Source organism: Sphingobium sp. MK2, from assembly GCF_040170545.1.
In the GTDB taxonomy this organism is placed as follows: domain Bacteria; phylum Pseudomonadota; class Alphaproteobacteria; order Sphingomonadales; family Sphingomonadaceae; genus Sphingobium.
The window spans coordinates 1-57,671 of record NZ_JAZDXA010000030.1 but is presented as its reverse complement, the minus strand read 5'-3'; the positions used below and the strand labels follow the sequence as shown (position 1 = coordinate 57,671).

The 57,671-nt window shown below is 62.3% G+C and carries 50 protein-coding genes and 2 pseudogenes; 26 read left to right on the top strand and 26 right to left on the bottom strand.

What is annotated here, in order from left to right; translation table 11 throughout:
- Positions 1-58: 58 nt before the first annotated feature.
- A complete protein-coding gene (locus tag V2I08_RS13935) occupies positions 59-2,368 on the top strand; it encodes a TonB-dependent receptor (protein WP_349635662.1) in 2,310 nt (769 codons plus the stop codon).
- A 91-nt stretch (positions 2,369-2,459) separates the two neighbouring features.
- Positions 2,460-3,854 (top strand): sulfatase-like hydrolase/transferase, encoded by a 1,395-nt coding sequence (locus V2I08_RS13930; protein ID WP_349635661.1) that lies wholly within the window; start codon positions 2,460-2,462, stop codon positions 3,852-3,854.
- A gap of 275 nt (positions 3,855-4,129) precedes the next feature.
- On the opposite strand, the gene V2I08_RS13925 is transcribed toward V2I08_RS13930, so the two are convergent.
- Positions 4,130-4,630 carry a DsrE family protein gene (locus V2I08_RS13925; RefSeq protein ID WP_349635660.1) on the bottom strand — a complete coding sequence of 167 codons (501 nt, stop codon included), beginning with the start codon at positions 4,628-4,630 and terminating at the stop codon, positions 4,130-4,132.
- Between the two features lie 343 nt (positions 4,631-4,973).
- Between V2I08_RS13925 and V2I08_RS13920 the strand changes: the two genes are divergently transcribed.
- Entirely contained in the window at positions 4,974-5,714 is a 741-nt protein-coding gene (locus V2I08_RS13920; protein ID WP_349635659.1) for a c-type cytochrome, read from the top strand.
- A gap of 137 nt (positions 5,715-5,851) precedes the next feature.
- Here the strand turns inward: V2I08_RS13920 and V2I08_RS13915 are convergent, their stop codons facing one another.
- The 3 genes from V2I08_RS13915 to V2I08_RS13905 form a co-directional block, all read right to left on the bottom strand.
- Positions 5,852-5,986, bottom strand: a complete 135-nt coding sequence (locus V2I08_RS13915) for a hypothetical protein (protein WP_349635658.1) — start codon at positions 5,984-5,986, stop codon at positions 5,852-5,854.
- Positions 5,987-6,207: 221 nt separating this feature from the next.
- On the bottom strand, positions 6,208-6,885 hold the full coding sequence (locus V2I08_RS13910; protein WP_349635657.1) for a DUF3365 domain-containing protein: 678 nt from the start codon (positions 6,883-6,885) through the stop codon (positions 6,208-6,210).
- 15 nt (positions 6,886-6,900) lie between these two features.
- Positions 6,901-7,530: a peroxiredoxin gene (locus V2I08_RS13905; RefSeq protein WP_349635663.1), complete on the bottom strand. Its 630-nt coding sequence runs from the start codon at positions 7,528-7,530 to the stop codon at positions 6,901-6,903.
- Positions 7,531-7,877: 347 nt separating this feature from the next.
- Here V2I08_RS13905 and V2I08_RS13900 point away from each other — a divergent pair.
- Positions 7,878-8,042, top strand: a pseudogene (locus V2I08_RS13900) (helix-turn-helix domain-containing protein); the annotation flags it as partial.
- Between the two features lie 103 nt (positions 8,043-8,145).
- On the opposite strand, the gene V2I08_RS13895 reads toward V2I08_RS13900, so the two are convergent.
- The 10 genes from V2I08_RS13895 to V2I08_RS13850 form a co-directional block, all read right to left on the bottom strand.
- Positions 8,146-9,069: a DNA-binding response regulator gene (locus V2I08_RS13895; RefSeq protein ID WP_349635656.1), complete on the bottom strand. Its 924-nt coding sequence runs from the start codon at positions 9,067-9,069 to the stop codon at positions 8,146-8,148.
- Positions 9,066-12,425, bottom strand: coding sequence for an ATP-binding protein (locus tag V2I08_RS13890; protein ID WP_349635655.1), 3,360 nt, complete (start codon positions 12,423-12,425; stop codon positions 9,066-9,068). Before V2I08_RS13890 ends, V2I08_RS13895 begins: the two co-directional genes overlap by 4 nt.
- On the bottom strand, positions 12,425-13,066 hold the full coding sequence (ureG, locus tag V2I08_RS13885) for an urease accessory protein UreG (protein ID WP_349635654.1): 642 nt from the start codon (positions 13,064-13,066) through the stop codon (positions 12,425-12,427). Before ureG ends, V2I08_RS13890 begins: the two co-directional genes overlap by 1 nt.
- Positions 13,063-13,788, bottom strand: coding sequence for an urease accessory protein UreF (locus tag V2I08_RS13880; RefSeq protein WP_349635653.1), 726 nt, complete (start codon positions 13,786-13,788; stop codon positions 13,063-13,065). Before V2I08_RS13880 ends, ureG begins: the two co-directional genes overlap by 4 nt.
- Positions 13,733-14,239, bottom strand: a complete 507-nt coding sequence (gene ureE, locus V2I08_RS13875) for an urease accessory protein UreE (protein ID WP_349635652.1) — start codon at positions 14,237-14,239, stop codon at positions 13,733-13,735. The genes V2I08_RS13880 and ureE overlap by 56 nt, the downstream gene beginning before the upstream one ends.
- A 126-nt stretch (positions 14,240-14,365) precedes the next feature.
- Positions 14,366-16,078 (bottom strand): urease subunit alpha, encoded by a 1,713-nt coding sequence (ureC, locus tag V2I08_RS13870; RefSeq protein WP_349635651.1) that lies wholly within the window; start codon positions 16,076-16,078, stop codon positions 14,366-14,368.
- A gap of 97 nt (positions 16,079-16,175) precedes the next feature.
- A complete protein-coding gene (locus V2I08_RS13865; RefSeq protein ID WP_349635650.1) occupies positions 16,176-16,481 on the bottom strand; it encodes an urease subunit beta in 306 nt (101 codons plus the stop codon).
- A gap of 115 nt (positions 16,482-16,596) precedes the next feature.
- Positions 16,597-16,899: an urease subunit gamma gene (locus V2I08_RS13860; RefSeq protein ID WP_043154324.1), complete on the bottom strand. Its 303-nt coding sequence runs from the start codon at positions 16,897-16,899 to the stop codon at positions 16,597-16,599.
- Between the two features lie 4 nt (positions 16,900-16,903).
- A complete protein-coding gene (locus V2I08_RS13855; RefSeq protein ID WP_349635649.1) occupies positions 16,904-17,788 on the bottom strand; it encodes an urease accessory protein UreD in 885 nt (294 codons plus the stop codon).
- Between the two features lie 134 nt (positions 17,789-17,922).
- Entirely contained in the window at positions 17,923-19,419 is a 1,497-nt protein-coding gene (locus V2I08_RS13850; RefSeq protein WP_349635648.1) for an agmatinase family protein, read from the bottom strand.
- Positions 19,420-19,588: 169 nt separating this feature from the next.
- Between V2I08_RS13850 and V2I08_RS13845 the strand changes: the two genes are divergently transcribed.
- Genes V2I08_RS13845 through V2I08_RS13820 form a run of 6 tightly spaced genes read left to right on the top strand, consistent with a single transcriptional unit; the run spans position 19,589 to position 25,951 of the window.
- A complete protein-coding gene (locus V2I08_RS13845) occupies positions 19,589-20,044 on the top strand; it encodes a (2Fe-2S)-binding protein (protein ID WP_349635647.1) in 456 nt (151 codons plus the stop codon).
- Entirely contained in the window at positions 20,041-22,224 is a 2,184-nt protein-coding gene (locus tag V2I08_RS13840) for a molybdopterin cofactor-binding domain-containing protein (RefSeq protein WP_349635646.1), read from the top strand. The genes V2I08_RS13845 and V2I08_RS13840 overlap by 4 nt, the downstream gene beginning before the upstream one ends.
- Before the next feature lie 53 nt (positions 22,225-22,277).
- Positions 22,278-22,583 (top strand): hypothetical protein, encoded by a 306-nt coding sequence (locus V2I08_RS13835; protein WP_349635645.1) that lies wholly within the window; start codon positions 22,278-22,280, stop codon positions 22,581-22,583.
- Positions 22,583-23,386, top strand: coding sequence for a peptidylprolyl isomerase (locus tag V2I08_RS13830; RefSeq protein WP_349635644.1), 804 nt, complete (start codon positions 22,583-22,585; stop codon positions 23,384-23,386). The genes V2I08_RS13835 and V2I08_RS13830 overlap by 1 nt, the downstream gene beginning before the upstream one ends.
- Position 23,387: 1 nt before the next feature.
- On the top strand, positions 23,388-24,389 hold the full coding sequence (locus V2I08_RS13825) for a HupE/UreJ family protein (RefSeq protein WP_349635643.1): 1,002 nt from the start codon (positions 23,388-23,390) through the stop codon (positions 24,387-24,389).
- A complete protein-coding gene (locus V2I08_RS13820) occupies positions 24,386-25,951 on the top strand; it encodes a sulfotransferase (RefSeq protein ID WP_349635642.1) in 1,566 nt (521 codons plus the stop codon). Before V2I08_RS13825 ends, V2I08_RS13820 begins: the two co-directional genes overlap by 4 nt.
- A gap of 39 nt (positions 25,952-25,990) precedes the next feature.
- Here V2I08_RS13820 and V2I08_RS13815 read toward each other — a convergent pair whose 3' ends face one another.
- Together V2I08_RS13815 and V2I08_RS13810 are read right to left on the bottom strand one after the other, a co-directional pair.
- Positions 25,991-28,366 (bottom strand): TonB-dependent receptor, encoded by a 2,376-nt coding sequence (locus V2I08_RS13815; protein WP_349635641.1) that lies wholly within the window; start codon positions 28,364-28,366, stop codon positions 25,991-25,993.
- 208 nt (positions 28,367-28,574) lie between these two features.
- The gene (locus tag V2I08_RS13810; protein WP_349635640.1) at positions 28,575-28,727 is read right to left on the bottom strand and encodes a hypothetical protein; all 153 of its coding nucleotides are present in this window, start codon (positions 28,725-28,727) and stop codon (positions 28,575-28,577) included.
- On the opposite strand from V2I08_RS13810, the gene V2I08_RS13805 reads away from it, so the two are divergent.
- The 9 genes from V2I08_RS13805 to V2I08_RS13765 all read left to right on the top strand — a co-directional run bounded on the left by V2I08_RS13805 (position 28,726) and on the right by V2I08_RS13765 (position 39,656).
- Positions 28,726-30,159, top strand: a complete 1,434-nt coding sequence (locus V2I08_RS13805; RefSeq protein ID WP_349635639.1) for an agmatinase family protein — start codon at positions 28,726-28,728, stop codon at positions 30,157-30,159. The genes V2I08_RS13810 and V2I08_RS13805 overlap by 2 nt on opposite strands.
- Positions 30,159-31,544, top strand: coding sequence for an agmatinase family protein (locus tag V2I08_RS13800; RefSeq protein WP_349635638.1), 1,386 nt, complete (start codon positions 30,159-30,161; stop codon positions 31,542-31,544). The genes V2I08_RS13805 and V2I08_RS13800 overlap by 1 nt, the downstream gene beginning before the upstream one ends.
- Before the next feature lie 124 nt (positions 31,545-31,668).
- A complete protein-coding gene (peaA, locus tag V2I08_RS13795) occupies positions 31,669-33,399 on the top strand; it encodes a quinohemoprotein amine dehydrogenase subunit alpha (RefSeq protein ID WP_349635637.1) in 1,731 nt (576 codons plus the stop codon).
- A complete protein-coding gene (peaB, locus tag V2I08_RS13790; protein WP_349635636.1) occupies positions 33,396-34,850 on the top strand; it encodes a quinohemoprotein amine dehydrogenase maturation protein in 1,455 nt (484 codons plus the stop codon). The genes peaA and peaB overlap by 4 nt, the downstream gene beginning before the upstream one ends.
- Positions 34,847-35,206 carry a quinohemoprotein amine dehydrogenase subunit gamma gene (qhpC, locus tag V2I08_RS13785; protein WP_037472200.1) on the top strand — a complete coding sequence of 120 codons (360 nt, stop codon included), beginning with the start codon at positions 34,847-34,849 and terminating at the stop codon, positions 35,204-35,206. Before peaB ends, qhpC begins: the two co-directional genes overlap by 4 nt.
- Before the next feature lie 8 nt (positions 35,207-35,214).
- Positions 35,215-36,300, top strand: coding sequence for a hypothetical protein (locus tag V2I08_RS13780; RefSeq protein ID WP_349635635.1), 1,086 nt, complete (start codon positions 35,215-35,217; stop codon positions 36,298-36,300).
- Entirely contained in the window at positions 36,297-37,307 is a 1,011-nt protein-coding gene (locus V2I08_RS13775) for a hypothetical protein (protein ID WP_349635634.1), read from the top strand. The genes V2I08_RS13780 and V2I08_RS13775 overlap by 4 nt, the downstream gene beginning before the upstream one ends.
- Positions 37,304-39,007 carry an ABC transporter ATP-binding protein gene (locus tag V2I08_RS13770; RefSeq protein ID WP_349635633.1) on the top strand — a complete coding sequence of 568 codons (1,704 nt, stop codon included), beginning with the start codon at positions 37,304-37,306 and terminating at the stop codon, positions 39,005-39,007. The genes V2I08_RS13775 and V2I08_RS13770 overlap by 4 nt, the downstream gene beginning before the upstream one ends.
- On the top strand, positions 39,000-39,656 hold the full coding sequence (locus tag V2I08_RS13765) for a S8 family serine peptidase (RefSeq protein WP_349635632.1): 657 nt from the start codon (positions 39,000-39,002) through the stop codon (positions 39,654-39,656). The genes V2I08_RS13770 and V2I08_RS13765 overlap by 8 nt, the downstream gene beginning before the upstream one ends.
- A 101-nt stretch (positions 39,657-39,757) precedes the next feature.
- On the opposite strand, the gene V2I08_RS13760 is transcribed toward V2I08_RS13765, so the two are convergent.
- Together V2I08_RS13760 and V2I08_RS13755 are read right to left on the bottom strand one after the other, a co-directional pair.
- Complete coding sequence (locus tag V2I08_RS13760; protein ID WP_349635631.1) at positions 39,758-40,756, bottom strand: HupE/UreJ family protein; 999 nt, start codon at positions 40,754-40,756, stop codon at positions 39,758-39,760.
- On the bottom strand, positions 40,740-41,594 hold the full coding sequence (locus V2I08_RS13755) for a peptidylprolyl isomerase (protein WP_349635630.1): 855 nt from the start codon (positions 41,592-41,594) through the stop codon (positions 40,740-40,742). Before V2I08_RS13755 ends, V2I08_RS13760 begins: the two co-directional genes overlap by 17 nt.
- Positions 41,595-41,734: 140 nt before the next feature.
- Here V2I08_RS13755 and urtA point away from each other — a divergent pair, with 140 nt between their 5' ends.
- From urtA to V2I08_RS13725, 6 genes are all read left to right on the top strand, one after another.
- Entirely contained in the window at positions 41,735-42,949 is a 1,215-nt protein-coding gene (gene urtA, locus V2I08_RS13750; RefSeq protein ID WP_349635629.1) for an urea ABC transporter substrate-binding protein, read from the top strand.
- A 149-nt stretch (positions 42,950-43,098) separates the two neighbouring features.
- On the top strand, positions 43,099-43,986 hold the full coding sequence (gene urtB, locus V2I08_RS13745; RefSeq protein ID WP_037475088.1) for an urea ABC transporter permease subunit UrtB: 888 nt from the start codon (positions 43,099-43,101) through the stop codon (positions 43,984-43,986).
- A complete protein-coding gene (gene urtC, locus V2I08_RS13740) occupies positions 43,979-45,019 on the top strand; it encodes an urea ABC transporter permease subunit UrtC (protein WP_349635628.1) in 1,041 nt (346 codons plus the stop codon). Before urtB ends, urtC begins: the two co-directional genes overlap by 8 nt.
- Positions 45,016-45,774: an urea ABC transporter ATP-binding protein UrtD gene (gene urtD, locus V2I08_RS13735; protein ID WP_349635627.1), complete on the top strand. Its 759-nt coding sequence runs from the start codon at positions 45,016-45,018 to the stop codon at positions 45,772-45,774. The genes urtC and urtD overlap by 4 nt, the downstream gene beginning before the upstream one ends.
- On the top strand, positions 45,771-46,484 hold the full coding sequence (urtE, locus tag V2I08_RS13730) for an urea ABC transporter ATP-binding subunit UrtE (RefSeq protein ID WP_349635626.1): 714 nt from the start codon (positions 45,771-45,773) through the stop codon (positions 46,482-46,484). Before urtD ends, urtE begins: the two co-directional genes overlap by 4 nt.
- Before the next feature lie 105 nt (positions 46,485-46,589).
- Complete coding sequence (locus V2I08_RS13725; RefSeq protein ID WP_349635625.1) at positions 46,590-46,754, top strand: hypothetical protein; 165 nt, start codon at positions 46,590-46,592, stop codon at positions 46,752-46,754.
- On the opposite strand, the gene V2I08_RS13720 is transcribed toward V2I08_RS13725, so the two are convergent.
- On the bottom strand, positions 46,751-48,757 hold the full coding sequence (locus V2I08_RS13720; RefSeq protein WP_349635624.1) for a sulfotransferase: 2,007 nt from the start codon (positions 48,755-48,757) through the stop codon (positions 46,751-46,753). The two genes, V2I08_RS13725 and V2I08_RS13720, sit on opposite strands and share 4 nt — an antisense overlap.
- A 368-nt stretch (positions 48,758-49,125) precedes the next feature.
- On the opposite strand from V2I08_RS13720, the gene V2I08_RS13715 reads away from it, so the two are divergent.
- Positions 49,126-51,864 (top strand): TonB-dependent receptor, encoded by a 2,739-nt coding sequence (locus tag V2I08_RS13715; protein WP_349635623.1) that lies wholly within the window; start codon positions 49,126-49,128, stop codon positions 51,862-51,864.
- Positions 51,865-51,943: 79 nt separating this feature from the next.
- Here V2I08_RS13715 and V2I08_RS13710 read toward each other — a convergent pair whose 3' ends face one another.
- The 7 genes and pseudogenes from V2I08_RS13710 to V2I08_RS20605 all read right to left on the bottom strand — a co-directional run.
- Positions 51,944-52,450, bottom strand: coding sequence for a cytochrome C (locus V2I08_RS13710; protein ID WP_349635622.1), 507 nt, complete (start codon positions 52,448-52,450; stop codon positions 51,944-51,946).
- A 12-nt stretch (positions 52,451-52,462) separates the two neighbouring features.
- A complete protein-coding gene (gene mauA, locus V2I08_RS13705) occupies positions 52,463-53,008 on the bottom strand; it encodes a methylamine dehydrogenase (amicyanin) small subunit (protein ID WP_349635621.1) in 546 nt (181 codons plus the stop codon).
- A 23-nt stretch (positions 53,009-53,031) separates the two neighbouring features.
- Positions 53,032-53,634 carry a methylamine utilization protein MauD gene (locus V2I08_RS13700; RefSeq protein ID WP_349635620.1) on the bottom strand — a complete coding sequence of 201 codons (603 nt, stop codon included), beginning with the start codon at positions 53,632-53,634 and terminating at the stop codon, positions 53,032-53,034.
- 6 nt (positions 53,635-53,640) lie between these two features.
- Positions 53,641-54,171 (bottom strand): MauE/DoxX family redox-associated membrane protein, encoded by a 531-nt coding sequence (locus tag V2I08_RS13695; RefSeq protein ID WP_349635619.1) that lies wholly within the window; start codon positions 54,169-54,171, stop codon positions 53,641-53,643.
- 2 nt (positions 54,172-54,173) lie between these two features.
- Positions 54,174-55,349, bottom strand: coding sequence for an amine dehydrogenase large subunit (locus V2I08_RS13690; RefSeq protein WP_349635618.1), 1,176 nt, complete (start codon positions 55,347-55,349; stop codon positions 54,174-54,176).
- A gap of 174 nt (positions 55,350-55,523) precedes the next feature.
- Positions 55,524-56,177 carry a TetR/AcrR family transcriptional regulator gene (locus V2I08_RS13685; RefSeq protein WP_349635617.1) on the bottom strand — a complete coding sequence of 218 codons (654 nt, stop codon included), beginning with the start codon at positions 56,175-56,177 and terminating at the stop codon, positions 55,524-55,526.
- Positions 56,178-57,003: 826 nt separating this feature from the next.
- Positions 57,004-57,396: pseudogene (locus V2I08_RS20605) on the bottom strand (transposase family protein); the annotation flags it as partial.
- Between the last annotated feature and the right edge of the window lie 275 nt (positions 57,397-57,671).

Here is a 57,671-nt window from a genome sequence, read left to right as displayed (position 1 = left end):
CGGTGAATGGCTGATGGAACGAGGCTAATTTGAACGCCCGTTACCCAGGGAGGGGAACATGAAGACATCGGTCCTTTTTGTTGCGACATCGTCGTTCGCGCTGATGATGCCCGGCATCGTGATGGCACAATCCGCAGAGACGCAGGCCAGCGATTCAGCGTCAAATAGGGGCGGCATCGTTGACATCGTCGTGACCGCGCAGCGTCGTTCGGAAAATGTGCAGCGCGCCTCAATCGCCATCGACGTCGTCACCGGCGATGAACTGGCGCGCAACGGCGTAACCCAGGCGGTGGACCTGACGAGCCTTGTTCCCGGCCTTCAACTTGCCCAGGTGGGTGCGACAGCCCAGCCGTTCATTCGTGGCGTGGGCAATGCCTCCAACACCGGCGCGGCCGATTCCGGCGTGGCATTCTCGGTTGATGGCGTGTTTGTAGGCCAGCCCATAGCATATGGTGTCGATTATTACGACCTTGCGCGCGTTGAGGTTCTCAAGGGTCCGCAGGGCACGCTTTATGGTCGCAATGCGACGGGTGGTGCCATCAATCTCATCACCAATATGCCGGGTCGCGAGCTCGAAGGCACCATCACGGCAGAATATGGCAATTATGACAGGAAGCGCCTGAGCGGTGGCTTGACCGTGCCTCTGGGTGAGGAATGGTCGGCCCGTCTGGCCTTTAACTTTGTCGACCGCGACGGTTTCTTCCGTGATGGTTCGGGCGATGACGAGCAGCAGGCAGCGCGCCTGAAAGTGCTTTTCTCCCCCGAAGGCGGATCGTGGCTGTTTAATGTCTCCTACGCGCATGTCGGCGGTGTTGGCGGCGGATACAGCATTGTTGACGGCAATCTTGACGGTAATCCGGCTAACGGCGTAGAATTTAATCTGGTCGATCCCAGGGCGGGCGCGCAAGATCCTGCGTTGATCGCCCGCTATAATGTGGCGCAGAACAAGACGGTGCCGCAGTTCATCGATCTCGATGTGTTCGCGATCAACAGCCAGATCGATCTCGACCTGTCCGACAAGCTGACCTTCACCGCGATCCCTGCCTATCGCAAGGTCAACCAGCGCGGAAACACCTATCCCGGCTTTCGGTTCACGACCGAAGATTACAGCTTTGACCAGCTTTCTCTGGAAACCCGGCTCAACTATGAATCGACAGGATGGAAATGGGTGGTCGGCGGTTTTCTGTTCGACCAGTCCTTCAATGGGACTCATTTTATCGATCTGACGCTGCTGCCGCCGGGCACCTTTGGTCCGGGCATCGGCACCGGAATCCTCAACCGCGTGACCCAGGATATTGAAACGCAAAGCTATTCAGCCTTTGGCGAGACAAGCATCGAGATTACGCCCGAATTGCGGCTCATTGCCGGTGCGCGTTACACCCATGAAAGCTCAAAGCTCAAAGGGACCAATAACTTCTTTCTGCGCACCGCCGACATCTGTTCACTGACAGCGCCATGCCTGGTGCAGTCCAATGGCAATATCTCCGCCAACAACTTCAGTTGGAAGGCAGGGGCAGAGTTTGATGTCGGGCCGCAGTCCATGCTGTTTGCGACGGTCGCCACTGGGTTCAAGGCCGGCGGCGTGTTTCCCGCCCAGGCACCGCGCAACAGCTACAAGCCAGAGAAACTGATGGCGATAACGGTAGGATCGCGCAACAGGTTCCTCGACAACAGGCTCCAGGTCAATGTTGAAGCCTTTTACTGGGACTATAAGAACAAGCAGGAAACCATTGGCGGATTCGATTCGTGCGGTGGTCCGATCTGCGCTGCGCCCCTGCCTGCCGGATCGCTTACTAACTTGACCCTGAATGCCGGCAAGGCGCGCATATATGGTGTCTCAGTCGATGCGGTGCTGCGCGCCACCCCTACAACCACAATCAAATTGGCGACCGAATACACCAACAGCGAATATACATCGTTCGACTATACCCAGCCCACCGCGCCCAATACCGGCTGCACCCAGATGCCGCCTGCTGCCGGAAATCCGTTCTTCACGGTGGACTGTTCGGGCTTCCCGCTAACCCGCGCCCCCAAATGGTCGGGCATGGCAGCGGTGGAGAAGATCGTTCCGTTGGGCGATTCCGAACTGGTGCTGAGCGCGGATATAAGCTTTGCTTCATCGCGCTATATTGATGCCCATTTCCTGGGCAACGCGCTGGCACCGTCCTATCAGCTCTACAATGCCGACATCACCTATCGTCTGCCCGGCAACCGGCTGTCGCTGACCGCCTATATCAAGAATATCGGCGATACGAACATCCCGGTCACCGGCGGCTCATCGGCGGATTTCCCGCTTCAACCCTTTACTGGCAGTGCTATCCTGATGCCGCCGCGGACCTATGGATTGCGCGTGACCTATAATTTCTGATCCAGACGGTCAGAACCCATCTACCGGACTATCGGGCGCAGCAGCCTTTGTGTGTGAGTGCGTCGGCACAATGATAAGGAGAGACCAGTTCATGGATCAGTTGATAGACCGCAGGACGGTGATTGCAGGGGTCGCAACATCCATGTTCTGCCTCTCGGCCTCTGCCCTGGCGCGGCCTCGCCAGAACCGGCCGCCCAATATTGTCTTCATCATGGCCGACGACATGGGTGCCTTCGACCTGTCCTGCTATGGCCGCACAGACTATCAGACACCCCATGTGGACAGCATCGCCAAGCGCGGCATGCTTTTTTCGATGGCTTATGCCAATTCCAGCACCTGCGCGCCGACCCGTGCGGCGCTGATTTCTGGGCGCTATCAGAACCGTTTCCTGGTGGGCACGGGCTTTGGGGGCGGCTATCCCAGCGACAAGATCGGCTATCCCGATGCGCTTCCCTCGCTTCCCGCCACCTTCAAGGCGGCAGGATACCGCACGGCGCTGATCGGCAAATGGGACCTGGGCGAGCTGCCGACCTTCAGTCCGAACAAGAGCGGCTATGACGAATTTTTCGGCATCATGGGTGGCGGGGCCGATTACTGGACCCACGATGCTGGTGGCTTTGACGGCTCAACCCCGCGCAAGCCCGACATGTATGAGAATGAAAGGCTGGTGGATGTCGACGGCTATGCCACCGATCTGTTTTCTGACCGTGCGTGTGATTTCATTCGCAAGAATGCAGCCAGTCCGTTCCTCCTGTCTCTCCATTATACCGCGCCGCATTGGCCGTGGCAGTCGCGTGACGATCGCGGCGAGAATCGCATCAACGATTTCCATTATGATGGCGGCAGCCCGGAGATCTACCGCGATATGGTGCTGGCGATGGATGAAGGGATCGGCAAGGTTATGGACACCTTGCGCCAGATGAAGCTGGAAGACGACACAATCGTGGTCTTCACCAGCGACAATGGCGGTGAACGCTTTTCCAAGATGTGGCCGTTGCGGGGCGAAAAGGGTGATTTGTGGGAAGGCGGCGTGCGCGTGCCGCTGATCGTGAGCTGGCCCGGCCACGTCCCGGCGGGTTCGTCATCTGACCAGATTGCCATGTCGATGGATTTTCTACCCACCCTGGCAGGGCTTGCGGGCATCGATCTGGATGATGCAGCGCAACCCGATGGCATCGATCTTTCGCCGCAGTTGATCGGGGGCGCTGTGGCGGCGCGCACCGTGTTCTGGAAAACCCCCGCCGACATGCTTTCGGCGCTTGCCTTCCCGTGGAAATATGTGCGCGTCGACAAGCTAGAATATCTGTTCAATCTTGAACAGGATCCAACAGAAAACCACAATTACAAGCGCAGCCACCCGCAGATTTTCGCTGATCTGCGGAAGCAGGCGGAAAGCTGGTCGGCGACGATGCTACCCAATCTTCCCATTCCCCCGGCGCAGGTGATCGATTCGATGAAGGCGCTTGATCCGGTCAAGTTGCCCTAAATTATGTCGCCAATTTAATTACGTGAACCCATAGTCAGCACCATATGCCGCCTCTCGCGTACCAGCAGCGGATCGTCGAGGATCTGGCTCAGTCGGCCCAGCACCGCTGGGTCGGCCACAGCAATTACCGACCGCGCGGCGTTGACGCTCACATTGGGTAATCTGGTTGAGAACGCCGCTCATCGCGGTGGCAAGGGCGGGATCAAGATCGAATGCACGACCTCAAACAGGGCTGAGCCTGGAAATTGCCTGAAGCAAACCAACTAGCCGACGGCCTAGTCCTGGATCAACGCATAGCCTCGCATCTGTAGCGTACCGATGGTCGTGATTGCCGAAACATCGACCTTGATGTCAGAGTTGAGTTCCTCTTTCTCGAAGCCATTTGCGACCATCGATTGGCCGCACAAGCGTACGCTAACACCTGCTTCGGTGAGTTGCTGAATGAGTGCGGCATTAGGAGTGGCTTCGTTTTTGAAACGCTTGGCATAGGCGGCGGGCGTTAGCGCTGTTTTGGCGGCAGCACCATGCAGCGTTACAACGATATCACCCGGCTGCAGCTTCACGCCATAATAGTTGAGCAGATTGACCATGCGTGCCACCCGATCCAGCCCCTGATGGACCGATCCTTCGGCACGAGCGGCTTGAGAAACGTCGAATATGATCCGATAGCGCACCAACGGGTCGGGTTCCTCAAACGCATCGGCTATCGGGTTGAATGCCCCAAAATCGGGGATCAAACGCTGTGGCGTCTGGCCGATTGCGGGGGTTGCCAACATTAGAGCGCCTGTAAGCATGGCAGAAATTATGTGCTGCATGTCGCTGATCCCGATATCGCTATTTCTTCGCTAGACGTTGTGTTACATAAATCGTGTAATAATGAAAGTGACAAGTTAAGATTGGGTTCGGGAGCATTCTGGCATGAGGAAGACGAGGGGATTGCTGGCAGCAGGGGCTATGATTTGTGCCTTTGCGGTAGCTGGTTGCGATGGTTGGCCCGGTGCTGAACCAGCCTCTTCTACTGATTCTTCGCCTAACGCTGAGGCAGCCTTTGCGCCGCCACTGGCCAAGGACGCCCCAGCGGACGCTTATGGCGATGCTGTTCGGCTTGGCGAAAAACTGATGACCCAGACAGCAACCTTTGCCCCGAAACATGTCGGCAACGGGCTTGCTTGCAGCAACTGCCATCTCGACGCCGGACGCAAGGCTGGCGCGGCTCCGCTTTGGGCGGCGTTTGTCAATTTCCCGGCGTTCCGGAAGAAGAACGGGGAAATCAACAGCTTCCAGAAGAGGGTTCAGGACTGCTTCGTCTACAGCATGAACGGAACGCCTCCGCCGCTGGGTAGTCCCGAACTGCTAGCGATCGAAAGCTATGCGGCTTACATGGCGCGCGGCCTGCCCAGTGGCATATCTCCGCCTGGGCGCGGCTTTCCCAAGCTGGCTGACCCCGAACTCAAGCCTGATGACGTCCGGGGTGCCGCGATCTTCGCCGAGAAATGCAGCGCCTGCCACGGCACCGATGGTGCTGGACAGGTGTTCGAGGGTGGACTGGCCTATCCGCCGCTCTGGGGGGCTCGCAGTTACAACTGGGGTGCCGGCATGGCGACCATCGACAAAGCTGCCGCCTTCATCCATGCAAATATGCCGCAAGGCCAGGAGGGCAGCCTGACGGTCCAGCAAGCCTGGGACGTCGCAACCTTCATGGACGGCCAGATTCGCCCGCAGGATCCGCGCTTTGATGGCGATGTTCAAGCGACACGCGCGAAACACCATGACAGCCCGTTTTCGCGCTATGGTACGATCGTACGGGGCAAGCGCCTCGGCGATCCGGCGATCACTCCGCCGTCAGGGTCGGGTAACTGAAGGCATGCTTGGCCACTCTTCTATGTGCCCGCCTGCTTGGCGGAACGAGCGTGCCTCACAATCTAAGTTATTGATCCATCAGCGGATCGCGTGGGCGACAACGCCGCGTGGTCCCACCGATATCAATCAGATCGCCGTCATCCAGCCCAGCCGGTATAGCCGATGATCAGTGGCACGATGAACATAGTGCCGACCAGCATGAACATTGGGCTGCCGGGGTGGGCCGCCGGGTCCCAGATGGTCACCTCGTCGAGCACGACATAGCGGGACATGCTGATGTCCACCCCGATCATGCCCAGCAAAAAACTGCGTCAGCGTTAGCGTCAGCAGAAACGGTGTATAACCGGGGTGCGGCCATCATTGCTCAGCACCGCTGGCTCGACATTACGACATGCCGCTCTTGCGCGGCGGCACCCCGGCGGCTGGGATGCTGCTTTGAAACCCAACATTCACTCGCCCTCTCTGGCAGGGGCGAGCGCGGGTCTGCGCTGTGCTAATCACCTGCAACTAATGAAGATTTGGACCAACTGATCACAATCGCACCGCGCATCTCGCCGGGCGAAAAGCCGGTAGCCCGGTCATCAGGGTATAATGTGCGGATATGATTGGCGACATCGGGCGCGACATCGGTCCCATGACAGGCGGCACAGGGTTTTTCCTGCATCGGGACAGCCCGCATGAAGTTAATCCGCTCACCATCGGCACTGTGGGTTTTCCAGATGCGCGTAGCGGGCAGGCCATTGACGAGCGGCGCCTTGGCGAGCGTGTCATAATGCGGGCGCATGTTTGCGGTAACCTGTGCTCCGGGGCTACGGTTGCGCAACGCCACGCGGCGCACCTCGGCACCGCTGTCTTCGCTCTGGGTCTTGGCGATGGCAGGGGCAGCCTCGCTGCACACGCTTGCCGCCATGATGGGCCCGCCCTGCTTCAGCGCTGCCTTCAACTCGCCTTGCAGCGTTTCCTGGAATGCGTCGGCGACCTTTGCAGAACGTTGCTCGACAACAATGTTGGTGGGCGACGGCGTCTGCTCGCCGCATGAAGTGACGGCCAACGCAAGACCTGCGCACATGACAAGCCGTTCAGATTGCAGCACCCCCATTGCCTCCTCCTGTATGCCCTGCGGCAGCGTGGCGAACTTCATTCCTTCCGAGCCGGGGATGCTGTCAGGCATCCCCCGACCCCGTCTTCAATCGACCAGCGTCGTGCGCAGATACGAACGGTGTTCGGTCCAGCCCTGCGGAAACAGAGTTTCAGCCTCGGCATTGCTGATCGAGGGCGGAATGATGACTTCCTTGCCCTTCTGCCAGTCGGCAGGTGTTGCGATCCGCTTGGCATCCGAAAGCTGCAGCGCATCGATGACCCGCAGGATTTCGTCGAAATTGCGTCCGACACTCATCGGATAGGTCATCGTCAGCCGGATCTTCTTCTTGGGATCAATGATGAACACTGAACGCACCGCCGCAGTCTCGCTCTGATCAGGATGGATCATGTCGTACATCTTGGCGATGGCCAGGTCGGCATCGGCGACGATCGGAAAGGTCAGATTGGTGTTCTGGGTATCGTTGACGTCGGCGATCCACTTGCGGTGCTCGTCGGCGGTGTCTGTCGACAGGCCGAGCGGCTTACAGTTGCGCGCGGCGAACTGGTCAGCCAACTGGGCGGTGCGGCCCATCTCGGTAGTGCACACAGGGGTGAAATCGGCGGGGTGGCTGAAGAAGAAGACCCAACTGTCGCCAGCCCATTCGTGCAGGCTGATCATGCCGTTCTGGGTATCGACGGTGAAGTCGGGGGCGGTATCTCCGATATGCAATGTCATCATACGATCCTTTGTTTGGGTGGATGCTGCACGGCTACACCCTTACCGGCACCTCGGCCAAATCATTTAACCATTATCTGTAATCGTGTAAATGATAGTTGGTTGAAAAAGTTGGTTGGCCGCCGCGTGTGGGGCCAGTTCGCACGATGAGCCAATTCTCAAAAGCGTACGGTAAGGCATATCCATCCCCCGCGAGCCGTTCTGCCAGCGCGAAAGCCTGCCCTTTCAAACGTCACCGAGGAACGACTACAAAGCCCCAGCTACCGTCCACAGATGTCTGCACATTTTAGATGTTTGATCCCAGGCTTTGATGGTGCATTATTCACCGTCAGCTGGAAGGAAGCATTATGGGCCAGGTACTCCACGGGAGCGCCACAACGACTGAGGCAGTCCGTCGAGCGATACAGCATAGTCAAGCGAGCCTGAGGGCGCTGGCGAAGCGGCACGGCATCAACCAGAAGACGGTCGCCAAGTGGAAGAAGCGGACCTCCACGGCCGATCTGCCGACCGGCGGCATTATCTGGCGGTAATCCAGCGCGAGCCGGGAGCGCTGCGCGCTTGACCGCATTGCCGCGGCCGCCAGCGAGCGGAAATAAGAAGGGGCCAAGTGATTGCCTATTGCGCAATGATCCTGACTGCGAAGGCCGCCGCCGCCGCCCGTGTCTCGACACCGAGCTTCTCGAAAATCTGTTCCAGATGCTTGTTCACGGTGCGCGGGCTGATGACCAATATCTCGCTGATGACGCGGTTGGGTTTGCCATAGCTGATCCAGAGCAGCACTTCGGCTTCGCGCTGGGTGAGGCCGAAATGGCTTTGTAGGCGGGCGATGTCGGCCAGCGGGTCGAGATGGTTGAGGCGGATCAGCACTTCGTCGCGGCGGGGGCGTCCGACGATGATGAGTTCGACGGTATCGCCGCCGGGGCTTTCGGTCTTGACCGTGGTGCCCGATGGCAGATCGTCGGGCAGCAGCCGGGCGACGGGTGCGCGGAGCATGGCGGGGAGCGCGGTGTCGGTGCGCGACCAAGCGGGTTCGAGCGCTTCCATGAGTTTGTCGGCCCCCGGCGTGCGCCAGGAGAGCACGCCATCCGCGCCGACGGCGATGAGGTTGCGCCCCGTGGCGTCGAGCGCATAATGGCCGCCCTGGGTCTGGCGGGCATTGGCCATATGGACGCGGACGCGGGCGAGCAGTTCTTCGACCACGATGGGCTTGCGGACATAATCGACGCCGCCCGCTTCGAGCGCGTGGACGACATGCTCGCTTTCGGTGAGGCCGGTCATGAAGATGATCGGCACCGGCGCGCCCTGCGGCAATTGCTTGATCGCGCGGGTGGTTTCGAACCCGTCGAGGCCGGGCATCACCGCGTCCATCAGGATGAGGTCGGGCACGACATGGTCGAGCAGTTCGAGCGCCGCTTCGCCGCTGGTGGCGATGAGGACCGAGATATGCGCGGCCTCCAGCGTGTCGGTGAGGAAGCGCAGGGATTCGGGCGTGTCGTCCACGACGAGGACGGTGTCGGAGCGCGGCGTCGGGGTGGTCATTTTACGGCCCTTATGATTTTTATCAGCCCCTTGAGGTCGAAACGGTCGAGATGCGCGAGCATCCGGGCGACCAGCGGCTGCGCTTGCGGCACGGCTTGTTCCAGCGCGCGGATGCTCGATTCGATGCCGCGCACATGGCCGATGATCGCCTTTTGCTCGATATCGGCCAGAATTGGCAGGGCGTCCTCCGGCAGGTCGGGCAGGTCCATATCGTCGGGCGTGGGGATTTCGGGCGGCGGCGCATCGCCGGTCCAGCGGATATGCAACTGATCGGCGATGGCGTCCAGCAGTGCGTCGAGATCGACCGGCTTCATCAGGAACATGTCGTGCGCGGCGCGGCCGTCGCCGCCGCGATGATATTCATGGGCGTTGGCCGACACCATGATGATCCGTACCTTGCCGCCCAGCGTTTCGCGCAAGGAGCGGCTGATGTCCCAGCCGGATTCGCCGGGCATGGAGATGTCGAGCAGCACGATGTCGGGTGCCTCGCGCGCGGCGATGTCGAGGCCTGCGCGACCGCTGAGCGCCTCCATCACGGTGAAGTCGAGCGGTTCGAGCAAGCCGCGCAACACCGCGACCTGCGATGGATCATCGTCGATCAGCAGCACCTTGCGCCGTTCGCCGACATAGCCGGAGATCCGGTCCACCGGGGGGGCGTCCTCGATCGGGTTGGCGACATGGCCGAGCATCAGGCGGACGGTGAATTGGGTGCCTTTGCCGGTTTCGCTGACGACGGAGAGGTCGCCGCCCAATATCTGGACCAGCGCCTGAGTGATGGAGAGGCCAAGGCCGATGCCCTTTTGCCGTTGCGCATCGGGGTTGCTGCCGCGTTCGAAGGGATCGAACACGCGCTTCAAGTCGTCGGGTGCGATGCCAAGGCCGGTGTCGATGATGTCGAAGGTCGCCATCTGGCTGCGATAGGCAACGCGGAAGGTGACCGAGCCGGTGCGGGTGAATTTGATGGCGTTGGAGAGCAGATTGATGAGGATCTGGCGCAGGCGTTTCTGGTCGGTGCGGACGAAATCGGGCAGTTTTTCAGGCCGCTCGAACAGAAATTCGATGCCCTTGGACTGGGCCTGCGGGCGGAACATGTTGGCGATCTGGTCGACGAAAGGGGCAAGGCGGACGGTTTCGCTGCTGATGCGCAGCACGCCGCTTTCGACCTGGCTGATGTCCAGCAGCCCTTCGACCAGATTGGTCAGATGTTCGGCGCTGCGGCGGATAATCTTGGCGGCTTCGACGGGCGCGATGTCGTGGCCGCGCTCCATCAATTGCGCATAGCCGTAGATGCTGTTGAGCGGCGAGCGGATTTCGTGGCTGACGCTGACGAGATAGCGGCTTTTGGCGGCATTGGCGGATTCGGCGGCTTCCTTCGCCTTTTGCAGCTCCGCGCCAGTGACGTCATGGGCGATCACCTCTTCCATCAGCTTTTGCACATGATGCTCGCTTTCCTGCATCGCGGTGCGACGGCTTTGATGCGCGAGGACGATCATCCAGGCGATGACCCCGCCGATGAGCGAGAAGAGGAGGAAGAGGCCGAGCATCAGGCTCGACATCTCCGCCGCAATGTCCGGCATCCGGCGGCCGATCTGCCAGTTGATGCCGCCCAGCAAGGCGGCATTGGCGATGGTGATGGCGGCCATGACGGCGATGAAATGGCCGACCGGCGTATGGACATAGCGGGCTATGCGTTGGGGGAGCAGCCGTTCGAGCCAGCGCGCGGCCTGCTGCGTGGCGCGGCTGTCTGATTTGCAGCGGTCGTGGCAACGCGCCTCCAGCGTGCAGCAGAGCGAGCAGATGGGCGCGGCATACATCGGGCAATGCGCCATATCGACGGGCTGGAAGGCATTTTCGCAGATGATGCAGGTCTTGGTTTCCGCGCCCTCGGCCCAGTGCGAGCGGCGCGCGATATAATAGCGGCCATGGGTCAGGAGCGCGATCACCGGCGCGGCGGTGAAGGCGACGGCCATGCCGATGACCGGCGCGAAGGCCTGCGCCAATTGCCCCAGCAGGCCCAGATGCGCGCTGCCCGACACGAGGATGGACAGCAGCATTGCGCCTATGCCGACAGGGTTGATGTCATAGAGATGGGCGCGCTTGAACTCGATGCCCGCAGGGGACAGGCCGAGCGGCTTGGAGATCATCAGGTCGGCCGCGAGCGCGCCGATCCAGCCCGCCGCGACCGTGGCGTAGAGGATCAGTATCGCCTCGATCGCGTCGAAGATGCCGACTTCCATCAGCAGCAGCGCGAGCAGGACGTTGAAGATCAGCCAGACGACGCGGCCGGGATGGCTGTGGGTCAGGCGGGCGAAGAAATTGGACCAGGCGATCGACCCGGCATAGGCGTTGGTGACGTTGATCTTCAATTGGCAGATGATGACGAACAGGCCGGTCAGCACCAGCGACAGGCCGGCATGGCCCGACATGGCGGTGAAGATGGTCTGGAACATGACGGTCGGGCTGGCGGCGTCGCTGGCCGATGCCGCGCCGCCGATCAGATAATGGGCCAGCCAGGAGCCGAGCAGCAGCTTCATGCCGCCGATCAGCGTCCAGCCGGGGCCGCCCGCCAGCATCGCCGCCCACCATTTGCCTTTGCCGATCTTCTTGGCGCTGGGCAGGAAGCGGAGATAATCCGCTTGCTCGCCAATCTGGGGCAGCAGCGACAGGAGGGTGGAAAGGGCGAAGCCGAAATAGAGCAGGCTGACGCTGCCATCGGGCGCGCCAAGCTGACCCGTGAAACGCGACCATTCCGCCAGCGCGGACGGGCCGGACCAGAGGATGTAGGCGATCGGCGCGACTTGCAGCACGATCCAGATGCCCTGGGTCGCGATCTGGAACCGGGTGATGGCGCTCATGCCGTAGAGGGCAATGGGGATGACCATCAGTGCGCTGACCAGATAGGCGATGCTCATCGTCATACCCGTCATGGCGGTCAGCGCCACGGCCATGATCGTGGCTTCGACCGAGAAAAGCAGGAAGGTGAAGCTGGCGTAGATGAGCGAAGTGAGGGTCGAGCCGAGATAGCCGAACCCTGCGCCCCGCGTCAGCAGATCGATATCGAGGCCGTGCTTGGCGGCATGATAGGCGATCGGCAAGCCGATGACGAACATCAAGGCGACGGCGGCGGCGATGGCGGCGACGCTATTGGCAAAGCCGTAGGTCAGGGTAATCGCCGCGCCGATCGCTTCGCAGGCGAGGAAAGCGGTCGCGCCGATTGCGGTGTTGGCGACCTGCCCCGCCGACCAGCGCCGGGCGCTGTCGGCGGTGTAGCGCAGGGCGTAATCCTCCAATGTCTGGCTGGCGACCCACTTATTGTAGAGCCGCTTTTCGCGCAGGACATAGGCGGCGCGATCCATCAGAGCGTGGCGGCGTCTGCGGGATAGGGGCGCAGGCCGCCGGTGGCGACGATGAAGTCGATGACGGCGGGCAGCCCGATATTGTCCTTGAGGTTGGTGAAGAGGAAGGGGCGCTGCCCGCGCATCTTCTTCGCGTCGCGGTCCATGACGCCCAGGTCCGCGCCGACCAGCGGGGCAAGGTCGATCTTGTTGATGAGGAGGAGGTCCGAGCGGGTGATGCCGGGGCCGCCCTTGCGCGGGATCTTGTCGCCCGCCGACACGTCGATGACATAGATGGTGATGTCGGCGAGTTCCGGCGAGAAGGTGGCGGCCAAATTGTCGCCGCCGCTTTCGATGAAGATAAGTTCGAGGCCGGGGAATTTGCGGTGCATCGTGTCGACGGCGGCGAGGTTGATGCTGGCATCCTCGCGAATGGCAGTGTGCGGGCAGCCGCCGGTTTCCACGCCCATGATGCGTTCAGGCACCAGCGCGCCGGAGCGGGTGAGAAACTCGGCATCCTCGCGCGTGTAGATGTCGTTGGTGATGGCGGCGATATTATAATGGTCGCGCATCGCCTTGCACAGCCGGTCGGTCAGCGCGGTCTTGCCGGAGCCGACCGGGCCGCCAATGCCGACACGCAGGGGACCGTTGCTGGAAGTCATGAGCGAAAAAGCCTTGTGTAGAGGGTTTCGTGGGACAGGGAGGCGAGTTCGAGGTCGGGCGCGGCGGTGCCGAGGTCTTCGAGCGGAGTGACGAGCGCCTTGTCTGCAATGGCGGGGATGGCGTGGGATAGCGCGGCGAGGGCAAGCTGGCCATCGGTCTGGCCGAGCGGCACGAGGCGGACGCCCGCCGAAACCAGGTTGGCGGCGGTGGCGTGGAGCCAGCCGTGCAGCGCGGGTTCGAGCGGGATGGCGTGGGCGGCGCAGGCGAGCGCCATGACGGTGGCGTGGGCCATGGGATGATCGCCATTGCGCGCGGCGAAGGCGTCGAGCGCGGGATGAGGCCAGGCCTTGCGCGTGACCGAGAGGAAGGAGCCGCCCTGCTGGCGGCTTTCGAGCGCGGTTTCGCTGCTGCCGCGAAAGGCGGCGGCGAGTTCGGAGAGGGCGTCGAAGGCCGCGTCATCCTGCGCAGCGCGGTAGGCGTGGACGAACAACACGGCGTCGATCCAGCCGCCGCCGCGTGCCAGCACGGCTTCGACATAGGCGGTGACATGGGCGGCGGTGGTGATCCGGCCATCCTCGACCGCGGTTTCCAGGCCGTGGCTGTAGGTGAAGCTGCCCACCGGATAGGAAGGCGAGGTCCAGGCGAGCAGGCGGTGAAGCGCGGCGTCAGCCAGCATGGTCGTGGGCGTGGTGATCGTGGTGGTGGTCGTGATGGTGATCATGGCCGTGATGATGATGGCCGCCGCCCGAATAGGCACCGCCTTCGGGGGTGAAGGGGGCTTGGATTTTTGTAACGGTCGCGCCCAGCCCTTCGAGCATGGCGTTGATGACATGATCGTCGCGCAGGCGGATGGCTTGGGGGTGCAGTTCGGCGGGCAGGTGCCGGTTGCCGATATGCCAGGCCAGGCGGATCATTGCGGACGGGTCTATAGCGGTGACTTGGACCAGCGCTTCGGGCGCGGCCAGCACTTCGACCAGGCGGCCGTCGGACAGTTGCAGCGCATCGCCATGGCCAAGCACCGTCGCGCGGGCGAGGTCGAGCAGGAACAGCGTGCCATGGTCGGCGGTGTAGACCCAGCGACGACGATGACGCGCATCATGGTCGAGCGTGATATGGTCGGCGGCGGGGCCGGACCAGTGGCCGAGGGGCAGGACTTCGCGGGCGGTCAGCATGATGTAATCACTCCGTCATTCCCGCGAAGGCGGGAACCCATCTCCCACCCTGTCTCCAGACGCGAGGCCCGGAGATGGGTCCCCGCCTTCGCGGGGATGACGGGTGAAGGGCGTTAGGGCAGCTTTTCAAAACAGGAAATATCGTTGCGCAAACGGCAGGATGCGCGCCGGTTCGCAGGTGAGCAATTCGCCATCCGCCCGTACTTCGTAGGTTTCGGGGTCGACCTCGATATCCGGCATGGCGTCGTTGAGGACCATCGAGGCTTTTCCGATGCCGCCGCGGGTGTTGCGCACCGCCTCCAGCGGCCGCGCCAGTTGCAACCGTTCGGCGATGCCGTCCGCAATCCCCGCCGCCGACACGAAATGCACCGCCGACAGCGCGCCCGCGCGGCCCATGGCGCCGAACATCGGGCGGTAATGGACCGGCTGGGGCGTGGGGATGCTGGCATTGGGGTCGCCCATCGGCGCGACGGCGATGCTGCCGCCCTTGATCACCATGTCGGGCTTGACCGCGAAGAAGGCGGGGGACCACAGGACGAGATCGGCGAGCTTGCCGACCGCAATCGACCCGACGATGTGGCTGATGCCGTGGGCGATGGCGGGGTTGATCGTATATTTGGCGATATAGCGTTTGGCGCGGAAATTGTCGCTGTCGGCGTCGTCGGTGCCAAGGCTCCCACGCTGCTGCTTCATCTTGTCGGCGGTCTGCCAGCAGCGGATGATGGTTTCACCCACGCGGCCCATCGCTTGGCTGTCCGACGACATCATCGAGAAAGCGCCCAGGTCGTGGAGAATATCCTCCGCCGCGATGGTTTCCTTGCGGATGCGGCTGTCGGCGAAGGCGACGTCCTCGGCGATGCGCGGGTCGAGATGGTGGCAGACCATCAGCATGTCGAGATGTTCCTCGATCGTGTTGACGGTGTAGGGCCGGGTCGGATTGGTGGAGGAGGGCAGGACGTTGGGCAGGCCCGCCAGCTTTATGATGTCGGGGGCATGGCCGCCGCCCGCGCCTTCGGTATGGAAGGCGTGGATGGTGCGACCCGCAAACGCTCGAATCGTGCTTTCGACGAAGCCAGCCTCGTTCAGCGTATCGGTGTGGATCGCGACCTGAATATCATACTCGTCCGCGACCGACAGGCAGCAGTCGATGGCGGCGGGGGTCGTGCCCCAATCTTCGTGCAGTTTGAGGCCGCAGGCACCGGCGCGGACCATTTCGATCAGGGCGGCGGGCTGGCTGGCATTGCCCTTGCCCATCAGGCCGAAGTTCATCGGCATGGTTTCAAGTGCCTGGAGCATTCGGCCGATATGCCAACTGCCGGGCGTACAGGTGGTCGCGAGTGTGCCATGCGCCGGGCCGGTGCCGCCGCCCAGCATCGTGGTGATGCCCGCGTTGAGCGCTTCGTCCACCTGCTGCGGGCAGATGAAGTGAATGTGCGCGTCGATGCCGCCAGCGGTCAGGATGCGGCCTTCGCCCGCGATGATTTCGGTGCCGGGGCCGATGGGGATGGTGACGCCGGGCTGGACGTCGGGGTTGCCCGCCTTGCCGATGGCGGCGATGCGGCCATCGCGGATGGAGACGTCTGCCTTGATGATCCCCCAATGGTCGAGGATCAGCGCGTTGGTGATGACCGTGTCGGGCGCGCCGTCGGCGCGGCTCATCTGGCTTTGCCCCATGCCGTCGCGGATCACCTTGCCGCCGCCGAACTTCACTTCCTCCCCATAGACGGTGCGGTCCTCCTCGACGCGGATGAGGAGGGAGGAGTCGCCGAGGCGCACGCGGTCGCCGGTGGTGGGGCCGAACATACCGGCATAGGCGCGGCGGGACATGGTTATGGGCATGATGTTTTCCCTGACCCCGTTCGGTTCGAGCTTGTCGAGAACGGGCGCGCAGGGTTCTCGACAAGCTCGAACCGAACGGATTGGGGGCGGAGGTGCATCACAATTCCCCCATCACATCGCCACGAAAACCGATGACAATGCGGTCGCCGGCATAGGGGATGAGTTGCACGTCGCGGCTTTGGCCGGGTTCGAAGCGGACGGCGGTGCCCGATGGGATGTCGAGGCGATAGCCGCGTGCGGCGTCGCGATCGAACAGCAGCGCCGGGTTGGTTTCGGCGAAATGATAATGGCTGCCGACCTGGATCGGCCGGTCGCCGCTATTGGCGATGGTCAGCGTGATCGGGGTGCGGCCTTCGTTCAGGACGATGTCGCCGGGGATGGGGAGGATTTCGCCGGGGATCATGAAGTCCACCCCTGCAACCGTTCGGGCTGAGCCTGTCGAAGCCCTGCTCTTCTCTGCAAGAAAAAAAAGCCCTTCGACAAGCTCAGGGCGAACGGTGTTGGGGGCGCAATAGCCCTCACCGGATCGGCCGATGCACGGTGACGAGTTTCGTGCCATCCGGGAAGGTCGCCTCCACCTGAATATCGTGGATCATCTCGGCTATGCCCTCCATCACTTGATCGCGGGTCAGGACGTGGCCGCCGCTGGCCATCAGCGCGGCGACCGACTGGCCGTCGCGTGCGCCTTCGACGACATGGTCGGTGATCAGCGCGATCGCTTCGGGGTGGTTGAGCTTGACGCCGCGCGCCAGTCTATTGCGTGCGACCATGGCGGCCATCGCGACCAGCAGCTTGTCTTTCTCGCGTCCTGTCAGGTTCATGGCGTCAGCAATAGCAGATGGTGGGCATGGAGGGCGACAGGCCGAATATCGCGGCGCGCAACACGCTCGCCGCGCGCATGACATCCTTGCGCAGCGCCTGCGGATCGTTGCGGGTCAGGCGCAGGATCAGCAAGCCGTCGAAGCTGGTCGCGCCGCCAGTTGGGGCTTCGACCAGCGTGCGCGCAAGGTCGAGATAGTCGGCGGCGTCCGGCCCTGCATAGACGAGCGTGGCGACCGCGCTGGCATCGCCAAAGCCAAACGGCGCGCGGCCTGCGGTGGCGAAGTTACCCTCGACATGGAGCGCGTCGGCCCAGACCAGCCGCCCGCCGCGCCGGATGCGCCAGCTATCGTGGATCAGGCCGCTTTGATAGGTTTCGCCCATCGCGCCGCGCCCCAGCACCAGCATTTCCATCGCCAGCATCCGCGCATCGGGGGCCATATCGGCGCTCAGCGTGCGGCGCATCCGGCTGCGGTCGAACAAGATCGCTTCCTGCGCCAGCCATTCGCAGGTCGCGCCCGCGCCGATGGTGATGCTGGTGTCGATGCGGGTCGGTTCATCCTCATCCAGCGCGCGGTAGAGTTTTTCGGCGGCTTGCGGCACGATGGTCGCGCAGACGCCCGGATCGACGATGATGTCGAGCGCCAGCCGATCCCCGCCGGTCAACCCGCCGCAGGTGGTGACGGTGACGGCGAGCGGAAAATCGCCATCACGACCTTCGGGGAACAGCAGCCGCGCAGGCGCGACCTGCATCATGTCGCGGATGCCGCGCGGCCCGAATGCCACCATGGCGCGGCCATCGACGCGCTGGTGCCGGGACTTGGGAGGCACGGTAATGGCGCGTTGCACGGTCATGGACACCATCTGATCAGGCGCGGGTAGTCGGGACATGGGGTATATGACGTATGGGGTGATGGCCAGGCCATTGATCTTCCGCTCTAAGGCTAGGGGTGTCGCCCTATCGAGAGGGTAACACCCCTCCGTCTGGCCTGCGGCCAGCCACCTCCCCTGCCAGGGGAGGATTTTTAAGTGGTCGGACGCCGCCGCCCACCCCGGCCATAAGTTGGATCGACCTTTTCGGTCTTGCCGTCCTTTGCGGCCTTTTCGCCGTAGAAGGGCTGGCCATGGTCAGTGGTGAGGTCGGACAGGAAGCCCGCCTGCCGGATGCCCTTCTTGCGCATCGCTACGCCGGTCAGGCAGGCGTGCATGATGAAATTGGCGTTGAGCGCGCTGCGATAGGTGGGATCCAGCACGGGGGCGAGTTCGACGATTTCGAAGCCGACCAGTTCATTTTCGGCGCAGAGCCGCCGCACGATCGGGATCGCTTCGCGCATCGTCAGGCCGCCGGGGACGGGCGTGCCGGTGCCGGGGATGAAGGCCGGGTCCAGCACATCGACGTCGAAGGAGATGAAGATCTTCTTGCCGCTCTCACGCGCTTCCTTAAGCGCCCGCTCCATCGTCGCGGCCCAGCCATTTTTCTCGATCTCCGGCATCGCATGATAGCGCACGCCATTGTCGCGCATCCATTCGAAACCTTCCTTTTCAGGCCAGGGGCCGCGCAGGCCGACCTGGATATAATTTTTGCCCAGGACATGGCCTTCCTTGACCGCGCGATAGACGGGCGCGCCATGGGTGATGAAATGGACGCCGCCCTTGCCCGCGTCATAGTGCGAATCGAAATGGACAACGCCGAAGCTGCCCTTGCCATGGACATCGGCAAGGCCAGCGACATCGCTATATTCCAGGCTATGGTCGCCGCCGACGATGAAGGGCAGCGCGCCGGTGCGCGCGATTTCGGCGACCCGCTCGCGGACATGGGCGACGGTGCGTTCGGTCGACATATTGTCGATGGCGATGTCGCCATAATCGACGATCTTCAATTCCTTGGACGGATCGACCATCGTGTACATGTCGATGCCACCCGCGCCATATTGGGTCCGCATCGCCGATGGGCCGCCCTTGGCCCCGCGATAGCCCGATCCCATGTCGAGCGGTGCGCCGACGATGGCGACGTCCACTTTGCCCGCGATCAGATCTTCGGGGAAGATCGCCACAGGGGCACCGGCGAAAGTGGCAATGCCGCCGCCATAGACGCCACCGCCGCGCCCGTTGGCGTAGTAGCTCAGTTCAAACGGCCCGGCTTCGCGCTTGGGGTCAAGGCCGGACGGGCGGCGCAGTTTCCAGCCGTTGAAATCCTCATTGTCAGTGTCGAGCGGGATCGCCGCCATGTCCGTCTTGGCATTGAATTTCGAGGCCGCGACCGCGTCCATCATCGCCTCGATATAGGCGTCGATTTCCTGCGGGCTCTTGGTCGCCAGCCGCTCGAACAATTTGTCGTAGGAACCGGCGAACATTTCGGCCGGGTCGGATGTCAGAAACTCGCGCTTGGCCTTGGGCAAGTCCTTGATCTTGGCTTCGAGCGCGGAGGGAATGGTCGGCTTGTCGGACTGTGCGATCACCGCCGCCGACGAGATCACCGTCGCGGCGAGCAACGCGCCCAGTGCCATGCGTTTGAACGTCATACAGTCCTGCCCCCGATGCCTGTGTCACGCCAAAGGCTATTACGCGATGCAGGCGCGACCAATGGGGCGATTGACGTAGCTTTGCATGTAACCTTTAACGCCTGAACCGACTGGACAGATGCCTGCCGATCAGCCTCTAATGCGCGCGATACAGTCAAAGGTGGGCAGGATGGCGATCAGTCTGACGGTGAATGGCAAGACGCGGCAGGTGGAGGGCGACGACCCGGCCAAGCCGTTGCTGTGGGTACTGCGCGAGGATCTGGATCTGGTCGGCACCAAATTCGGCTGCGGCGCAGGGCTCTGCGGTGCCTGTACCGTCCATGTCGACGGGCAGGCGGTGCGCTCCTGCCAGACGTTGCTGGCTGATGTGCAGGGCGCGGCGATCACCACGATCGAGGGCGCGGCGGCCACCGATGTCGGCCAGCGCATCGCGGCTAGCTGGATCGCGCAGGACGTGCCGCAATGCGGCTATTGCCAGGCCGGCCAGATCATGAGCGCAACCGCGCTGCTCAGCCAAACGCCGAAACCCACGGACGACGATATCGACGGCGCGATGATGGGCAATCTGTGCCGCTGCTCCACCTATGTCCGCATTCGCGCCGCGATCAAGGCGGCCGCAGCATGAGCGGCGCGCTCCTCTCCCGCCGGAGTTTCATCTCCGCTTCGCTGATCGCTGGCGGCGGTTTGCTGTTCGACCTCCATGTGCAAATCGCGCAGGCGGCGGATGGCATGTCGGTTATCCTCAACGCCTTCATCCGCATCCTGCCCGACAATCGTGTCATCATCGGCGCGAAAAATGCGGAAATCGGCCAGGGTGCCAAGACGATGCTGCCGATGATGATCGCGGAAGAGCTGGACGTTGACTGGGCGCAGGTCACGGTCGAGCAGACCCATGCCGACGCCAGGATTTTCGGCGGCCAGAGCGCAGGCGGCAGCCGCACTACTCCGCGCGAATGGCTCCCCACGCGGCAGGCGGGCGCGGCGGCGCGCGCGATGCTGGTCGCCGCAGCGGCGGCGCAATGGGGCGTTCCGTCAGGGACACTGACGACGGCCAGCGGCAAGGTAACCGATCCCAAAACCGGCAAGTCGGTCCCTTATGCGGCGCTCGCCGCCGCAGCGGCCAAGCTGCCCGCGCCAGATCCTGCGACACTCGCGCTCAAAGACCCCGCCAGCTTCCGCATCATCGGCCAGTCGATCGGCGGGGTCGACACGCCTGCCATCGTCGCGGGCAAACCGTTGTTCGGCATCGATTTCAAGTTGCCGGACATGCTCTATGCCGTGCTGGAAACCTGCCCGGCTTTTGGCGGCACGTTCAAATCGGCCAATCTGGACGCGGTTCGCGCCTTGCCCGGCATCGTCCATGTGCTGACGATCAAGGGCGATGGTACGCCCGAATCCGGCTATGACGGCGTCGCCATCCTCGCCAAAAGCTGGTGGACCGCCAATCAGGCGCGCGAAACGCTGAAAGTCGAATGGGACGACAGCGCGGTGACGGGCTTTTCGACGCAGGGCTATGCCGAGCAGGCCGCCGCCCGTGCCAAGGGCAAGGCGGAATCGGATGTCCTGCGCACCGGCAATCTCGACGCTGCCTTCGCTTCGGCTACTAAGGTCGTGACCGCCGATTACAGCTACCCCTTCCTTGCCCATGCCACGCTGGAGCCGCAAAACTGCACCGCCCTGTTCAAGGATGGTGCCATAGAAATCTGGGCACCGACCCAGAATCCGGAGGGTGGGCGCGGGCTTGTCGCCAAGGCGCTGGGCTTGCCACCGGAAAATATCCGCATCAATTTCTCGCGCATCGGCGGCGGGTTCGGGCGGCGGCTGATGAACGATTATATGGTGCAGGCGTCGCTTGTCGCCGCGCAGGTTCCGGGCGTGCCGGTCAAACTGCTCTTCAACCGCGCCGACGACATGCGCCGCGATTTCTATCGCCCGGCTGGCTGGCACGGCTTCCGCGCGGCGCTGGACAAGGGCGGCGCGCTCACCGCCTTCCACGATCATTTCATCACCTTCGGCAAGGATGGCAAGCCGGTGCGGTCGGCCGACCTGCCAGCAACGGAATTGCCTGCGGGCCTGATCGACCATGTGCTGCTGGAACAGAGTTATCTGTCCACCAACATGCCGACCGGCTGGCTCCGCGCGCCCGGCTCTAACGCGCTCGCCTTCGTTTATCAGGCTTTCATGGACGAGGTGGCGGCGGCGGCGGGCAAGGATTTGCCCACGCTCATGCTCGAACTTCTGTCCAAGGCTGCAGAAGTCAGCCAGGGCACCAATCGCCCGCCCTTCGTCACCGCGCGGGCCAGGGGCGTGATCGAAAAGGTGATCGCCATGGGCGGCTGGGCGAACCGCAAGGCGTTGCCCAGGGGACAGGGCAAGGGTTTTGCTTTCTATTACAGCCATGCGGGCTATTTCGCCGAAATATTGGAGGTCGCCGTCGCTGACGGCGTGCCGAAGGTCAAGACTGTCTGGGTCGCAGGCGATGTCGGCAGCCAGATCATCAACCCCATCAATGCGCTGCATCAGGTGGAGGGTTCGGTGATCGAAGGGCTGGGACAGGCGCTCGCCGGGCAGGTCATCACCCAGATCGCAGGCGCGATTGAGCAGGGTAATTTCGACACCCACCCGCTCCAGCGCATTCCCGATACGCCGACCATCCATGTCGAATTCGTCAAGACCGACTATCCCCCCACCGGCCTTGGCGAACCCGCCCTTCCGCCTGTCATCCCGGCTTTGGTCAACGCTATCCACGCCGCGACGGGAAAACGCATCAGGACGTTGCCGATCACGGCGGAGATGCTGGCCTGACGCGACCTTGTTCCCCCTTCCAATGTAGGATTTCCTCTGTTCTACCTCGTCGCATGGAACAGCCAGCGCCGGCATCACCATCCTCGCCTGACCTGTCGCGTCCCTGCCGCGCCGGTGTGACCCTGTTGTCGCGTCGCTGGTATGTCAGCGTTACCCTGTCGGCGCGTTCCCGTCGCTTCGCCCCCGGAAACCCGGTAAAACGGGCGGCAAAACTGCCCTGCAACGGTGTGAACTTCGGTTGGCGCGTGGCTGTGACCCTGACCCATGCGTCATTTGACGTAGAGGGACGCATCCCGCGCCTCGTCATAACGACCATGGAGGCCCGCCTGCCGGGCGCGAGCAAAAGGGTGTTGCGCTGATGCGCCGACTGGTTGCCACGCTGCGCGGAATCGCCGCTTATGATCCGTTCATCGCCTTTCTGGGCGTGGCGAGTGTGATTTTCCTGCTCTACTGGGCGGTGACGGTCCAGCGCGAGACGATCGAGGTGCCGCGCTCGGTCCAGAAAAGCCTGTCCGACGATTATGAGATGATGGCCGGCAAGGCACCCGACGCCGCCGCCAAGGCCAAGCTGATCCACGATTATGTCGCCGATGAGCTACTGTTTCGTGAAGCGGTGGATCGGGGCATGCACATGACCGACAAGACCACCAAACAGCGATTGATCGACCGTGTCCGCTTCCTGATCGCAGGCGCGCCGCCCGAACCAAGCGAGGATCAACTGATCGGCTATTATGCCACCCATCGCGACCTCTACCGTGCCGAACCGCGCCTGTCGCTCGACCATGTGTTCTTTGAAAAAGCGCCGGTGGATGCCCCGGCGCTGCTCGCCCGGCTGCAATCGGGCGGCACGGTGCAGGGCGACGATTTCTGGATGGGGCATGACCTGCCCGATTATGGCGTATCGATGGTGCGCGGCATGTTCGGTGCGCCATTTCTCGATGCGCTGAACGAAGCGCAGACCGGCACATGGATCGGCCCGCTTCGTTCGACTCGCGGCTGGCATTTTGCGCGGGTGCGGGACCGGGCGTCGGCCGCGATGCTACCCTATCCTGCGGTGCGTGATCAGGTGCGTCAGGACTATCTGGCGGCGGAAACCGGCGCGCTGGTCGATAAGGAAGTCGCCCGGCTGGAGGACGGCTATCGCATCCGGGTGGAGCCATAATATGCTGGCCCGCGCGCTTTGGCTGGTCATCCTTCTGCTGGGGCTGGCTTCCCCGGCGCAGGCTGATATATTCCGGGTCGGCGACTATAGCATCCAGCCGGGCATCGACCCCGGCAGCTTTGACCTCAGCGTCTCGATCCCCTCCGTCTTGGCCAGCAACGCCCCGCTCGGTGTGCCCGACGGGTGCCGCGAAACCGCGCGCGAGCGGCTCAATGAGGCAACCGTTACCCGCTATGCCATCAGCATCGCCTGCGACCGTCCGATTGCCCCCGATGACGCCATCATCACCCCCTGGGCCGTCGATGGCGGCACCTTTCTGTCCACCGCCACCGGCACTCGCGTCCGGCAGGCGCTCCAGCCGAATGGCGACACGCTGCCGCTGCCTATCGGCGCGGTTGCGGCGCGTGAACGGACGCTGCCGGAGATCGCGGTCGATTATACCTGGGAAGGGATCGTCCACATCCTTGGCGGCTGGGATCATCTCGCCTTCGTCCTGTGCCTTTGCCTGCTGGCGCGCGGGCGCTTCCTGCTACTGCTGGTCACCACCTTCACCATCGGCCATTCACTCAGCCTGGCGCTGGCTTTTTTTGAGGTCGTTTCGGTGCCGGTGCCGCCGGTCGAGGCGGTGATTGCGCTTTCCATCGCCTTCATGGCGCGCGAGGCGATCTATACCCGCGACGATGTCATCGCGGATGGTCCCAAGCAACGGCGCCAACTGGCGGTGGTGGCCAGCTTCGGCTTACTCCATGGCCTCGGTTTTGCCACAGTGCTGCGAGAACTGGGCGTTGCGTCGCAGGAACGCCTGCCCGGCCTGCTCTTTTTCAATGGCGGGGTCGAACTGGGCCAGTTGTTTTTCGTCGGTTGCGTGCTGGGAGTCATGAAACTGGCCGGGATTTTCGACCGGCAGCAAGTGGTGCGGCAGGCGGCGCTCTATGGCGCGGGGATTGTCGGTTGTTTCTGGATGATTGAGCGGGTGATAGGTTTTACGATGGCGGCGGCATGAATTTGGAAGCGCGGGCGCGCGCGGCACTGGCGCGGGGCGATCTGGCGCAGGCGGCGCAGGCGGCGCAGCAACTGGCCATGGCACAACCCGACTGCCCGGCCGGCTTCTTCCTACTGGGGATGGCGGCGGCGGAAGCGGGGCAGGTGGCCAAGGCGCTGCCGATGCTGGAGCAGGCAGTGGCGCGCGGGCCGATGGCCGAGCATCTGGCGCAATATGCAAGGCTGCTGGTCCTGTTGCGCCGCGATGGCCAGGCAGGGCAGGCGGTGCGGCAGGCGCTGGCGCTTGACGGGGCGGATGCGCTGACGTCCGACACCATCGGTTGCGTGCTGGCCCGGCTGGGCGACCATGAAGCGTCGGTCCCGCCATTCGAGGCAGCGGTAGCGGGCGAGCCGGATAATCTGGACTATCGCTATAATCTCGCCGCCGCCTGCGGCTTTACCGGCCGGGTGGCAGCGGCCCGCGACCAGTATGAAGCGATATTGTCAGTCGATCCCGGCCATGCCCGCGCCCATTATGCGCTCGCCATCCTGTCGCGCCAGACCGAACAGGCAAACCATGTCCCCCGGCTGGAGGCGGCGCTGAATGCGGCGACGAGGCCCGACGATGCGCTGCGCCTTCGCTATGCGCTGGCCAAGGAGGAGGAGGATCTGGGCCATGCGCCCGCTGCCTTTGCCCATCTAAGCCAGGCCAATGCCGCGCACAAACGGGCCATCGGCTATGATTTTGGGCAGGACGCCGCGATTTTCGACGCCATCGAACGGCTGTTCGGCAACGGGCCACCGCCTGGGTGGGGCGCGGGACTGGAGGAGGCCGCGCCAATCTTCATCGTCGGGATGCCGCGCACCGGCACGACATTGGTGGACCGGATATTGTCCTCTCATCCTCAGGTCGGGTCGGCGGGCGAATTGCAGGCGATGCCGCTCGCGGTGAAGCAACTGGCAGCGACGCGGTCACGACTGGTGATCGATCCCGAAACCATCGCGGCGAGCGCGGCGGCCGATCCGGCGGCGATCGGCCAGGCCTATATGGCGCGCGCCAGCCATCATCGCCCGCCGGGCAAGGTCCGCTTCATCGACAAGTTGCCTGCCAATTTCCTCTATATCGGCCATATAGTGCATGCCCTGCCGCTGGCGCGGATCGTCTGCCTTCGGCGCCATCCGATGGATACGCTATGGAGCAATTACAAAAATCTCTTCGCCAGCCAGTCGGCTTATTATGCCTACAGCTATGATCCGATGGACATTGCCCGCTATTATGCGCGTTTCGACCGGCTGATGGCGCTGTGGGATCGACTATTTGCGGGGCGGGTGTTGCAACTCTCCTATGAAGCGCTGGTCGCCGATCAGGAGGGGCAGACGCGGCACCTGTTGGCCCATTGCGGGCTGGACTGGGATGCGGCCTGCCTGTCCTTCCACGAAAACCGCGCTGCCGTGGCAACGCCCAGCGCTGCCCAGGTGCGCAGGCCGATCAACGCCGACGCCATAGCCCGCTGGAAGGCCCATGAAGCAGCGCTCGCGCCGGTGCGCGACTGGCTGGCAGGGCAGGGGGTAAAGGTGGATTGATAAGCAGGTGCCCTCCTGCCTGGAGGGCACCTGTATGGATCAGAACCTGACCCGGCTTTCGACGCCGATGACGCGGGGCTGCGCGACCGATTGCGCATAGCCGCGATAGATCACCCCGTCGTTGACGAAGCCATAACGGGTCAGGTCGTTACCGATCCCGGTGATGGCATATTTGTCGAAGATATTGTTGGCGAACAGGCCGATTTCATACACGTCGGTCTTGTAGGTGACGTTCGCCCGGCTCATCGTATAGGAAGGGATGCGCTCACCACCGCCACGCAGGCCCGGTCGGCTATAGATGCCACCCGAATAGGTAGTGGTCCAGCCCAGAGCCAGCGCATTGTTGCCCATCGGTATCTCATAAGCCACGCCTATGGCCCCGCTATTCTTGGTCGAACCCGGCAGACGATCACCTGCAAACACATCGACCAGACCGCCGCCCTGAACAGACAGCAGTGCAGGCACATCCTCGGTCAGCTTCGCATCGAGATAGCTGTAATTACCCCGGATGCTCAGTCCTTCGATCGGCCGGGCCTCGAATGACAAGTCGACCCCCTTCGATTCAGCCGCGCCGCCGTTGGTGATGATGCCGATCGCGCCATTGACGGTCTGGCCGTCCAGTTGGATGCCATTCCATTTGATCTTGAACGCTGACAGGCTCATCGACAATTTCCGGTCGAACAGTTGCGCCCTCACGCCAATTTCTGCGTTTTTCACCTTGTCCGGGCCATAGAATAGCTCGTTCTCCAACGCGCAGAGATTTTGGCCGGGGGGGAGCGGCAGGACGCAGGGGGCGACGCGGTTCACACCGCCGATGCGATAGCCCTTCGAATATGTGCCCCAGACCATTAGGTCCGGCGTGATGTTGTAGGAGCTGTTGAACTTCCAAACGGTGCCATCCTGGCCGGTCGAGCCAGCGCGCGACCGGAAGTTGATCGCCGGATAGGCCTGGAACAGGGGCAGGGCCGTGCCGCCAATGACATCGGCCTTATATTTGAAGTAGCGGATGCCCGCCGTCACCTGCCATTGTGGGGTGATCTTGAAGCTGCCTTCGCCAAAGATCGCCTTTTCGTCGAGCTTGGTGTTCACGTACGACGCATATTCGACCTCGTCAGGTCGGTTGATGCCTGCCCAAGCCGGGAAGCCGGGGACGATTTCGCGATAGTCTGAATTGGTGCTCTGACGGTTCCAGAAGCCCCCCAGTACCCAACTGAACGGGCCACCATGGGTGGAAACGAGGCGGACTTCCTGATTATACTGCTCGTCGGTTCCGCGCGACTGGGTGTAGCCGGAGAAGGACGGGAACAGCTCATAATCATAATCAAGGTCGATCAGCAGATCGGTAACGTCGATCGAACTGCGCCGTTTCTTGTTGGTATAGGCAGAGACGAACACGACCTGCGCAACGTCGGCGACATTACCCTGCATTTCGAGCGAAATCAGGTGTGAGGTGCGTTTGGATGGTTCCTCCGAACGCCATGGGCCTTCATATTTGCCTTCGCCCACGACGTTGCCGCCGGTCGCCTGGCGGCCGTTGGTCTTGGTCTGTTGAAAGGCATAGGTGAAATAAGCCTCAAAATCGGCACCCACATAGCCAAGCTGGTTGCGGCTGGTGAAGGTTTTTTCGAAGTTCAGATCCTTCTTGCCTGTAAAGTTTGCGCTCTTGTCAGCATCGTTTCCCATCGGATTGGAAACTGTGCCAGGCTGCGGCAGCGAGACACCGGGCTGCTTCAGCAGGAAGGGATAGTCGATGAAGCCGGGATCGTAATAATAGCCGGTGACGGTGCGGAAGGCGATCGAGTCTGCCACGATCGGCAAGTTGAGAACGCCGTAGGCCACATAGCCCAGCCCCTTGCTGTGCGCGACGTCATAGAGGCGCCCATAGGCTTCACCGCTGAACTTGGTCGGATCGGGCCGGTTGGGCATATAGCGGATCGCGCCCGCCAGCGTGCCCAGGCCGTAAAGCGTGCCTTGTGGCCCCAGCAGGGTTTCAACGCGCTCCAGATCGATCAGCTTGTAATCGGTGTAGAGCGGAACGTCGCCCAGATAAATGCCAATGGCAGTGTCGCTATTGCCACCTGTAGAACTGGTGTCGCTGGCCGACAGACCGCGCATCACGATGTTGCCTGCGCCATAAGGGCCGGTGTCGGTGATGGTGATGCCCGGCGTGAAGGCCGCGATATCACGGATGTCGTCAATCCGCTCATCTGCGAGCTGCGCGGCACCGACGGCGGAAATGTTGATAGGCGTTTCCATCAGCGTGGTGCTGCGTCGCGTGCCGGTGACGACGATGACGTCGTTGTCGGCTTCGGCGGCGACGGGCGCGTCCTGAGCCAGAGCGGGTGCAGCAATGGCCGCACTGGTCATCATCGTGGCGGACAGCAATCCCAGCCTCAGCGTTTTGCGATATGACATGCTATTCCCCTTTTTTGTCCAAATACTCTCCGACCTCGTCTCTCTCCCGGTGTGCGTTCGGTCGACTCTTGGCGGCGACCATGACGCTGTGGGCCGCCGGATGCCGCCTCGTGCTTTTTTGCTATGGCAGGGAGGCTATGGACTGCGCAGGCAGTCAGACATGGGGCATTTGACGTAGCCTGTTCGTCTTTGCGGTTGATACGCCATGCTACGTCAAATGCCCCATGGGGGGCGGCGCGCTGGCCGCATAGCTTTCGGGGGTCGGGGCGCGTGTGCCCTTACCCTGCCCACAGCCTTTGCCTGCGACGCGCAGGCCGGAGACGATGATGCCTTCTTTGACCGCCATTACAGGATGGAGCATGGCCGGAATCGCAGCTATCGGCGCGGTGCTGGCCGGGGACTTGCCCAATGCCGCCACGCCCGCGCCGCAAATGCCGGCCGAGGATGATATGGGCAAACCCAAGCCGCTGGAATTGCCCAAGGATGTCGAGGCGAAGCTGGCCGGGATCGACAAGGCGAAAGTCGATTTCCTCAAGAGCGGCGTCACAGGGCGCTATGTTGAGAAAGACGCGCTGTTCGAGCGTATTCGCAAGAGCGCGCCAGAGGAAATCAGCGCCTATATCGACGCCATGCAGGCGCTGCACGCGCAGGTGGAGTTCAAGGCCGGACGTGACGTTGCCGCGATCCCGCTCGACACATCATCGCCTTGGTTCAACGCCTGGAAGGCAAAGCGGCCCGCGACAATGGACCCGCGGCGCGAAGCCGGGCCGATGGAACTGACCCGCTATATTGGCGGCTATGGTGGCGGTTTTGCAACCTTTGCAGGCGCGCCGCTGGCTATGACGCCGGAGGATCTGAAAGCGGGCAAGGTCGATGTCGCCATCGTGGGCGCACCGCTCGACATGGGGTCAGGCTGGCGCAACGCGATCGACGGGCCGCGCGCTATGCGGATGACCGGCGGCGCGGGCGGCAACGACATGTATTCGATGATAAACCCCAACGCCGCGCTGAAAGTCGTCGATTATGGCGATATCGCCATCGACCAGAATTCGACCGAACGTAGCGTCGATCATGTTCGCGCGATGGTGGCGGAAATCGCCCGCACCGGCGCGATCCCGATCGTCATTGGCGGCGATCACAGTCTGGAATATCCCAATATCGCCGCCGCCGCCGATGTCCATGGCAAGGGCAATGTCGGCGTCATCCATTTCGACAGTCATTATGACATTGGCCGGGGCCGGGTCCATCTGCTCGACCATGGCCAGCCGGTCTATCGCGTCATCAACGAAGGCCATGTCCGGGGCAGCGACTATATCCAGGTGGGATTGCGCGCGCGCGGGCCGGATCTCGAAACATTCGGATGGATGCGCAACAAGGGCATGAAATATCACACCATGGTCGAGGTCGAAAAATGGGGCTGGGACAAGGTGATGGCCCGCGCGCTCAAGGAAGCGCGCGCCAGCACCAAGAAGCTCTGGATCAGCTTTGACGTCGATGTGCTGGACCCCGCCTTCATGCCGGGCACCGGCACCCCAGTCCCCGGTGGCCTGACCATGCGGGAGGCCCAGCCGATCATGCGCAACCTGTGCGCGGAAAATGACATTGCGGGCATCGATATCGTTGAGGTCGCGCCCTATCTCGACACCAGCTACAAGACCGCGCTCAACAGCAATTTCCTTTTGAACGCCTGTCTGGCGGGCATCGCCATGCGCAAGAAGGGGCTAAAGCCTGGCTATCTCAACCCGGTGTCGGTCGATCATGGTCTGGATGCCTATTATGGGAAGAAAAACTGATGGCGCGCCTGACCCTGTTGGCGCGCAGCGCCATCTTTGCTCTTGCCCTGGCGACCCTGCCCGAACCCGGCATGACGCAGATCAGCGACCCCCTTGTCGCCCTGTCGCCGGATAAGAAGGCGTTTCTGTCCGACCCGACGGTGCTGGCCCGTTTCGGCCTGACCAGCGAGAAATTGCAGATTGCGCTGGCTGGGCGGTCGGCGGCCGATGTCGATGCCTATGCCAGTGCGTTGATGGCAGTGGTGGAGGACAGCAAATTTAAGGTGGGGCGCGATCCGTCGGAGATTGCGCTCAACCCGCAGGCACGCGGCTGGAACGCCAGCACGACGCTCCGTCCCAAGCTGTTCGACAAGCGCCAGCGGGACGACGGTCCGTTCAGCTTGAAGCGCTATCTGTTCCAGCGCGGTGCAGTACCAACCTTCGCCGACGCGCCGGTGGCGCTGCGCAAGGAGGATCTGGTTGCGGGCAAGGTGGAGATCGCCTTTGTCGGCGTGCCGCTCGATTTCTCGTCAGGTTGGCGCGACGCCAAGCACGCGCCGATGGCGTTGCGCGGTATGGACGGACTGGTAGGTGCCGATGCCGATGGCGGGGTCGATCCGGGCTTGCTGCTGTCGATCGTGGACTATGGCGATCTGGCGATCGACCCGATGGCACCTGAACGCGGGCTGCCTCATGTCCGCATGATGATCGCCGAGATGGCTAGCGTGGGCGTGGTGCCCTTCATCGTCGGTGGCGATCATACAGTGATGTTTGCCGATGTGGCGGCGATGGTCGATACCTATGGCGCGGGCCAGGTGGCGCTGGTCCAGTTCGATGCCCATGCCGGCGCAGAGTTGAACAGCGATCATCTGATTTCCGACACGCAGACACTGACCCGGCTGATGCAGCAGAATCTGTTGCGCGGCAGCGACGTGACGCTGGTGGGTCTGCGCGGCCGCGACGCTGACCCGGCGACGCAGAAGAGGCTGACCGATAGCGGCGCACGCATCTTGCCTACCGCCGCCATTCAGGAACGCGGCTGGCAGGCGGTGACTAACGACATATTAACGGGCCTGAAGCAGGGGCCGCAGAATGTCTTTATCTCGTTCGACATGAGCGTCCTTGATCCGGGCGATGCGCCTGCATCGGGCCGTCCGGTACCCGGCGGCATCACCATGCGGGAAGCAATTCCGATGGTGCGGCAATTGTGCGCGCAAACCAAAGTGGTCGGTTTCGACCTGCTGGACGCCGCGCCGATCCTGGACCCCACCTATGTCAGCAAGATGAGTGCGAACTATATATTGCACGCCTGCCTGAGTGGTGTTGCACTGCGTAAGAAGGCCGCCGCGACGCCGGTTTCGGTCGAGCAAGTCAACTCGGATCGGGCCGCACAGGAAAAATCTTGATGCCTGTCCAGTTTCCAATGGCGGATAGTCATGGGGTCATACGTCATTTGGGCAATGGCGTGCGGTGCGCGCCTGCCGGGGCTTGGGTTTCGCGCATCTTATCGGTGCTTGAGGGGGAAACGGGGTGAAGCGGACAACGGTCTCGAAATTCGGCTTGCTGGCCCTGTTCTCCGCGTCGGTCGTCTTTGCCCAGGCGGATGGCGAGCCGGACGGCGTGGCAATGAAGGAAAGCGATCCGGGCATTCCGGTCACTGATCCGTTGGTTCAGGAAAAATGCGGCACCTGTCACGCGCCTGATGCCAAGGGCAATCTGTCGCGGATCAGTTGGGTGCGGACCACGCCCGAAGGCTGGGCACAGGTGATCAAGCGGATGGTGCGCCTGAACGGCCTGCCGATCACGCCCGAAGAATCCCGCGCCGTGGTCAAGTCGCTGTCCGCTTCGCATGGCCTCGCGCCGCAGGAGGCGTTGCCGGTCATGTATCTCGCTGAAAAGCGTACAATCGACGAAACCAACATCCCCAATGAAACGATGCGCGGCGCCTGCGCGGTCTGCCATAGCTTCGCCCAGCCGCTGTCCTGGCGCCGGTCCAAGACGGAATGGAAGTCGCTGCAGGATCTGCACGTCGCCATGTATTCGCAGGCCGACGCCCAATATCGCCGCCCGGCCGAAGATAGCGAGCAGCCTGCGGGCCGCGACCCCAAGGACAAGATGCTGCGCGGCGAATATGCGCTGACCTATATGGCCAAGACCGCGCCGCTGCACACGCCCGAATGGGCGGCCTGGCGTTCGCGCCAGAGCGTGCCGCGCCTGGCGGGCGAATGGCTGGTCGTGGCCTCCGCACCGGGGCAGGGCCGCTTCGTCGGCGCGTTCAGCGTCAAGCCCGGCAAAAGTGCCGACGAGTTCGTGACCAGCAGCACCCTCAAGTCGCTGACCAATGGCGGCACCGTCAGCCGCAGCGGCACCGGCATCGTCTATGCCGGCTATAGCTGGCGCGGCTCATCCAAGGGGGCGGCCGCCGCAGGCAAGCCCGACGACCTGGCCAGCGCCGCGCGCGAAACCATGTGGTTCGCCCCCGATCAGCAAAGCGCACAAGGTCGCTGGTATTGGGGCGATTATCAGGAATTCGGCCTCGACGTGAAACTGATCCGCGCCACTGCCGCGCCCGCCGTGCTGGCGGTCGTGCCGGGGCCGGTCAAGGCCGGAACCAAGGGCGCACAGTTCCGCATAATAGGTCATAACATGTCCGCTTCGCTGTCCGCGTCCGACATCGACCTGGGTGCTGGCGTCACCGCGACGAAGATCGTGTCGGCTAGCCCGCAGGAACTGGTCGTGACCGCCGATGTCGCCGCGAACGCGCCATCTGGGCAGCGCGACGTCGCGATCGGCGGCGCGGTGCTGGAAAAGGCCTATCCGGTCTACAGCAAGATCGACTATATCAAGGTGACGCCCGAAACCGCCGTGTCGCGCCTCGGCGGGATCAAATTCCCCAAGGGCTATGCCCAGTTCGAGGCGATCGGCTTCGAAAATGGCATGGACGGCAAGCAGGGGACGCCCGACGACATCGCGGTCGGGCCAGTGGACGTCACATGGTCGACGCAGGAGTTCCTCGCCGTCTACTATGACGACGACGCCAAATATGTCGGCGCGCTCAGTCCCGCCGCTTTGTTCACCCCCAATGTCGAAGGGCCGAACCCCGAACGCCGCTTTGGTCGCAACAATTATGGCGACGTCTGGGTCGTCGCGACCGCCAAGAATGAGAAGGACAAGTTCGGCAAGCCGCTGAGTGCACGCGCCTATATGGTGGTGACCGTACCCGCCTATCAGAAATGGGATCAACCGGAGGTGTCTCAATGACCGTGATGCAGGCACCCACCTATCGCCGGGCGGAATATCATGGTTTTGAGGCAGGCGGCAGCGACTTCGTCTACCTCGTCAGCGCGGGCGCGATCTTCGAGATCGACGCCGATGTCCGCGCGGTGCTCGACCGGCTCGATGGGCAGGAACTGACCCACGCCATGCTGGTGCGCGAACTGGTGAGCGAAGGTCGCGCGCAGGACGAAGCCGACGGGCTGGTGCGCGAATTGCGGCAGGCGCGGCTCATTCATCTCGGCCATGGCATGCCGGTGGCGGAAGTGCCCCAAGCGCCGCCCGCCGACTTCCCGTTGCAAGCGCTGGTCCTCAACGTCACCAACCAGTGCAACCTCGCCTGCACCTATTGCTATGAGTTTGGCGCGGACAAGATTGCGACGCCCGCGGGCAAGCCCAAATATATGACGCTGGACACGGCCAAGGCGTCGGTCGATCTGCTGATCGCCGAGGCGGTCGGGCGCAAGGCGGTGCATATCACCTTCTTCGGCGGCGAAACGCTGATGAACTTCAAGCTGCTGCGCGACGTCGTGGACTATGCCAATGCAGCGACCGCAGCGGCGGGGAAGGCGATCACCTATAGCCTGACCACCAACGCGACGCTGTTGACGCCAGAGATCGTCACTTTCCTGTCGGACAACCGGGTCGGCGTGACCGTCAGCATGGACGGTCCGCCGGAATTGCAGGACAAGCATCGCGTCTACAAGAATGGCAAGGGCAGCTATGCGGTGATCGAACCGCGCCTCCGCACGCTGATCGCGCATCACAAGACCCGCGCCATCACCGCGCGGGTGACGCTGACCGAGGGTGTGACTGATGTGGTCCGCATCTTCCGCCATCTGAAGGATGATCTTGGCTTCCACGAAGTCGGCTTCGCGCCGGTCACGACGGGGAAGGAACGCGCCTATTCGCTCGACGGCAACGGCATGGACAGCGTGCTGGCACAGTTCAACCTGCTGGCCGAAGAGTGGCTTGAATATGCCCTGCGCGGTGAGTCCCATGGCTTCACCAATGTCAGCGAAACGATCAGCGAGCTGATTTCGGGCGTCAACAAATCGCATCCCTGCGGCGCTGGGCTGGGCCTGATGGGGGTTAGCCCATCGGGCGACCTGTCACCCTGCCATCGCTTCACCGACGCCGACACGCACAGCATGGGCCATGTCTCCAGCGGCATCGACCGCGCCAAGCAGGGCGAGTTTCTGGCCAAAGGGCATGTCGAGGCGAAATATGATTGCCAAAGCTGCTGGGCGCGGCCGCTCTGTGCGGGCGGGTGCCACCATGAGGCGTTCGTGCGCTATGGCAACACGGGGCATGCCAACCTCCATTATTGCGACTGGATACGCCAGTGGACCGACACTTGCCTCCGCATTTACGGCGTGCTGTCGGTGCGTAATCCAGGCTTCCTCGAACGCTTTGCCGAAAGAAAGGGGCTGTCATGAAGCATCTTCGTGCCATCAATAAAAAGGCGCAGCGGATCGACGAGGCCGTGACGCAGATGGAGGCGGCGGTATCGCCGGACGCTGACATGGAAGAGGATGTGGTCGCGCTTCAGCAGGCCCCGCGCCCGCATGTGCCGATGGGTTGCTCGCTCTCCTTCTCACCGGGCTGGGAAGTCGATGCAGGCGGCGGCACGGCGGGGCTGTGCCAGCCGGTCGAGCGCGACATTTATGACTGCTATGTCACCTGCTTCTGGCCCGTGCAGGTGCCCGACCATGTCAATTATTCCCCCGACTGGGCCAGCAACTGCGCCACCGCCACGAAGGACTGGCGCAGTCTCGATCTCGTTTTTCCATGAGGCGCGCGATGCAGAAATATCGTCTGATGCTGGGCGCTGGCCTGGCCCTGTTGAGCGTCCTTCCTGCGTCCGCCGCGACGCTGTTCATGGGCTCCTATCCTGATCGCCTGCTGGTGTTCGAAGAGGGCAAGGGCGCAGTCACCGGCACGATCAAACTGGACACGGGCCTTCCCACATCGATGCAATTGTCCGATGATGGCAAGCGCATCTATGTGACCACCATTACCACCAGCGGGATCGAGGTGATCGACACCGCGACGCGCAAGGTGATCAACAAGTTCAGCCTGAATGACGGCACCACGCGCTATCGCTTCTGGGGCGGGGTGCCCGATCCGACCGGGCGCTATTTCTACACCGTCCTCTCGAAGTTCGAGAAGGGGATAGACCGCTATACCGTCAGCAAGCCGATGTATGGCGTCATCGACCTGAAGCTGCAGAAGGTCGTCCGCACCGCTGCGCTGGAAAAAGAGGAAGAACGGGCCGGGGGACGCGGCGGCTACAAAGTCTCGCCGGATGGCAAATATCTCTATTCATTCGGCGAGAAGATCGTGATCGTCGATCTGGCGACATTGAAGGTCGCCGATCGCATCGACCTCGCCAAGCCCGAAGGCATGGGGATGGAGAATATCGGCTTTGGCGGCACGCTCGATGCCGTGCGGTCGTCCGGGCAGTTGGTCGCCCTGTTCAACGCGGCTGACCCCTATGTGCATAACAAGATGTTCGGCATGGCGCGCTTCGACCTGTCGACCCGGCAGTTCGATTTCACCCCGATCGGCCCCGCGCCCGATGCCATGGCGGGGTTGCAGGTCACGCCCGACGGCAAGCACGCCTATACTGTGGTGACCAATGGCAAGCTCGGCAATAAGCGCTGCGAATTTTGGCATATGGACATGGCCACCAATGCTGTGGTCGATAAGGCGGAGTTCCCCTGCCGCTCGCGCTTCCGGTTGGGCATGTCGATCGATGGAGCGAAGCTCTATATCTATGGTGCGAGCTATGATCTGGAAGTCTATGACGCCAGGACGCTCAAGCATGAGACGACGCTGGACCTGGGCTATGACACGACCGGCGCGGGCATGGTCGCGGTGGAATGACCGACAGGCGCATGATCGTCGGCATAAGAGGCAGCGGGATCGCCGCGACGACATGCGCGCATCTGCTCAAAGGGGTGGGCCTTCGGGTCGCAACCGAGGTCGTTCACCGTCCGCTCGTCCCCACGATCATGCTGAGCGATGCAGCACTGGCGCTGCTGCGCGACATATTCGAACGGCCTGATCTGTTTGCCGACAGTCCCCGGATCAAGCGCCGGGTGGTCGCCTGGGGCGGCGGCGCGCCCGTCGTGGTGCCGCATGGCGCGGCGCTGGCGTCGGAGGATCAGGTGCAGGCCGTGTTGGCGCAGGACCAGCCTGCACAACAGCATGGCCCCGCTGATTTCACCATCCATGCCGCACCGCTGATGCCGGAGGGGGAGACGCATGTCTTCGGTGACCGGCGGGCCGTCGCAGCCAAAGTCGGCCTGCGCGATCTGCTATGCAGCGAGGAAGGCCGGGTGGAGGCGGTGGCCAGCGGCTGGCTGTTCCTGGTGCCGGCGGGAGCGGGGGAGGGCTGGCTGCTGGGGGTGGGCGGATCGCTGGATGATCTGCTCGCTGACAGCCGCCTGATCGCGCCGGTGGTCGATGCGGTGGGGGCCGAATCGACGCCGTTCCTGGCCGCGCCGCGCCTGCATTTGCCGTTGTGTGGGGATGACTGGCTCGCCTGCGGCACGGCGGCGCTGGGCTTCGACCCGATCTGCGGGGACGGAACGGCGCAGTCGGTGCGGGAGGCTATCCTTGCCGCTGCGGTGGTGACCGGCATCGCCGAAGGGCAGGACGCCACTACGCTGCTGACTCATTATCAATCCATGCTGATTGCGGCGATGCGGCGGCATCTGTTGTTGTGCGCCCAATTCTACACGACCGGCGGCACGGGGGATTGGTGGCGGTCGCAGCAGGAGGCGCTGATGGCGGGGCATCGCTGGTGTACCGGGCTTCTTGCAAAGATGCCGGAACCGGCCTTCCTGCTGGAAGGGACGCGGCTCGTGCCCCGGCAGCGGGCGGCATGAGCGACGGGACGCGCGCGCCGGTGGCGGACTGGGGCGCCTATAAGCGGCTGACCCCCTTCCTGAAACCCTATCGCGGGGCGCTGGTCGTCGTGCTGGCGATCAGCCTTGTGTCGACCATGCTCGGCTTGGCGCAACCTTATCTCTCCAAACTCATGATCGACGAGGCGTTGTTGCGCCGGGACATGGGCGCGCTGGTGAAGATCGCGGCGATCATGATCGCGGTCACCATCGCCGGGTTCGCGGTCAATATCCTGGCCAGCTATCGCTATGTCGCGCTGTCGGCGGCGATGCTCTACGACATTCGCGCGGCGCTGTTGCGCCATCTCCAGACGCTCTCGCCGCGCTTTTATGGCAGCTTCCGGCTGGGTGATCTGGTGTCGCGCATGAACAGCGATGTGAGCGACGTGCAGCGGATCGCGTCCGATACCTTGCTGTCGGTGGTCAGCAATCTGCTGTTCTTCGTCGGCTGCGTCGCGATGATGCTGTGGCTCGACTGGAAACTCTTTCTGGTGAGTGTCGTGCTGGTGCCCGCCAGCCTTGCGACCTTCGCTTATTATCAGCGCCGCCTGACCGCGCTGACCCGCGACATGCGCGAAAAGGGCGCGGACCTTGGCAGCCTGCTGGTCGATACGGTGATGGGCATGCGTGTCGTCGCGTCCCTGCGCGCGGGCGAGCATGAGGTGGACAGGTTCAAGGGGCGCAACGATGCCTTTGTCGGTGCCATGCTCAAGATGCAGGTCGCGTCCTTCATGACAGGCGCACTACCGGGCACTTTGATGACGGCGGCGACATCGGCGGTGATCCTTTATGGCGGCTGGCGCATCATCGAGGATGGGATGAGCATCGGTACGCTGGTCGCCTTCATGACCTATCATATGCGGCTTTTGTCGCCGATCCAGACGCTGATGGGGCTGACGTCGGGCCTTGCGTCGGCGCGGGTGTCGCTGGGGCGGATTTTCGAACTGTTCGATACGAAGGCGGAAGTGGTCGAGCGGGACGATGCGGTGCCGCTGGAGCGGGCGGGCGCGATGCGGTTCGAACAGGTGGCAATGCGCTATGATCGCGACGCAGTGTTGCGCGACATCGACCTGACGATCCCGGCTGGCAGCCTGTGCGCCATTCTCGGCCCCAGCGGCGTGGGTAAATCGACCATGGCGGACCTGATGGTGCGCTATCTCGATCCCGATGCCGGGCAGGTGCTGGTCAACGGCCGCGACCTGCGCGCCTATCGGCTCGACGATGTGCGGCGCGAGATCATTCTGGTCGATCAGTCGCCCTATCTGTTCAACGACACGATTGCGGCGAATATCGGCTTTGCCCTGCCCGACGTGAAGCGCGAGCAGATCGAAGCGGCGGCGCATGCGGCGGGGCTGGATGGCTTCATCGCCAAGCTGCCGCTCGGCTATGCGACGCGCGCCGGGGAGCGGGGCATGGCGCTGTCGGCCGGCGAACGGCAGCGGATCGTGCTGGCGCGCGCCTTGCTGCGCTCGCCCAGCATCCTGATATTGGACGAGCCGACTTCGGCACTGGATGGCGAGACCGAGCAACTCATCGCCGGGCGGCTGCGCGACGCACTGCCCGATGCGACGATCATCATCATCACCCACAAGCCCGCCATGGCGCGGATGGCGGATATGGTCGTCACCCTGGCCGACGGCCATGCGCGGGTCGAGCGGCACGGCGAAATGGCCGATGCCTGACCCGATCCGCATCGCCGTCATCGACAGCGGCGTCCATCCCGACCATCCGCATATCGACGCGGCGCGGCTGTTACCCGGCTTTGCCGTGGCGCGCGATGGAGCGGTGACGGCGGAGGATACGCTCGACCGGCTGGGCCATGGCACGGCGGTGACCGCCGCGATCATGGAGCAGGCTCCTGCTGCGCTGTGCCTGCCGATCCGTGTGTTTCACGATGGGCTGCGGGCCAGCGCGCGGGCGCTGGTGCGCGCGATCGACCTGGCGGTGGAAGCGCGGGTCGATATGATCAACCTTAGCCTCGGCACCGTCAACCCGGCGCACGCTCCGGCCTTTGTGGCGGCGGTGGAACGGGCCATTAAGGCCGACGTGCTGATCGTGGCCGCCCATGATACCGAAGGGCAGCCTTGCTATCCGGGCAGTCTGGATGGAGTTATGGGCGTCACCCTTGACTGGGACTGCCCACGCGAGACTTATGATGTGCGGGGCGGGATCGCCCATGCGTCCGGCCATCCCCGCCCGATCCCCGGCGTGGAGCAACGGCGCAACCTTTATGGCGTAAGTTTCGCGGTAGCCAATGTCAGCGGGATCGTCGCGCGGGACGGGCAGGTGAACGCGCTTAAGAACGATGTCGCCACGCTCGTCCCACAATAGACCGTCATTCCCGCGCAGGCGGGAACCCATCTCCCAACCTTGGACCTGCTGACCACGCCGGAGATGGATCCCCGCCTACGCGGGGACGACGAAGATTGAAGTCAGGCGATACCGAACCCCGCCACTCGCTCGACCATCCAGAAACAGCCGATGGCACCGACGGCATAGAGCGCCGCGACCCGCACCGGCGCGGCCAGCGAGAGAACGCGCAGGCCCGCCAGCGTCGCCATGATGGCACCCACGAACAACAATTGCCCCGCTTCGACGCCGATGTTGAAGAAGATAAGCGCGGGCAGTTTCTCACCCGCCTGCACGCCGAGTTCGCCCAGCGCCGTCGCAAAGCCCAAGCCGTGGAGCAGGCCGAACAGCGACACGACGGTCAGCTGACGGCGGAAGGCGAAGGCCTGTTCGCCTTTCCCGACCAGCAGCGCCTCACGCGCCATGAAGGCGATCGACAGGGCGATGGCGGCCTCGACCGGGGGAACGGGGACGTGGACCAGTTCGAAAAAGGCGACGGCCAACGATATGGAATGCCCGGCGGTGAAGGCGCTGACCAGCCAGAGTAAGTCCCGCCCGCGCGCCAGCAGGGCGAGGCAGAGGACGAACGCCAGATGGTCCCAGCCCAGCCAGATATGCCAGACGCCCTGGGCCAGAAATTCCGGCGCGATCTGCGTCAGCGCGCGTTCGCCGACGGCGGTTTCGCCCACCGGAACGGCGATGCCTTTCGCGTCGCCGGTCAGGCTGCGATCGACCTGGCTGCCCATGACATTGGTGACGAAGCGGCCGCCATCGGCCTTCCACGGCGTCTGGATGACATCGCCCGCGGCAAACGGGCGTTCGCACGCAAATTCATAGGCATATTGTGCGCGGCCGCCGCTGGATTGGCGCGTCATGGCGGTCTGGCGACAGCCCTGCGGCCAGACGATCGGCGCAGGTTGGCCTACCGTTTCCGGCACGGCGGCGGTGAATTCATAGCTGTTCGCGTCCTCGCCACGGGTCAGCGCGAAATCGGCCGACAGGAAGATGTCGGCCATCGCCGTGCCCGGCAGCAAGGCCGCCAGCGCGAGCAGGAGGGCGGCCAGACTATTCTTCCACATCATATTTCTCCTTGAGGCCAGACAGCGCCTTGTCGATGGCGGCTTCGCTATGGGCAATCATATAATCCTGCCGCACCTGGTCCTTGATCGCGGTGAAGGGGATCATGGCCGCCGGGATGCTCTCGCTCTTGCGCACGAAATGCCAGCCGCGTGGCGATTGGACCGGGCCGAACCAGCGGCCGTCCGGAGCGGTCTTGAGCGTGGCGACGAAGGGCTGGCCGAAAATGCCGCGCACCATCGAATCGCCATAGCGCGGAAAGGCGCGACCCAGCCAGAAGTCGTCGCTGGGGATGGTATCCCCGGCATTGAGCTGCGCCAGCAGCAGCGCCGGATCGGCGGGTTTCTGCGCCCGGTAAACCTGGGTGAAGCTGGTGCGCGGTTCGGCGCGATACTGCGCCAGATTATCGGCATAATGGTTGACCAATTGTTCGTCGGTCGGTTCGGGTGGGGCACCCGCGATCAGGTAGCGGACCTTGTCGACCAGCCGCTTGCGGGTTTCGCCGTCGGTCAGGTGCATGTTGCGGTCGATCGCTTCGCGGAACAGCAGTTCCTCGGCCAGATAGTCGCGCTTGATCCGCGCCTTGTCGGCGGCGGTAGCCGGGCGGCCGACGAGCATCTCATAGTCCCCGACCATCGCCTGTTCGACCTGCGGCGTGAAGACGACCGGCGGCTTTTGCGCGCGTTCGATGATCTGATAGCCACCGAACAGGGCGACGCCCGCGACCAGAAAGGCAAAGAGCGGATCGCGCATGGCTTTGCCGACACGGCTGCGCAAAGCGCGGCCAGGCGTCGCCCCCGCGCCGTCGCTGTCGATCCCCATACTCTCTGCCCTGCCCGCCATGGTCCCAACTCTAGGCGCAAGCGGCGCGCCCTGCCTACGTCAAATGACGCATACGGGGGATAGCCCGCTTTCCATAGCCTTGATGTCATCCAAAGTGCCGCAGTGCCACCACCGGCCTGCCAGGGGGAGACCTACACATCATGATCCGTTCCAGGCTGCTTATGCTTGCCACTTCCGCCTGCGCGCTGGCGCTGGCCTCCTGTTCCGGCGGCAGCGACAATGCGAGCGCGCCTGCGGGCGACAGCGTGTCGGTGGGCGTGCTCCAGTCGCTGACCGGCACGATGGCGATCAGCGAGATCACGGTGAAAAATGCCGAGATGCTGGCGATCGAGGAGATCAATGCGACCGGCGGCGTGCTTGGCAAGCAGATCAACGCCCTGGTCGAGGATGGCGCGTCGGACCCGTCCACCTTCGCGCAGAAGGCGTCGAAGCTGATCGAAAGCGATGGCGTGTCGACCGTGTTCGGCGGCTGGACCTCGGCCAGCCGCAAGGCGATGTTGCCGGTGTTCGAGCGGACCAAGAACCTGCTCTGGTATCCGGTGCAGTTCGAGGGCAACGAATGTTCGCCCAACATCATGTATTCGGGCGCACAGCCCAACCAGCAGGCATTGCCAGCGCTCGAATGGGCAGTGGCGCAGGGCTATAAAAGTTTCTTCCTCGTCGGGTCCGACTATGTCTACCCCCGCACCGCCAACCTGATCCTGAAAAAACATATCGAAAAGGGCGGGATGCAAGTGCTGGGCGAAGCCTATGTGCCCTTGGGCGGCACCGATTTTTCGGGCGTGATCGCCAAGATCGCGCAGGCCAAGCCCGCGATCATCATCAACACGCTGAACGGCGACAGCAATGTGGCTTTCTTCAAGCAGATGCAGGCCGCCGGGATCAGCCCCAAGACGATGCCGGTCATGTCCTTCTCTATCGGCGAGCAGGAAGCGCAGGCGATGGGTGCGGGGCTGGTCGAGGGCAGCTATGCCGCCTGGAATTATTTTCAGAGCCTGACGGGCGAGGCGAACGAGAAGTTCATCGCCGCCTATAAGGCGAAGTTCGGCAAGGATGCGGCGATCACCGATCCGATGGTCCATGGCTATCTGGACGTCTATGCGTGGAAGGCAGCGGTCGAAAAGGCCAAGAGCTTTGAGCCGGATGCAGTGCGCAAGGCGGCGGCATCGCTGGGCGGCTTTGCGACGCCGATGGGGACCGTCAGCTTCGCCGCGAACCAGAGCCTGGTGCAGAAGGCCTATATCGGCAAGCTGAAGGCCGATGGCCAGTTCGAGATCATCGCCGACAGCGGCAAGGACATCGCGCCGGAACCCTATGACGCGCTCGCCTTCCCCGGCAAGACTTGCAAGCTTTGAAGATGCGCCATTCTTCTCCCCTCCCTTTCAGGGAGGGGCCGGGGGTGGGTGCCGACGAAGTCGGCTGCGCTGACCCGACGGCTGGAGGCTCGCTTCGCTCGCTACCCACCCCTAACCCCTCCCTTGAAAGGGAGGGGAACAGGTAAATTATGGACGCCCTCTTCCTCAACCAGTTGTTCAACGGCGCGTCGCTCGCGTCGCTTTACCTGCTTGCCGCGCTTGGCCTGGCCCTCTCCTTCGGGCTGATGCGCGTGATCAACATGGCGCATGGCGAGATGTTGATGCTGGGCGGCTATCTCGCCTGGATGACATTGCTGGTGGTGCCGGGGGCGATGGGGATCATCCTCGCCATTCCGGTCGCCTTCATCGGTGCCGCGGCGATGGGCGGGTTGATCCAGTCGACGCTGATCCGCCGCCTGTCGGCCCGGCCGCTCGACACGCTGCTCGCCACCTGGGGTGTCAGCCTCATCCTGCAACAGGGCGCGCGTGACCTGTTCGGCGCAGTCGGCGTCGAAGTGCGCGCGCCCGAATGGCTGACGGGCAGCTTCGTGGCCTTCGGCGTCACCCTGCCATCGGCGCGGCTGTTCATCATCGCGATCGCCGCGCTGGTGCTGGGCGCGCTGGCGCTCGTGCTGCTCAAGACCCGCATCGGGCTGCTGGTGCGGGCAGTCAATCAGGACCGGATGATGGCGTCGGCGACCGGCATCGATGTGCGGCGGGTGGACCTGACCGTCTTCTGCCTGGGTTCAGGCGTTGCGGGTCTTGCAGGCGTCATGCTCGCGCTGCTTGGCCCGGTGACACCCAATGTCGGGCAAAGCTATATCATCCCCGCCTTCCTGGTCGTTGTGATGGGCGGGCTGGGCAGCATCGTCGGCACGACCGCGTCGGCGATCATCTTGGGGCTGTTCGCCGCGCTGGCGCAGATATTCGTCGATGTCAGCGTCGCGCAGATGCTGCTGCTCGTCTTCGTCATCCTTTTCATCCAGGTGCGCCCGCAAGGCGTCGTCGCCGTAAAGACCCGCCAACTTGATGCCTGATCTTTCCGCCCTCACTGCGCGCTTCGCGCCGATCAAGCCGATACTCCCCTGGCTGCTGTTGACGCTCGCCCTCGTCGCGCCGTTCGCGCTGTCCAGCTATGACCTCAACCTGCTCGCCCGCTTCATGGCGATGGGGATATTGGCGCTGGGCCTCGTCCTCATCTGGGGCCATGGCGGGATATTGAGCCTGGGGCAGGGGGTGTTTTTCGGCCTTGGCGGCTATGCCATCGCCATCCACATGAAACTGGCCGATCTGCCGGACGGCGAGATACCCGATTTCATGGTGTGGAGCGGGCGGGAAAGCCTGCCTCTCTGGTGGGAGCCGTTCACCAGCCCGCTCTTCACGCTGGCCGCGATCGTCATCATCCCGACGCTGGCCGGGGCGCTATTCTCCTGGGCGGTGTTTCATCGCCGGGTAGGGGGCACCTATTTCGCGCTGATCACGCAAGCGCTGAGCCTTGCCTTCGCGACACTGATCATCAGTCGGCAGGATGTGACCGGGGGCTTTAATGGCCTCACCGACTTCTACTCGATCTTCGGCGTAGGGCTGGCTAGTCCCGGCACGGGATCAGCGCTCTACTGGGTCACGCTGGCGGTGCTGTGCGTCGCGTTCATCGCGCTGCGCTGGCTGCTAGCGTCGCGTTTTGGCATATTGTTGCGTGCCTCGCGCGATGGCGAGAACAGGGTGCGGTTCCTGGGGTATAACCCGACGCCTTTCAAGGTCGCGGCCTTCGCCATCGCCGCGATGCTGGCGGGGATTGGCGGCGCATTGTTCACGCTGCATGCGGGTGTCGTGTCGCCTGCGCTGATCGGGGTCGTCCCCTCGATCGAGATGGTGGTGTGGGTCGCGATCGGCGGGCGCTATAGTCTGGCGGGCGCGATCGTCGGCGCGCTGCTCGTCAATCTGGCGCGCGATGCGGTGTCGAGCGCTTTCCCCGAATTGTGGCTCTATTTGATGGGCGCGCTGTTCATCTTCGTTGTGACCCTGCTGCCGCGCGGGCTTGCAGGTCTGGCCAAGGGGAAGGCGGCATGAGCGGTTCGGCGGTTTCCGAGCTGCTGCTCAGCGTCGATGGCGTCACCGTCGACTATAGCGGGTTCAAGGCGCTCGATGGTTTTTCGATGACGCTGAACCGAGGCGAGACGCGGGTCGTGATCGGTCCCAATGGCGCGGGCAAATCGACGCTGTGCGATACGATCATCGGCCGGGTGCGGCCGAGCGAAGGGCGGATCGTCTTCAAGGGCGAGGACATCCAGAATCTGCCCGAACAGGCGATCGTCGGGCGGGGGATTTGCCGCAAGTTCCAGGCACCCGGCGTGTTGCCGACCTTGAGCGTGCGCGACAATCTGGCGCTGGCGGCGCGGCGCGACCGGCGCTGGTGGAAAAGCCTGGGCACTGGCATCCCGGTGGAAGAGCGCGCGGCGGTCGAAGAAGCGCTGGAGGCGGTGGCGCTCACCCATCGCGCCGATGTGGAGGCTGGCACGCTGGCCCATGGCGAAAAACAATGGCTGGAAATCGCAATGGTGATGGCGACGGGCGCGGAACTGTTGCTGCTGGATGAGCCAACGGCGGGCATGGGTCCGGCCGAAACGAGCCGCACCGCGCAATTGATCTTGGGGCTGGGGGATAGCCGCACCGTGCTGGTGATCGACCATGATATGAGCTTTGTCGAACAGCTCGCAGTTCCAGTGACGGTGATGCATCAAGGAAAGTTCCTCAAGCAAGGCAGCGTCGCCGAAGTGCGCGCGGACCCGGAAGTCGCCTCTGTCTATCTGGGTCATGCCGCATGAGCGCGCTGCTGGAGATTGTCGGCCTGTCGAGCGCCTATGGTCAGAGTCAAGTGTTGTGGGAGGTCGATCTAACGCTGGCGCGAGGGCAGGTGATGGCGCTCATTGGCCGCAATGGTGTGGGCAAGACGACCCTGCTGTGCACGATCATGGGGACGCAGGCGGTGACGGGCGGGACGGTCTGTTTCGACGGGCAGGACATCACAGCATTGCCCGCGCATAAACGATCGCGCGCAGGGATCGGCTTCGTGCCGCAGGGGCGGCATGTGTTTCCGCAACTGACCGTCATGGAAAATCTGGAGACCGGCCTGTCGGCACTGACCGGGCGGGGTAAGGGCGGGGCCAAAGTGCCGCCGCATATTTTCGATCTGTTCCCCAAACTGTGGGACATTCGTGGTCGGCCGGCGGGTTTCCTGTCAGGGGGTGAGCAGCAGCAACTGGCGATCGGTCGGGCGCTGGCGGGGGAACCAAGCCTGCTGCTGCTGGACGAACCGACCGAGGGCATCCAGCCCAATGTCGTACAGCAGATCGAGGCGGCTTTGGTCCATGTTCGCGATCAGTTGGACATGACGGTGCTAGTCGTCGAGCAATATCTCGATTTCGTCTGGCGCTTTGCCGACCGCTATTGCGCGATGCAGAATGGGCGGATCATCCGCCAGGGTGCGATTGCCGACGAAAGCGCGAAGGATGTTGCGCATCTGGTGCAGATTTAGAGCCGGATCAACGCTTCGAGCTGGCGCAGCCTATCTGCGCCCGATCGACAAGGGGGGCCCAGTCCTGACTTCTGCCTGCCTGGTGGACCGACACTGCTTGTACCAGTGGCCATCGGCACCACGATTGTAGCCAGCGCGGCTGTCGTTGCGCCCTTTGGCATGGCGGTCGACATGCCGCTGGAAATCTGGTTGATGCTCGGCTGGTCTATATTGGGGATCGGTCTGGTCGCGGTGCCACGACTGTGGCATTCCACCATCGCGCGGTTTTAGCCGGGATAGGATGCGATCACTGGTCCCAGTGCCTTTTCCAGCGGGCCGAGCCAGGGCGCAAAATGCCGCCAGTGATCGACGCCATCGGTGAAAATCGGCCGACGCACCTGTTCGGAACTGGCGGTGCGCACCGCGCGCTCTGTTCGCCAGAAGGCAAGGCACGCCTCCTCGAACGGCAGGCCGAGATAGTCCAGCAGCCGCTTGACTTCACCCGGCGTGTCGGCGACCATATGTTCATAATGGACGCGGTGGACATGGCCGGGCGCGGCGGCATCAAACCCCGCCATCAGCGCGACATAATCACGATAGTAGCGGCCGATTTCGCCCAGATCATAGGTAAAGGCCTGACCACGCGCGAAATGCTGTTTCCAGCCTGAAAAGCAGCAACCCATCGGATGACGGCGCGCATCGATGATTTTGGCGTTTGGCAGAATAAGCCGGATCAGACCGACATTTTGCCAGTTGTTAGGCATCTTGTCGATAAAATGGGGCCGGTCGCTCTGGCGATGAACGCGCGTGCGATCGATATATTCCTCGCCGAGCCGCTGCCGGTCAGCGGGAGTGAGAGCCGCGATCATCGTCGCAAAATCAGGAAATTCGCCCTCGTCGACCCGTGATTGCAGGCGACTGGCAATGATCATCATCTCCGGCAGTTCCATCGTCCCTTCGACCCGGCTATGACTGGAGAGTATCTGTTCGACCAGCGTGGAGCCGGACCGGGGCAGGCCGACGATGAAAATGGGGTCGGATGCGGGGCAACCGCTCTTTCCCATTTGCATAAAGAAGGTGGTCGTGAAGCAGCACGAAGCGGCCTTCACCTCGGCGGCAAATTCATCGGCATCATAGGTCAACAGCGTCCGGCGCAGGCGGTTGCCGCGATCATAATGGTCAAAGGATGCGGCATAATCGCGCGCGTCCTCATACGCCTTGCCCAGCGAGAAATGGAGGTGGAAGATGTCCTCGCTTTTTGTAGCGGCGTCCAACGCCAGCGTGGCAAGCGCTTGTTCCATCGCCGCAACGTCCTGCGCGTCGAGTTTTACTGTCTTGAGGTTGGCTAGGCTCCACCAGGCTTCACCCATGGTCGGCTGATATTGTACCGCCTGCCGATAGGCGTGGATGGCATCGGCCTGCCGACCCAGCGTCTTGAGCGCATGGCCCAGATTTTGCCATAGTTGCGGCTGGTCTGGCTTGCGCGCCAGCAGGCCTTGGTAAATGGCGGCCGCCTGCGCCTGATCGCCTAGCCGCACCAGCACTGACGCTCGCAGCAGCGCATATCCGGGATTGTCGAGCGGCGACTGTACCAATATCTCGGCATGAGTGAGCGCGTCGGTCAGGCGGTTATTCTGGAGCAGCAGGCGGATCAGGAAATCGCGCGCCAGATCAAAGCCAGGGGCGATGGTGACGGCGCGTTCGACCAGCATCAGCGCGGCACTCATGTCCCCACGCCGCCAGTGGACTTCGCCAAGCAACCGGATGGTGGCGGGATCGTCGGGCAGCCGCACCAGCCTCGCATCGAGAATCGCCGCTGCCTCGTCAAGACGCCCTTCATTCATCGCTATCGCCGCTTCGAGCAGATCGCGGTCGCGCGAAGATGCGTGGATACCGGACAGGTCGGCGTGCCATGCATCGCCGGTTCGGCCCAGCTTGCGTAGCTCACCCGCCAGTAGGAACCAGCCGCTTGCCACGCCGGGTTGCTGCCGGGTCAGGCCTTCCAGCGCAGCTATCGCCTGCGCGCTGTTGCCGGTTTCACTCGCAGCCTGCGCCAGTTCCCACAGCAGCGCGGGGACGGTTGGCTGGCGTTGAGCAAGGGTAGCTAGGCGCAAGCGCGCGGCTTCTGGCTGGCCCAGCCGTCGCAGCGCCTGGGCAGCGAGAAATTCCGCGGGCGGAAGGCCGGGAGCCTGACGCAGGATCGCTTCGGTCTGCGCCAATGCTTCGTCCGGTTGCGTGGTCAGAAGCCCGGTGGCCTGCGCGAGCGCATCCTTTATCAGGCGGGTAGCTTCCATAGCGGGTTTTGCGTCCTTTCTCGTCTGCACAATGAATAGTATGTTGCAGTCGCGCAATAAGCGACACAATCAAGAGGCCAAACAGCAAAATTAGACTGTTGACTCCTACAAGCGTTACAGCATTATCGATTCTTGACAAGCGTACGGAATGGCGAAGTCAGCAGGGGAATAGATATAACTTGATGATGCAGCACGTAGGTGCGGCAGGTCTGGAGGCGTATGTCGTTTCCGGTCGCTGACCTTTGCTGCGCTTGCGAACAGAGAAAGCTAATCGCCTTTAGCGAGCATGATGCAATGCGTCACAATCACGCGGGGATACCGCGATTTGGGAGAGTGGAGGGCATCTTTTCAAGGGGGAGTCCAACACCATGAAGATTCAGTCTCGCCGACTTTCGCAGTTTGTGAAGATATTGGAGGTGACAACCATATTGGCCGGTTTGGGCGCAGTAGGCATGGCACGCGCCGCCGATGCCGTTGCAGATCCCGCGCTAGCCGCGCCGGTCGATGAGGCAGGTGGCGGCCTGACCGAAATCGTTGTTACCGCGACCCGCAGCGCGCAAAGCATCCAGAAGGTCCCGATCTCCATGCAGGCGCTGGGTGCCGAGACGCTGGCGGAGCGGCAGGTCAAGGGTTTGAGCGATTTCGCCGCACTGCTGCCGTCGGTCTCGTTCGAGGGTATCGGGCCGGGCCGCAACACCGCCTTTTTCCGCGGCATCGTGCCAGCAGGCGGTGCCTATGCCTCGGTTGGCTATTATCTCAATGACATTCCCATCACAGGCACCCAAGTGCCCGACATCCACGCCTATGATCTGGAGCGGGTCGAGGCGCTGGCCGGGCCGCAGGGCACGCTCTATGGTGCGGGATCACTGGCAGGCACCATCCGCATCATCACCAACAAGCCCAATCTCGACAAGTTCGAGTTCGGCTATGATGTTGAAGCCAATAAATATGGCAAGGGCGACTTTGGTGGCCAGTTGGAATCCTACATCAACGTCCCGCTGAGCGACACGATGGCGGTGCGCGCCATGGGCTATTACCGGCGCGATGGCGGCTATATCGATAACAAACCCAATAATGGCCTACTCAACAATGGCGACCCTGCGGTCTATACGTTGGGCGATAACAACCCGGACACGTTTTACAATCTGAGCAACGCTGCCATTGCCAAGGATGACTATAACAGCATTAAGGAATTTGGCGGTCGCCTGCAATTGCTTTGGGAACCGACTGATGGCTGGTCCGTCGCGCCGGAAATCACCGCGCAGAAGCAGGTTGCCAATGGCTATTTCGGCTTTGATCCGCGCGTCGGCGATCTGGAAGTGCATGATTATGACCAGACTAAGAATGACGATCGCTGGTACCAGGCAGCGCTCAGCATCCATGGCCATATTGGCGACTGGGACATCGTTTCGGCGACCGGATTTTTCAAACGCAGGATGCGGACGCTAAACGACTATACTTATTATACAGTTACGTATGATGGGTTCGGTCCTGGCTATGAAAGCTATTTGCAATTTTTCGACAATTGCACGGGGGCGAACGCCGCGCAGAAATGCGACCTGATCAACCCGACACAATATTATCATGCCGATTGGCATCGGAACAAATTCACGCAGGAATTACGGATATCGACGCCCAAGGACTGGCCCTTGGACATCACGGTCGGCGGCTTCTACCAGCGCCAGAAAAACCAGTCGAATACCTCCTACGCCATTCGTGGCCTGGACACGATCACCGGCTTTACCCAGACTGGCGGTGGCGATGTTGCAGGCGGGTTGATCGGCGTGCCGGCTATGTACGGCATCGATTATAATGAGGATGGCATACCCTTCTTCGATACCAGCAATGTCGTTAATCCGCTCGGCAATCCGCTCGGCACCATGGTGTACGGTACGCCGGCGGTGAAGGGTGATGCCTTCTACTTCGTCGAGCAGAACCAGCTCTATCATGACAAGGCGATTTTTGCAGAAGGCCATTACAACATCACGCCGACATTGAAGCTAACCGGCGGCATTCGCTATTTTTGGACGGATTTTGCGGTCAAGGGTTTTGCTGGTGTGGCGGGGTCCGCCGCCAATAGCGTGACGTCCTATTATGTTCCGACCGGGACGATGGGTTGCCCGACACCGTTGCCGGCCGAGCGCCTGCAATGCTTGAATACAAACTTCCGCGCTGCTGACCAGACGGGCCGATACAAGGAAGATGGCGAGACGCACAAGGTGGCGCTCGACTGGCAGTTCCAGCCCGATAAGATGGTCTATTTTAACTATTCTACTGGCTTCCGGCCGGGCGGATTTAATCGGCCATTGCGCATCCGTAATTTTGGTCCCGTAGACGTGGCCCCGTTCCAGTCTGAAACGCTCTCCAATTTCGAGTTGGGCGTTAAAACGACATGGAACAATATCTTCCGCTTCAATGCGGCGGTCTATTACGAAAAGTGGAATAATATCCAATATGGTGTGGTCGTATCGGGCGCGCAGGGCGCAGGCATGACCGGCAATGCGGGCAAGGCGGTAGTCAAAGGTATCGAATATGATGCCGACCTGAAGCTGGGTAAGGTGACGATCTCGACCTCCGGTGCCTATAATGACGGCAAGCTAAAAGGCAGTTTCTGCAATTTCGCGTTGGACAAGACGACATCGTCCATCTCTCAATTGTCGACCTGCACGCTTTTTGATGAAAATGGGGATGTTGCGGTCGTCCCTGATTCCGATCCCCCAACCCCGCAGGTCGCCGCCGCCAACGGCACTCGTCTGCCGCGGCAGCCAAAGTTCAAAGGCACTACCTCGATCCGCTACGATACCTATATGGGCGATTATAGCGCCTATATTCAGGGCGCTGCCCTGTATCAGACCGGCGCGACCCAGGATCTGAATGTTGCGAGCAACACTTTGCTGGGCAACACGAAGGGCTTTGTCAGCTTCGATTTTTCGGGCGGCGTCAAGAAGGATAGCTGGAGTGTCACGCTGTTTATCCAGAATGCCTTTGACAAGCGTGGGCAACTGACCAAAAATACCTTCTGTTCGATCGACTTCTGTTCTGGGTCATCGCGCACCTTTGCGATCAAGCCGCAATTCTTCGGCATTCGCTTCGGCCAGAAATTCTAAAGGTTGGGGCTATGGCATGATGATGCCGCCGGTTCAGCGATCCGGCGGCATCTCGTTGCCTATTTGGCTTTAGAACTGCCTATTTCTGCCCTGGATAGAGCAGGCGCATGGCGACAGGCGCGCCACATTGGCGGATCGCGACCTCGACATAGCGAGCGCGTTCGGCCTTGAGCGAGGCGGATGTGAGCGCGAATTTGCGTTCATAGGCGACCTCATCCGCCGTGAAAGGCCGGGTCCCCTTGGGCACGCTGGCTCCGCCTAGGCCAAAGACCATGTAATTGACGAGGTCCGCAAGCTGCTGATTGTCGGTAATCCGGCTGTGCGCGATGTTGGGCAGGCGGATGAGATAGGCGCGCGATTGGGGCGTGCACATGAACCAGCCGACCCGGCCGCGTAGTTCGGGCAATTGCGCGGGCGCTGCGCTGCCCTGAATGCCATGGCACCCGCCGCAATGTTCGGCATAGTCGGACCGCGCCAAATCTGGGTCGCTGATCGCGGTGGGCAGTACGCCCATAGGCGGCAGCGCGGCGCGACCGATGCCGATCGCGCTGATCAGGATCAGCGACCCTAATAACAGCCTACGCATCGCCACTATATCCTAGCTGGCGGCCCCCACGAGTACCGCAGTCGAACAATGATATTCCATGCTGCTCGTGCCGAAACACCAGATCACGTCATTGTTGAGCTGGGGCATATAAAGCTGAGTTTCGCGGTCGGTATTGTCGCACCCACACTGGCCGCAGGCCGGTTTTCCGCAACAGTCGCGATAAGCGATCAGATAGGCCTTGCCATCGTCCGGGTTGATACAGGTGCCAACCCAGGAGACGGGCGATGGCTCCGAACCCGGTGGACAACTGTGGATGCCACCGCCGCAGCAGGTGCACAGCGCGCCGTCGATGGCACAATAGCGCCAATAATCGCACTTGGTGTCGTCCTTGGTCTGGGCATTTCGGGCAAAGCCAGTCTTGGCTTCGGGCGAACGGTCCGGCTTGGCCGCTTCGGCGCGGCTGACCGGCAGCAGCGGGAAGGCGGGTGCGGCGACCAGCGCGGCCCCTAGGCGCGATAGCATGGAGCGTCGTGATGTGCCCCCGGCCAACTTGCGCAACAGTCGTTCGCCCATGGCGTCGGCGTCGAACTTCTTCATGTCACTGACTCCCTATGTGCCGTTCAGGCCGCCTGTGCCTTTAACGATCCGATATAATCCTGCACGGTCCTGATCCCCATTTCATGGGCCACGACCAAGCTTTCCAGATGCTCGCGGCTGTTGACCAGTCCCTTGGACAGGATCGCCCCTTCCGCATCCAGCAGCACCGCATAGGGTAGTTTGGCAACGCCGAATGCCTGCCCCGCTTCGGGACCGTTGACGAACAGATAGGTCTCCAGCCCGTGCTGTGCGATCATCGCGCGTTGCGCAGCGGCGTCATCGTCGCCAATGAAGGTCAACGCGACACGCTCGTCACGGGCGAAGGATTTGGCCATCGGGATGATGCTCTTGCACAGCGGACATTGCGCCGACACGAACATCAGCAGGCGGAGCGGCACGTCATGGGTGTGGCCGCCGATTGTCACCGGCGCGCCATCCAGCGAGCGAGCGTCGACCTTGACCGTAGCGTCGCCGACTGCCGGGCCGCCGCTGGTGGTGAGCGCACCGGCAGGTGCCACCCGGATGTGGAGCACGCCGACCTGTCGTGCAACCGCGAGCAGGGCCACGCCCAACCCCAAGATCATGATCCATGACAGGATTTGCGAGAGGATGAGCGATGTCAGCATGGATGCTTATCTCCGGTGGGCGACGGGCAGCGCGATCAGCGCGCTGATGGAATTGCAGAGCAGATAGGCGAGATAGAGCGCAATGCCCCCGGCTATGGCGGTGCCGATATCCATCGCGCTGAGCAGCGGCGCGAGCAGCAGTCGCGGGGCCAGCAGAATGGCCAGCACGGCATTGCGAACAACCAGCGGCCAGCCAATCGGATGGCGCAGTTGCGACCGGCCACAGCCGCAATCGATCTGCGTACGGCCGCGCCTGATATTGATTGCCATCGCCAGCCCGAACACGGCCAGAAGCAGGATAGCCAGCATCACCGGCAAGGGCGCGAAGCCCAGGATCAACGCGCCGCCAATCAGGATTTCGGCAATCGGCAGCATCGTTGCGGCAGGCGCGATCAGCGCAGGCGCAAGCAAACGGTAATTGGCTATCACGCCGGGCAGTAGCGTTCGATGACGTAACTTGTTAACGCCAGCGATCAACAGGATCAGGCCAATGCCAACCGATGCCGCCAGTCCGGTGATTGCCAGCCCCAGCGGCATGGTCAGGACGGGTCCGCAACCGTGATGGTGCTGCCGCCGGCCTTTTCGATCTTGTGCTTTTCCTCGCCGGTGGCGACGTCGATGACAATAGCGCTGGCCTCTTCACCGTTCATGAACAATAGCGGTTTGTCGGTCTGCGATACCTCGATATTGTTCATCGGTTCCTTGAGCACCCGGCGCTTGACGACCTTTTGCGTGGCTAGGTCAACTTCCCACACCTCAGTGCCGGATGCCTTGTGCGACCAATATTCGCCCATGTGCATCAACACGAACAAATGACCGGACGGGCGGTGAAGCGCCATGGGCTGACGACCGCCCGGATACCAGTTCAGCTCCAGCGGTTTGGTTTCGCCCGGACGAATGCCCGCTGCCGCCTGGATGGAGAAGGGTGCCGAGATAGTCGGCACCGTGCCGAGTTTGGCCTGATAAATCTGGCCGGTATAGGTCAGGAAGGTCGTTTCCTTCTTGTGCTTATCATAGGTGAAATTGTCGAAGATCGGATCATCGGTTGCCGAGAAGAAAGGCGCGCTGTGCGTAATGCCCGCCTTGGTCCCCTTGATCGCCACGGTGGCGAGTGAACCGTCCGAGCAAAGCGCGGAGAAGCCGACGCCCGGATTAGGCATCAGGCTGGCGCAGCCGGGCAGTTCCACGGCGGTCACGAATTTGCGCTTGATCAGATCGACGATACTCACCCCGGAGACCGGGCTGAAATCATAGACAAAGGCGGTCTTGCCATCGTCGCTGACGATAAAATTATTTTTGCGCGACCCGATCAATATGCGGCCGGGCAGAGGAATTTCGGTAACGAGGTTCAGCGTCTGACTGTCATAGACCGACACCATATCCTGCCGCGTGCCGCGATCCCCCTTCGACCAGATGGTTTCGGCGACATAATAATATTTGCCAGCCGGATCGATCGCAAAGTCGGCCAGACGGCGGGTTTCGACCATGCCCTTCATCTTGCCGGTCTCGCCGTCGAAAATGCTGGTCCCCGCCATGTCCCAGCCGCCATCGACAAAGAACCAGGTCGGCTTTGGCGGGGTAATGGTCAGGACGTCGGACGTCTCCATTTCCAGGACGGTGCCGGTCTCGGCGGGCGCAGCCTGCGCGGCGGTGGCGAACAGCGCGCAGCCCAACGCAGTCGCGGCGAAAAATCCCCTAGCGGCGGTCCTTGGCATCTGGCGTGATCCCCCTTGATCGTGCGGACGGACAAATGGACTCAACGAGCCACATATCAGCGTCTGCGCAAAGATTGGATAGCTGTCCGATATTGGTCAAGCGCTTTGGAAGGAGGATCGGAAATATATTTTGCGTTGCAGCAATATGGCGCGATTGACCGGATTTTCGTAGCCTCAGGCAGTCTCTGCGATCAATCCTGCAAGGTCGTTCGATGTCACTGTCTTGGCAAGGTGGACGAACGACGTAGCCGCCAGCGCCGTGAAAACGGGCATCTTATGGCTCCAGGGTTTGCCGTGGCCCAGAAAGGGGGTTGATCCTTCCATCGACGCGCTGATGAACAGCGACACGCTATGCACTTCGTCGGCGGTAAGGGCCGGGTTGAGCACTGCGACATATTCGCCGATGACACTGTGGACCCGCTCATAAAAGGAGCGAACCCGGTCAGCAACGAAATCGCTGTGATTGGCCAGCGCCCATAATTCGGTGAACAAATGGGTGGTACGCTTGGTCTGGATATCGTCCAAGCACAGAATAACAACCCGTTTCAGTCGTTCCTCGGCCGCCAAGCCGGGCTTGCGCACCGTTTGGTCCATCATCGTGGCATAGGAATCGACCAGTTCGTCCAGCATTACCTGGATCAGCATTTCCTTGCGTGGGAAATGATAGCTGACATTGCCGACCTTCATGTCGCATCGTGCCGCGATCCGGCGCAACGTGAAGGCATCCGCCCCTTCATCGATTAATACCGCTAGCGCCGCCTTGAGGATTTGATCGACCGTTTCGGTCCCACGGGCATAGATGCCGGGGCGAGGAGGGGAGAGTATCATTTCAGTATCAGCCTTGAATTAGTCCTATCACCCAATTGGGGAGGCCGCTACCCTTTGCCACCATATTGGTCTAGCCTAGGGTCAAGGTTGGCGTGGCTAGACGGTTCCCGACAACCCGTTCGCTTGATCGCCTTGCTTGCTTGAAACCCATGGGATTCAGACCGTCGTCGGCATACTGCATTTCTAAAGGCCAGATTTGATGCGTATAGCGATTGCTTCCAGGGCGGACAGACGGTCGGCTGCTCTCTCGCAATCGACCATTATGCGATGGAAATCGTCAAAGCCTTGATCCGGCAAAGGTCGGACTATGAATTCATCGTAGCTGGAAAGCGCCCTCCCGGCGCGGCGGAGCAGATCAGGCTCTTTGCCACAGATCGGTCCAGCAGGCACATGATCGATGTCTTGGGTTATGTGTCGAAGGATGAACTGAACGACCTGTATAATCTGTGCAGCCTGCCAAAGCGATGGCCTGCGGTGTACCGAGGATCGTGTCCGACCAAAGGGCTCCGGACGGGCGTCGATCTTGAACGACGAACAGCGCGCCAAGCTTGCCAAAGTCGTGGAGGCTGGGGCGTCGTGCGCTGTCGACTGTGCGATCTGGCGCAGTAGATCCGAGACGAGTTCGAATTCTCGGTCATGCGTTACACGCTTGGGAGGGAGCTTCGAGCTTTGGGTTATCGCAAGCTTGCCGCGCGGTGCCGCCATCTTGGTAAGAAACCCGATGACATCACTATTTTTAGAAAGAGTTCGCTGCCCGCGTTGGCCAGCAAACCAAACTCACCCGGCGCTGGGTGAAGCGCGGCACGAGGCCATCAGCGCCAAAGGATCAACGGCGATCGTCGGCCTGGCTCTTCGGGGGGGGATCCGCCCCCACTGAAGGCAAGGCTGCAGGTATCTTCATACCCAAGTGAAATAGTGCGGCGATGAATATGCACCTTGACGAAATCGCCTTCCATGTCGCGCCGGGTACCCACGCCGTGCTCCTTCCCGATCTAGCCCTGCCCTCAATCGCCACGACGCCTTCGAGCGCACCTGCAAATGCCGCCATAAAGCGCGCAAACGCTGCTTCGAACGGCTCTGGATCAAGCAACCGGAATACCTGGCTGAACATGTCGTGGCTCGGTGGACCATGTTCCAGATCAACCACCTGACGCAGCACTTCCAGCTTTGCACGCGCAAATGCCGCCATGTCCGTACAGTCTTCGGCACTGCAGCGAGCGCGACAGAGAGCAGTTCAAGAAGATTGTGTCCGCGGATCATCCACCTCACCGGAAACCATCCATCGGTAGCCTCCAACTATCGAGGCTAACCAAGCATCCTATTCGATCAATCGTTCAAGCTCATATACGATTTTCCTTCCCTGCCAGGGGAGGATGCTTCACCGACTCAGAGTATCGATCGGTTTACTTCTATCTTACTTAGTGCCCGAACCGAAAGTTGTTGAGCAATACCAGCATGTTGTGATTCACACCTCTTTGCGAAGAGATGGAGTGA

Bases quoted from the DNA above. Each gene is read 5' to 3' on its own strand.
- V2I08_RS13810 (WP_349635640.1), bottom strand. From the start codon at position 28,727: ATGCTCCATCCTGTAATGGCGGTCAAAGAAGGCATCATCGTCTCCGGC.
- V2I08_RS13780 (WP_349635635.1), top strand. From the start codon at position 35,215: ATGCAGAAATATCGTCTGATGCTGGGCGCTGGCCTGGCCCTGTTGAGC.
- V2I08_RS13860 (WP_043154324.1), bottom strand. From the start codon at position 16,899: ATGAACCTGACAGGACGCGAGAAAGACAAGCTGCTGGTCGCGATGGCC.
- V2I08_RS13700 (WP_349635620.1), bottom strand. From the start codon at position 53,634: ATGCTGACATCGCTCATCCTCTCGCAAATCCTGTCATGGATCATGATC.
- V2I08_RS13685 (WP_349635617.1), bottom strand. From the start codon at position 56,177: ATGATACTCTCCCCTCCTCGCCCCGGCATCTATGCCCGTGGGACCGAA.
- V2I08_RS13760 (WP_349635631.1), bottom strand. From the start codon at position 40,756: ATGATGTGGAAGAATAGTCTGGCCGCCCTCCTGCTCGCGCTGGCGGCC.
- peaB (WP_349635636.1), top strand. From the start codon at position 33,396: ATGACCGTGATGCAGGCACCCACCTATCGCCGGGCGGAATATCATGGT.
- V2I08_RS13690 (WP_349635618.1), bottom strand. From the start codon at position 55,349: ATGCCAAGGACCGCCGCTAGGGGATTTTTCGCCGCGACTGCGTTGGGC.
- qhpC (WP_037472200.1), top strand. From the start codon at position 34,847: ATGAAGCATCTTCGTGCCATCAATAAAAAGGCGCAGCGGATCGACGAG.
- V2I08_RS13910 (WP_349635657.1), bottom strand. From the start codon at position 6,885: ATGCCTGACAGCATCCCCGGCTCGGAAGGAATGAAGTTCGCCACGCTG.
- V2I08_RS13905 (WP_349635663.1), bottom strand. From the start codon at position 7,530: ATGACATTGCATATCGGAGATACCGCCCCCGACTTCACCGTCGATACC.
- V2I08_RS13890 (WP_349635655.1), bottom strand. From the start codon at position 12,425: ATGGATCGCGCCGCCTATGTCCTGCGCGAAAAGCGGCTCTACAATAAG.
- V2I08_RS13850 (WP_349635648.1), bottom strand. From the start codon at position 19,419: ATGACGTTCAAACGCATGGCACTGGGCGCGTTGCTCGCCGCGACGGTG.
- urtD (WP_349635627.1), top strand. From the start codon at position 45,016: ATGAGCGGTTCGGCGGTTTCCGAGCTGCTGCTCAGCGTCGATGGCGTC.
- V2I08_RS13805 (WP_349635639.1), top strand. From the start codon at position 28,726: ATGGCCGGAATCGCAGCTATCGGCGCGGTGCTGGCCGGGGACTTGCCC.
- V2I08_RS13765 (WP_349635632.1), top strand. From the start codon at position 39,000: ATGCCTGACCCGATCCGCATCGCCGTCATCGACAGCGGCGTCCATCCC.
- V2I08_RS13840 (WP_349635646.1), top strand. From the start codon at position 20,041: ATGAGCGGCGCGCTCCTCTCCCGCCGGAGTTTCATCTCCGCTTCGCTG.
- urtC (WP_349635628.1), top strand. From the start codon at position 43,979: ATGCCTGATCTTTCCGCCCTCACTGCGCGCTTCGCGCCGATCAAGCCG.
- V2I08_RS13825 (WP_349635643.1), top strand. From the start codon at position 23,388: ATGCTGGCCCGCGCGCTTTGGCTGGTCATCCTTCTGCTGGGGCTGGCT.
- V2I08_RS13720 (WP_349635624.1), bottom strand. From the start codon at position 48,757: ATGGAAGCTACCCGCCTGATAAAGGATGCGCTCGCGCAGGCCACCGGG.
- V2I08_RS13880 (WP_349635653.1), bottom strand. From the start codon at position 13,788: ATGATCACCATCACGACCACCACCACGATCACCACGCCCACGACCATG.
- V2I08_RS13770 (WP_349635633.1), top strand. From the start codon at position 37,304: ATGAGCGACGGGACGCGCGCGCCGGTGGCGGACTGGGGCGCCTATAAG.
- V2I08_RS13710 (WP_349635622.1), bottom strand. From the start codon at position 52,450: ATGCGTAGGCTGTTATTAGGGTCGCTGATCCTGATCAGCGCGATCGGC.
- V2I08_RS13820 (WP_349635642.1), top strand. From the start codon at position 24,386: ATGAATTTGGAAGCGCGGGCGCGCGCGGCACTGGCGCGGGGCGATCTG.
- V2I08_RS13715 (WP_349635623.1), top strand. From the start codon at position 49,126: ATGAAGATTCAGTCTCGCCGACTTTCGCAGTTTGTGAAGATATTGGAG.
- V2I08_RS13895 (WP_349635656.1), bottom strand. From the start codon at position 9,069: ATGACCACCCCGACGCCGCGCTCCGACACCGTCCTCGTCGTGGACGAC.
- V2I08_RS13920 (WP_349635659.1), top strand. From the start codon at position 4,974: ATGACCCAGACAGCAACCTTTGCCCCGAAACATGTCGGCAACGGGCTT.
- V2I08_RS13855 (WP_349635649.1), bottom strand. From the start codon at position 17,788: ATGTCCCGACTACCCGCGCCTGATCAGATGGTGTCCATGACCGTGCAA.
- urtA (WP_349635629.1), top strand. From the start codon at position 41,735: ATGATCCGTTCCAGGCTGCTTATGCTTGCCACTTCCGCCTGCGCGCTG.
- V2I08_RS13755 (WP_349635630.1), bottom strand. From the start codon at position 41,594: ATGGCGGGCAGGGCAGAGAGTATGGGGATCGACAGCGACGGCGCGGGG.
- V2I08_RS13695 (WP_349635619.1), bottom strand. From the start codon at position 54,171: ATGCCGCTGGGGCTGGCAATCACCGGACTGGCGGCATCGGTTGGCATT.
- ureC (WP_349635651.1), bottom strand. From the start codon at position 16,078: ATGCCCATAACCATGTCCCGCCGCGCCTATGCCGGTATGTTCGGCCCC.
- ureG (WP_349635654.1), bottom strand. From the start codon at position 13,066: ATGACTTCCAGCAACGGTCCCCTGCGTGTCGGCATTGGCGGCCCGGTC.
- V2I08_RS13865 (WP_349635650.1), bottom strand. From the start codon at position 16,481: ATGATCCCCGGCGAAATCCTCCCCATCCCCGGCGACATCGTCCTGAAC.
- V2I08_RS13925 (WP_349635660.1), bottom strand. From the start codon at position 4,630: ATGTTGGCAACCCCCGCAATCGGCCAGACGCCACAGCGTTTGATCCCC.
- V2I08_RS13830 (WP_349635644.1), top strand. From the start codon at position 22,583: ATGCGCCGACTGGTTGCCACGCTGCGCGGAATCGCCGCTTATGATCCG.
- ureE (WP_349635652.1), bottom strand. From the start codon at position 14,239: ATGCTGACCGCCCGCGAAGTCCTGCCCCTCGGCCACTGGTCCGGCCCC.
- V2I08_RS13835 (WP_349635645.1), top strand. From the start codon at position 22,278: ATGGAACAGCCAGCGCCGGCATCACCATCCTCGCCTGACCTGTCGCGT.
- V2I08_RS13815 (WP_349635641.1), bottom strand. From the start codon at position 28,366: ATGTCATATCGCAAAACGCTGAGGCTGGGATTGCTGTCCGCCACGATG.
- V2I08_RS13935 (WP_349635662.1), top strand. From the start codon at position 59: ATGAAGACATCGGTCCTTTTTGTTGCGACATCGTCGTTCGCGCTGATG.
- V2I08_RS13775 (WP_349635634.1), top strand. From the start codon at position 36,297: ATGACCGACAGGCGCATGATCGTCGGCATAAGAGGCAGCGGGATCGCC.
- urtB (WP_037475088.1), top strand. From the start codon at position 43,099: ATGGACGCCCTCTTCCTCAACCAGTTGTTCAACGGCGCGTCGCTCGCG.
- mauA (WP_349635621.1), bottom strand. From the start codon at position 53,008: ATGAAGAAGTTCGACGCCGACGCCATGGGCGAACGACTGTTGCGCAAG.
- V2I08_RS13800 (WP_349635638.1), top strand. From the start codon at position 30,159: ATGGCGCGCCTGACCCTGTTGGCGCGCAGCGCCATCTTTGCTCTTGCC.
- urtE (WP_349635626.1), top strand. From the start codon at position 45,771: ATGAGCGCGCTGCTGGAGATTGTCGGCCTGTCGAGCGCCTATGGTCAG.
- V2I08_RS13845 (WP_349635647.1), top strand. From the start codon at position 19,589: ATGGCGATCAGTCTGACGGTGAATGGCAAGACGCGGCAGGTGGAGGGC.
- V2I08_RS13930 (WP_349635661.1), top strand. From the start codon at position 2,460: ATGGATCAGTTGATAGACCGCAGGACGGTGATTGCAGGGGTCGCAACA.
- V2I08_RS13915 (WP_349635658.1), bottom strand. From the start codon at position 5,986: ATGTCCCGCTATGTCGTGCTCGACGAGGTGACCATCTGGGACCCGGCG.